The organism is Aeromonas sp. Marseille-Q5825 (assembly GCF_946892685.1).
Classification (GTDB): Bacteria; Pseudomonadota; Gammaproteobacteria; order Enterobacterales; family Aeromonadaceae; genus Aeromonas; species Aeromonas rivipollensis.
On the sequence record NZ_CAMPOU010000009.1, the window covers coordinates 1 to 56,020 of the forward strand.

Here is a 56,020-nt window from a genome sequence, read left to right on the forward strand (position 1 = left end):
CTGAAATAAACTGTGACAACCGAAGTTGTCTTGGTCACTTCACCAGACATTGAAAATCAACAAAATTGTTTGATGTTCGATGCTGTGAGTGCCCACACAGATTGCTTGATTCAAATTGTTAAAGAGCATCACGCTTATCGCGTTGAGGAGGCGCATCTTACGCTCCTCACTTCGAAAGTCAAGCGGTTGTTTTCGCTTTTCTTTCGGCGCCCACTTCGCTAGGAAGCTGGCTCATCAGTCCGGCGTGTTCCGCCGTGCTGGTAGGGGCGCATTATAGGGAGCCGCGCCGGGATGGCAAGGGTAAAACTGTAAAAAATGGCACTTTTTGCAGTTTGGTGGTTCAAGCGCCTATTTATCAAACAAAACGCCCCGCATAAGCGGGGCGTCAACGAGCTAGGGTGCGGATTAGCTACCTTTTTGACCAGAACTCCCGGGCAAAGGCGCGTACCTTTTCCCAATCGGTGAATTCGATGTCCTTGCTGGTATCCGTACTGCCGCCGGTGATCGTCATGATCAGCTGAATGATGCGGGTCTGCCACCAGTTGTAGCGGGAATATCGCAGCGCACCGGCAAACACTCCCAGTGTCTTCGGCTTCCACGGCGAGAGACGCAGAAACTTCTTCATATAAGCATTGGTCTGCGGTGCCTGCTTCTCGGGCTTGCGCGCCGTCAGGTTGACACAGAAGAAGGCAGCGTTGGCCACTTCCAGCTGTTCATGGTGTGCATGTATAAAGCTGAGCAAGCTGGGGTGGAAGTTGCCATAGCGGATGGAGGCGCCGATCAATACCTTGGCATACTTGCTGAGATTGCACATCGGCAGGGTGTGCAGATCCTGCATCACCACTTCGCATCCGGATATCTCCTCCAGCATGACATCCACAATTTTCCGCGTTTGCCCGTCCCGGGAAGAATAAAGCACCAAAATCTTGTCCATACCAACCTCAACTACGCCAGAATGCAGGAGTAAACAGTACCAGAAGTGTGAATATTTCCAATCGACCAAACAGCATGGCGACCACCAGTATCCACTGTGCCGTCGCCGAGATATTGCCAAAGTTGCTGGATACCTCACCCAACCCGGGCCCCACGTTGGTGAAGGCGGCCGCCACCGCCGTGAACGCGGTCACCTCGTTCAGTCCTGTCATCAGCAACAACAGCATGAAAATGAAGAACAGTATGATGTAGGTGGCGAAGTAGCCCCACACCGCCTCGACGATCCGCTCCGGCACCGCGCGACGGCCCAGTTTCAGGGTATAGATGGCCCGCGGGTGCACCAGTCGCTTGAGCTCGCGCATCCCCTGCAGGAACAGGATCATGAAGCGCATCACCTTGATGCCGCCCCCCGTGCTGCCGGCACAGCAGCCAATAAAGGCCGAGAACATCAGCAACATGGGCAGGAAGGAGGGCCAGTCGGCATAGCTGGTCGTGCTGTAGCCCGTGGTCGTGCCAAGGGAGACCGCCTGGAACAGGCCGTGGTTAAGCGCCTCCTGCCAGGTGGCGTAGTGACCATGGAACAGCAGGGAGACGAAGCAGATCAGCACCAGCACGCCCTGGATGCCCAGGAACACCTTCAATTCGGAGTCCCGCAGATAGCTGCTCAACCGCACGGGCTTGTGGGCGAATACCATGAAATGCAGGGCGAAGTTGACGCTGGCCAGCAGCAGGAACAGCACGGTAATCAGGTTGATGGCCGGGCTGTTGAAGAAACCTATGCTGGCATCGTGAGTCGAGAAGCCACCCACCGACAAGGTGGAGAAGGAGTGGCAGATGGCATCGAACAGCGTCATCCCCGCCATCCAGTAGGCCAGGGCACAGAGGGTGGTCAGCAACAGGTAGATGAACCAGAGCGCCTTGGCCGTCTCGGCGATGCGCGGAGTTACCTTGTTGTCCTTGACCGGCCCCGGGATCTCGGCGCGATAGAGCTGCATGCCCCCGATCCCCAGCAATGGCAGAACGGCCACGGCCAGCACTATGATCCCCATGCCCCCCAGCCATTGCAGCAGCTGGCGGTAGAACAGAAACGCCTTGGGCAGATCGTCCAGTCCGGTCAGCACTGTCGCCCCCGTGGTCGTCAGGCCGGAGAAAGATTCGAAGAAGGCCTCGGAGACCGACATGTTCGGCACGTCGCTGATGATGAAGGGGACGGCCCCCACGCTGCCCAGCACCACCCAGAACAGCACCACTATGAGGAAGCCTTCCTTGGATCTGAGGTCTTTCTTCTGATGGCGATTGGGGAACCAGAGCAGGGCACCGAGCAGGAGGGCGATGAAGAAGGAGTTCACAAACTCGGCACCGCCACCATCGCGATACCCAAAAGCAACCATCGCTGGCAGCAGCATGGTCGAGCTGAACAGCGCGACCAAGAGACCAACGATACGAATGATGCTCAGAATCTGCATTCCGGCTCCCCCTTCAGGCTAAAAGAGCGATGGATTCTAGCCATCTAAGGGGCGAAGAGATACCCGGCCATGGGTTCGGTCTGTCATTTCCTGATCCACCTGACTCCAGATGGCCGCATCCCAAGCCACCTGCAGGCGAACCTGCTGACCATAATCGGCGGCCAGCAACTGACCCTGGTGGGCCGAGATCAGGGCTTCCACCGCCCCCATGTCGCCATAGTCGCAGCAGATAAGGGAAGGGGTTTGCTGGCGCTTGATGCGGGTCTCGAGCCGCTTGAGCGCAGCCCCCACCCCGCCGCCATAGGCCTTGACCAGGCCGCCAGTCCCGAGCAGGACGCCACCGTAGTAACGCACCACCACGGCCGCTATCTCGCCGATGCCGGCCCCCATCAGCTGGGCCAGCATGGGTTTGCCGGCGGTGCCCGAGGGTTCACCGTCATCGCTGAAGCCATAGACCTGGCTGTCTTGTGGAGCCCCGGCGACAAAGGCCCAGCAATGGTGCCGGGCCGTCGGGTGCTGCCGCTTCACCTCGCCGATCCAGGCCTTGGCGGCCTCGACCGTCGGTGCATGGGCAATCAGGGTGATGAAGCGACTCTTCTTGATCTCCTCGCAAAGCTCCAGCGGCGCGGCCGGAATGGCATAGGCTGCCGCCATCAGAGCCCTGCTTGCCTGGTGAGGTTCTCCACCCCGTCCCCATGCAGGACGACGTTGTCCTCGATCCGGATGCCACCGAAGGGGCGCAGCGCCTCGACCTTGTTCCAGTTGACCCGCTTGCCCTGCTCGCTCTGACGCAGCGGCTCCAGCAGACTGTCGATGAAGTAGAGGCCGGGTTCTATGGTGAACACCTGCCCCACCTCCATCACCCGGGTGCAGCGCAGGTAGGGGAACTGCTCGGGCGCCGCCAGGTGGGTACCCCGCTCGTCCTGCATGAAGCCACCGGCATCGTGCACCTGCAGGCCAAGGAAGTGCCCCAGGCCATGGGGGAAGAACACATTGGTGACACCAGTGTGGATCATCTCGTCCACCGACATGTCCACCAGCTCGGTAGCCTGCAGCAAGCGCGCCAGTCTGTGGTGCATCTGCAGATGCAGCTCGCTGTAGCGGCGACCGGGTTTGATCTCCGCGATGATCTCCTGCTGCTGCACATCCAGCGCCGCGATGAGATCGGCAAACTCGCCCCGGCGCCAGGCCCAGGTGCGGGTAATGTCGGAGGCATAGCCGTGATAATCCGCCCCGGCATCGATCAGGAAGGAGTGGCGCTCCGCATCCGGTACCCGCTGGGTCGACAGATGGGTGTAATGGAGGATGGCCGCGTTGCGGTTGATGGCGACTATGTTGCCATAGGGCGCCTCATTGGCCCCCTGCCCGACCGCCTTCATGTAGGCCAGGTTGATCTCGAACTCGCTCGCCCCCGCCATGAAGGAGTCCTTGGCCGCAATGTGGCCGCGCACCCCGAGCCGATTCGCCGCCCGCAGACACTCCAACTCATAGGGCGTCTTGTAGGCACGGTGGTAGTGCAGGTAGTTGAGCACCGCCTCCGGATTGGGCTGTCCCAATCCCACCAGCTGGGCCACCTCGAGATGACCGCCCAGATAGGCCCACTCCTGCTTGTCGGCTGGCAAGTGATCCGCCACCTGCTCCGGCTTGGTCAGGAAGCGGATGTCGAAGAAGTCGACCCAGAAGGCATTGGGCAGGTCCGCCACCTTGTGCCAGAAGTCCACCGGCCGGTAGAACAGCAGCACCGGCTTGCTCACCCCGTCCACCAGCAGCCAGCAGTGGGGATTGTCCAGCACCGGCAACCAGGCCTTGAAGTGCGGATTGACCTTGAAGGGGTAATCCTGATCGTCGAGGAAGATGCGGTGGGTCTGGCCGGAGTGGATGGCCAGTCCGCTGAGCCCCTGTTGTTGCAGAATGTCGCGGGTGCGCTGCTGCAGGGTGTCTAGGTGCTGGGCAAAAAGTTGGCTGTAGCTGCTCATGGCGTCCTGCTCCGAGGTGAATGTGATAGCAGCATAACACCAAGCTCGGGGCGGCTCGACCCGTCAAGCTGCCGCTTCGTGAGGTAACGCATGCGTTACAAAGTGTTTGTTATCAACAGAAAACCAATCATTAACAAATCAAACACAATTCAATACACTGCCGGTAGACAGTAGATATCAGCAGTCAGGAACGATTCATGCAAAACCTTTGTCTGTGGAAACCGGATCAGGACAGGATGCAGCACTCCAACCTCCACCAGTTCATGGCCGAGGTCAACCACTTCCACGGCCTGCAACTGCGCAGCTACGCCGATCTCTATCAATGGTCGGTGGAGAAGACCACCCGTTTCTGGCCGCTGGTGTGGCAGCACTGCGGCGTCAAGGGAGAGCTGGGGGACATAGTGGCGGAGAACCGCCAGGAGATGCAGCGCGCCCGCTGGTTCCCCGACAGCCGGCTCAACTTTGCCGAGAACCTGTTGCGCCGCCAGGACGAGAGCCCGGCCATCATCTCCCGCCTCGAAGGGGGCGAGAGCCAGACCCTAAGCTGGCATGAGCTCGGCGATCGGGTGGCCCGACTGGCCCAGTGGCTGCGCAGCCAGGGCATAGGCCGTGGCGACGTGGTCGCCGCCTATCTACCCAATATTTCGGAAACCGTGGTTGCCATGCTGGCCACCACCAGCCTGGGCGCTATCTGGACCTCCACCAGCCCCGACTTCGGTGAAGCCAGCGTGGTGGAGCGCTTCGGCCAGACCCGGCCCCGGGTGCTGTTTGCGGTGGATGGCTACCGCTATGGCGGCAAGGCCATCGACATTCAGGCCAAGGTCGCCAGCGTGGTGAGCCAGTTAGACAGCATAGAGCAGACTGTGATGATCCCCCTGCTTGGCAACCCCCTGCAGCTCGGTCACGACTGGCATCAGGTGCTGGCGAGCCAGCCCGGGGCCCAGCTCGCCTTCGAGTCCATGGCCTTCAACGATCCGCTCTACATCCTCTACTCCTCCGGCACCACGGGCAAACCCAAGTGCATAGTCCACGGCATAGGCGGCACCCTGCTACAGCACCTGAAAGAGCACCAGCTGCACTGCGACATCAAGCCGGGGGAACGGGTGTTCTACTTCACCACCTGCGGCTGGATGATGTGGAACTGGCTGGTGAGCGCCCTCGCCTCCGGCGCCACCCTGGTGCTCTACGACGGCTCTCCCTTCTACCCGGATGGCAACGCGCTCTGGGATCTCGCCCGCGACGAGCAGGTCAGCCTGTTTGGCACCTCGGCCAAGTATCTGGATGCCCTGCACAAGCAGGGTTATGCCCCGATCACCACCCACCAGTTGCCGGCCCTGCGGCTTATCTGCAGCACCGGATCTGTGCTGTCGCCGGAGGGGTTTGACTATGTCTATCAGGGGATCAAACAGGATGTGCAACTCAGCTCCATCTCCGGCGGCACCGACATCTGCTCCTGCTTCGTCATCGGCAACCCCTTGAGCCCCGTCTATCGCGGCGAGAGCCAGGGCCGCGGTCTCGGCCTCGCGGTGCAGGTGTTCAACGAGGCGGGCCAGCCGGTACAGGGCGAGAAGGGGGAGCTGGTCTGCACTAAGCCATTCCCGGCCCAGCCCATCTACTTCTGGGGCGACGAGAACGGCGACAAGTACCACGCCGCCTACTTCGAGCGGTTCGACAACATCTGGTGCCACGGGGACTGGATAGAGCTGACCCCGAGCGGCGGCATCCTCTTCTACGGCCGATCCGATGCCACCCTCAACCCGGGGGGCGTGCGCATCGGTACCAGCGAAATCTACCGCTACGTGGAGCAGCTCGACGAGGTGGAGGAGAGCATCGTCATCGGCCAGCAGTGGCAGCAGGACGAGCGGGTGGTGCTTTTCGTCAAGCTCAAGGCTGGCATGAAACTGGATGAGCCCCTGCGCGAGCGCATTCGCCAGCAGATCCGCGAGCACAGCACGGCCCGCCACGTGCCCGCCCGCATCCTGCAGGTGGATGCCATCCCCCGCACCAAGTCCGGCAAGATAGTCGAGCTGGCGGTGCGGGAAGTGGTGCACAACAGGCCGGTCAACAACACCCATGCCCTCGCCGACCCCGAGGTGCTGAACCAGTATCGCAACAGGCCGGAACTGGCCAGTTGATAAAGGACTCATATCCAGAGCAGGCGCCGCAAGGCGCCTCTATTTTGCCCGTTTTGTGATGAGGAGCTTTTACTCGAGATCTGTTAAACAAATGTTTTAAATAGGTGTTGAAAATGTCTCCTTTTGGATCAATAGTGAGCCTCGCCCCCTGCTGGGGAGAAAGGAGCAAAGCCCCCCACCGCGTGGGAACAAGGAGACACTCTCATGATCTACCAAGGCGAAACCCTGTCGGTCAGCTACCTCGAACACGGCATTGCCGAGCTGAGGTTTGATGCCCCGGGTTCAGTCAACAAGCTGGATCGCGCTACCCTGCTCTCGCTGAGCGAAGCGATCGCCGCATTACAGCAACAAGCCGATTTGAAGGGTCTGATCCTCACCTCCGGCAAAGACGCCTTTATCGTCGGCGCCGACATCACCGAATTCCTGGAACTGTTCGATCTGCCGCAAGAAGATCTGCTCGGCTGGCTGAAAAAGGCCAACGACATCTTCAGCGCCATCGAAGATCTGCCGGTGCCGACCCTGTCCGCCATCAAGGGCCACGCCCTGGGCGGCGGCTGCGAGACCATACTCTCCACCGATTTCCGTCTGGCTGACACCACTGCCAGGATCGGCCTGCCCGAGACCAAACTCGGCATCATGCCAGGCTTTGGCGGCACAGTCCGTCTGCCGCGCCTGATCGGCGCCGACAACGCCCTGGAGTGGATCACCACAGGCAAGGATTACCGTGCCGATGACGCCCTCAAGGTAGGCGCCATCGACGCCGTGGTCGCCCCCGCTGCGCTGCAGAGCGCTGCGGTGCAGATGATCAAAGACGCCATCGCGGGCAAGCTGGACTGGCAGCGCCGTCGCGCCGCCAAGAAGGCGCCGCTGCGCCTCTCCAAGCTGGAAGCCATGATGAGCTTCACCACAGCTGCCGGCATGGTTGCCGCCGTAGCGGGCAAGCACTATCCGGCGCCCATGACAGCAGTCAAAACCGTCGAGGCCGCCGCCGGCATGAGCCGCGACGAGGCGCTCAACGTCGAGGCGCAAGGTTTCATCAAGCTGGCCAAGACCGACGTGGCCAAGGCGCTGGTCGGCATCTTCCTGAACGATCAGCACATCAAGGCGCTGGCCAAGAAGGCGGCCAAGCAAGCTGCCAAGGCCACAAGCCACGCCGCCGTACTGGGTGCCGGCATCATGGGGGGCGGCATCGCCTACCAGTCCGCCAGCAAGGGCATTCCGGCGGTGATGAAGGACATCAACGAGAAGGCGCTGGCGCTTGGCATGGGCGAAGCCACCAAGCTGCTCAACGGCCAGCTCGAGAAGGGCCGCATCGATGGCATCAAGATGGGCCAGGTGCTCTCCGCCATCACCCCGACCCTGAGCTATGACAGCGTCAAGCACGTGGATCTGGTGGTTGAAGCCGTGGTCGAGAATCCCAAGGTGAAGGCCGCCGTGCTGGGCGAAGTGGAAGGCATTATCGGTGACGACGCCGTCCTCGCCAGCAACACCTCCACCATCCCCATCTCCCTGCTGGCCAAGGGGCTGAAGCGTCCGCAGAACTTCTGCGGCATGCACTTCTTCAACCCGGTGCACCGCATGCCGCTGGTGGAGATCATCCGTGGCGAGCAGACCTCCGATGAAACCATCAACCGCGTGGTGGCCTATGCCGCCGCCATGGGCAAGTCGCCGGTGGTGGTCAACGACTGCCCGGGCTTCTTCGTCAACCGGGTGCTCTTCCCCTACTTCTTCGGCTTCAACAAGCTGGTCGCCGATGGCGCCGACTTCGCCGCCGTCGACAAGGTGATGGAGAAAGAGTTCGGCTGGCCCATGGGCCCGGCCTACCTGCTGGACGTGGTCGGCATCGACACCGGTCACCATGCCGGTGACGTCATGGCGCAGGGCTTCCCGGCGCGCATGAGCAAGGAAGGTCGCACCGCCATCGATGTGATGTACGACGCCAGCCGCTTCGGTCAGAAGAATGGCAAGGGCTTCTACGCCTACGAGCAGGACAAGAAGGGCAAGCCGAAGAAGGTGGCCGATGTGGCCGCTTACGAGCTGCTGGCCCCCATTGCCAAGCCGAAACAGGATTTCGACAAGGACGCCATCATAGCCCGCATGATGATCCCCATGATCAACGAGGTGGTGCTCTGCCTGGAAGAGGCCATAGTCGCCACGCCGGCCGAGGCCGACATAGCGCTGGTCTATGGTCTGGGCTTCCCTCCCTTCCGTGGTGGCGTGTTCCGCTATCTGGACACCATTGGTCTGGATCGTTACGTGGCCATGGCCGACCAGTATGCCGATCTGGGCCCGCTCTACCGCGTCAGCGACAAGCTGCGTGAGATGGCTGCCCAGGGCAAAACCTTCTACTGATTGCGGAAAGGAGATCCATTCATGAAAGACGTAGTCATTGTCGACTGTATCCGGACCCCCATGGGCCGGTCCAAGGGCGGCGCCTTCCGCAACGTGCGTGCAGAAGATCTGTCCGCGCACCTGATGAGCTCCATCCTGCTGCGCAACCCCAACCTAGACCCGAACGAAATCGAAGACATCTACTGGGGCTGCGTGCAGCAGACCCTGGAGCAGGGCTTCAACATAGCCCGCAACGCCTCACTGCTGGCTGGTATTCCGAAGCAGGTGGGGGCGGTCACCGTCAACCGTCTGTGCGGATCAAGCATGCAGGCGCTGCATGACGCTTCCCGCGCCATTGCGGTGGGTGATGGGGACATCTTCATCATCGGCGGCGTCGAGCACATGGGCCATGTGCCCATGAGCCACGGCGTCGACTTCCACCCGGGCATGGCGAAATCGGTGGCGAAAGCCTCCGGCATGATGGGGCTGACCGCCGAGATGCTCGGCAAGCTGCACGGCATCAGCCGAGCGCAGCAGGACGAGTTTGCCGCCCGCTCCCACCGCCGCGCCTATGCCGCGACCGTGGAAGGGCGCTTCGCCAGAGAGATCGTCGGGCTGGAAGGCCATGACGCCAGCGGCGCCCGCTTCTTCTACGACTATGACGAAGTGATCCGCCCGGAGACCACGGTCGAGACCCTGGGCCAGTTGCGCCCGGTGTTCGACCCGGTCAACGGTACCGTCACCGCAGGCACCTCCTCGGCCCTATCCGACGGCGCCGCCGCCATGCTGGTGATGAGCGCGGATCGCGCCAAGGCGCTGGGCCTCACCCCCCGCGCCCGGGTGCGCGCCATGGCCATTGCCGGCTGTGACGCCGCCATCATGGGTTACGGCCCTGTGCCGGCCACCCAGAAGGCGCTCAAGCGTGCCGGTCTGACCGTCGGTGACATCGACCTGTTCGAGCTGAACGAGGCCTTCGCCGCCCAGTCCCTGCCCTGCGTCAAGGATCTCGGCCTGCAGGATCTGGTGGACGAGAAGGTGAACCTGAACGGCGGCGCCATCGCCCTGGGTCACCCCCTCGGCTGCTCCGGTGCCCGTATCTCCACCACCCTGATCAACCTGATGGAAGAGAAGGATGCCACCCTGGGGGTCGCCACCATGTGCATCGGCCTGGGTCAGGGCATAGCCACAGTGTTCGAGCGGGTGTGATCTAAGCGGCTCACGCCAAGCGTGAGCCTGCATTGTCTTTTTGGGGTCGGCCCGTCCGGCCCGTTGTCGAGTCTGTGGAGCGCGCCACACGGGGTGCGCACCTGCCGTCGGAATCTGCGTGTTGGCCGGCCCGTTTGGGTCGGCCTTTTTTATTCCGATATCCCGATCAGGGCCGATTCGGGGGCTATATTGCCCATAACTTCACATTAGAGGGGGGCCTTGCTTGCTTTTTGCTCCCCCGACAGGTTCAATCTGCACAAAAAAATGGGTGGATGCACATACATATGTCAACGAGCAAACAACTGCTTATCGTCGACGACGATCAGGAGATCCGCGAGCTACTCAACGAATACCTGACCCGGGCGGGTTTTCAGGTACTGACGGCGGCCGAGGGCAACGAGATGCGCCAGCAACTCGCCCTGCACAGCCCGGACCTCATCATTCTCGATATCATGATGCCAGGCGACGACGGCTTTACCCTGTGCCAGCAGATCCGTCGCGACTCCCAGGTACCCATCATCATGCTCACCGCTGCCTCCGATGAGGCGGATCGGGTGATCGGCCTCGAACTCGGCGCCGACGACTACATCGCCAAGCCGTTCAGCCCGCGCGAGCTGCAAGCCCGCATCAAGGCGCTGCTGCGCCGTGCCGAATTCCGCCAGCCGGAGAAAGAAAAAGAGCCGAGCCGCCGCCTGCGCTTCGCCGACTGGACCCTGGACACCCTGAGTCACCAGCTGACCCACGACGACGGCAGCCTGCTGGATCTCTCCGGCAGCGACGCCCTGCTGCTCGGCATGTTCCTGCAACAGCCCGGCGTGGTGCTGGACAGGGACACCATCTCCGATGCCACCCGGGGCCGCGAGAGCCTGCCCATGGAGCGCGGCATCGATGTGCAGATCAGCCGTCTGCGCCAGAAGCTGGGTGACAACGGCAAGAGCCCGCGCATCATCAAGACCATACGCGGCAGCGGCTACATGCTGATCGCGGAAGTACACGAGATCCCGTGAAGGGTAAAAAGGTAGCAACAGCATGCTGACTGACAAGAGGCACGAGATCCCATGAGAGGTCGGCGATTCTGGCAGGCACTGGTCCCCCGCTCCCTGCTGTCACGGATGCTGCTGCTGTTGCTGCTCGCCATCCTGCTCTCCCAGACCATACTCACCGGCATCTGGATGCAGCAGATCCAGAAGCGGGAGCTGGAGGGCATGCTCAGCACCACCCGCAACCTGGCGCTCTCCGCCGCCTCCACAGTCAACTTCTTCAAGTCCCTGCCGCTGCAATACCGCCACATCGCCCTGGATCAGCTGCGCAACATGGGGGGCAGCCGTTTCTTCGTCTCCCTGAATGAAGAGGAGATCCACATCAGCGCCATCCCGGACAGCGAGCGCAAGACGCTGGTGCTCAAAGAGGTGGAGGAGGTGCTGACCCGCAAGCTCTCCGACGCCATGGCGATCAAGGTGGACTTCTCGCGGCCCGAGGAGCTGCACGTCTTCAACAACGACACCCTGCTGGCAGACCTGCCCTCCTCCTGGGCCCGCTATACCCTGTCGCTGGAGCCCATCAATCCGCCGGTGCTGGTGACCCAGATCGAGATAGAGCCGGGTGAGTGGCTCTATCTGGCGGCCCTGCTGCCCGCCCCCTACATGACGCTGGATGACACCGTCATGCCGAGCAACCAGGTGCGCTTCATCGCCCTGATGACTGTCTTCCTCTGCTTCTTCACCTTCATGCTGGTGCGCTGGCAGACCCGGCCCCTTCGCCGGCTGGCCAAGGCGGCGGTCAACCTCGGCAAGGACATAGATCAGCCCTCCCTCAAGGAGGAGGGTGCCTCCGAGATAGTGGCGGCGACCCGCGCCTTCAACATCATGCAGCAGCGCATCCGCCGCTTCATAGACGACAGAGAGCGGCTGTTCAGCTCCATCTCCCACGATCTCAAGACCCCCATCACCCGGCTGCGGCTGCGGGTCGAACTGCTCGACGACGAAGCCCAGATAGCCAAGTTCAACAAGGATCTGGACGAGCTGGAGCTGATGGTGAAGGGGGCGCTGCAAACGGTGAAAGAGACCGACATTCACGAGAACCTCGAGCTCATCGACATCAATGCCCTGCTGGAACAGATGGCGGAGGCCATGAACCTGCACGAGGATCTGCTCACCATAGAGGGGCACTGCAAGTGGCCCTATCGCGGCAAGCTGCTGGCCCTCAAGCGTTGCATCGGCAACCTGGTGGACAACGGCATCAAGTACGGCCACCGGGTGCGCGTCATCCTGATGGATGACGAAGAGATGCTGATCCTCTTCATCATGGACGAGGGCCCCGGTCTGCCGGAGGATCAGTTCGAGCGCATCTTCGAGCCCTACTACCGCCTCAGTACGGATTCCGCCGGAACCGGACTGGGTCTTGGCATAGCCCGCAACATAGCCCACGCCCACGGCGGCGATCTGGTGCTGGAAAATCGCCCCCAGGGCGGCCTGCAGGCCACCCTCTCCCTACCAAGGCAGTAACGCTTATGAAGTGGTTGTCGTTCTCTGTCATCGCCCTGTTGTCTCTGCCCGTCGCCGCCTCCCAGCGCGTCGGGGTGCTGCACTGGTGGCGTGCGGTCGGCACCGGCCACTCTCCTTCAATCAAGGCAGTCACAGTATGAAGTTGTTCCCGTTTGCCATTGTCACCCTGCTCTCCCTGCCCGTCGCCGCCTCCCAGGTGGAGGTGTTGCACTGGTGGACATCCGGCGGCGAGGCCAAGGCGGTGGAAGTGCTCAAATCGGAATGGGCCGAACAGGGCAACCAGTGGAACGACTTCGCGGTGCAGGGCGGCGGCGGCAAGAGCGCCATGACGGTGCTGAAAAGCCGGGCGCTGGCGGCCAATCCGCCGGAGGCGGCGCACCTCAAGGGCTATGAGCTGCACGAGTGGGCCAGCCTGGGTTTCCTGCGCGACCTCAGCCCCATGGCCGAGCACCTCGGCTGGTACCCGCAGCTCTCCCCCATGGTCCGTGACACCCTCAGCCAGAACGGCGCCCTGATGGCGGTGCCCACCGGCATCCACAGGGTCAACTGGCTGTGGCTCAACCGCAAGCTGTTCGAGCGGCTGGGGCTGACGCCCCCCACCGACTGGGAGCACTTCATGACGGTGGCGGAGCAGCTCAAGGCGCAGGGCGTCACGCCGCTGGCCATCGGCAACGAGCCCTGGCAGCTGGCGGTGCTGTTCGAGACGGTGGCACTCGGTGAAGGGGGCAAGGCCTTCTATCGCAAGGCCTTCCTGGAGCAGGACAGCGCCACCCTGACCGGCCCCGACATGGTGCGGGTGCTGACCCGCTTCCAGCAGCTGCGCGCCTATGTGCCGGAAAAATACGCCGGCCTGAAGTGGCACCAGGCCACCAACCTGCTGGAGAGCGGCGGCGCCGCCATGCAGATCATGGGGGACTGGGTGAAGGGGGAGCTGAGCGCCGGCAACTACAGACCCGGAGAGGACATCGACTGCCTGCCAAGCCCGGGAAGCCAAGGTCTCTTCAGCTACAACCTGGACTCCATCGCCATGTTCAAGCAACGGGATCCCGCCCAGCTACAAGCCCAGGGCGAGCTGGCCCGCCTGCTGATGACGCCGCGATTCCAGGAGGAGTTCAACCGGGTGAAGGGCTCCATCCCCGCCCTCACCCAGCCTGACATGAGCAAGTTCGATCGCTGCGCCATCCGCTCCTACCATGACTTCCAACGGGCGGAGCGGGACGGCAACCTGCTGCCCAGCATGGCGGAGGGCATGGCCGTGCCGACCAACATGCGCCAGGGGATCATGGATGTGCTGAGCAGCTTCTTCAACGACCCCAAGGCCAACCCGGAGCAGACGGCGCAGCAGCTGGAGCGGGCCATGCGCTCGACCCGCTCAGGCGCGGAGCAGAAATGACAAAGGCGGAATCGCTCCGCCTTTGTGGGTGAATCGTCATCCGATTCAGGATTGATCGTTCTCGTCCTCATCCTCGTCGTAGTAGTCGCTGAGCTCGATCCAGAGCCCCAGCCCTATCATCACCATGGACCCGAACCAGGTGCCGGTGTTTCCGATCGGGCTGCCCAGCACTATCATGGCGAACGACAGGAACCCCATGCCTGCGTAGGCTTGCAATCTGCCGTAGGAGACCTGCATATTCACACCTCCTTGTTGAATATGGTTCAATTTTTATATTACTCATCGGGCAAGGTCTGGATAGAGCCGGATCACACTTTGGTTACATATGCTGCTCGAAGACCCTGATGTTTGATTATTTTTTCGCCTTGAGTATCATTGGCAGCTGAATTGGTTGAAGGTTGATTATTGATGAGTGCTTTATTCTGCAACGCAACTCATGAGTTGGACGCAATCGGGCTTCGTTGCCCTGAGCCCGTGATGATGGTTCGCAAGAAAGTGCGGCTGATGGCCGAAGGCGAGACCCTGCTGGTCAGTGCCGACGACCCTTCCACCACCCGCGACATCCCGAGTTTCTGCCGCTTCATGGATCACACCCTGATCGCCAGCGAGACAGAGCAGGCCCCCTATCGCTATCTGATCCGCAAGGGTCAATGAGCCCCTGTACCGGAGCAATCCATGACGATTACCCGAATCGGCACCACGGCCCGCTGGTCTGATGTTGTCATCCACAACGGCACCCTCTATGTGGTGGAAGTCCCCGCCACCGACGAGGCCGACATTCACCAGCAGACCCGCGAAGTGCTGAGCAGCCTGCAACGCCTGCTGGAAGCCAACGGTTCCGGGGTCGACAAGATCCTGATGGCCAACATCTATCTCAAGGACATTGGCGACATAGCCGCCTTCAACGCCCAGTGGGATGCCTGGATACCGGCCGGTACAGCACCCGTTCGCGCCTGCGTGCAGGCCCGCCTGGCCCACGAAGGCTACAAGGTGGAAGTGCAGCTGACCGCGGCGATCTGAGCCGCCCGCCCAGCCTGAGATAGCAAAAGGCCCCGCCATCACTGGCGGGGCCTTTTCGTTACCGGCAACCGGGCGACTTAGGCAGTCGGGGTCAGGGTAATGGTCACACGACGGTTCTGGGCCTTGCCGGCGGCTGTGCTGTTGGTGGCAACCGGCTGATCCGGGCCCACGCCGCTGGTGGCGATGCGGCTGCCGGTCACGCCCTGACCGATCAGCTGGGCGGCGACGGCATCGGCACGCTGGGCGGAGAGCTTCATGTTCAGCTCGCGGGAGCCGGTGCTGTCGGTGTGGCCGACCACGTTCAGGCGGGTCTTGTCGAACTCGGCAACCACCATGGCCACGCCGGACAGGGTGTTGGCACCGGCGGCTTTGAGCTGGGCGCTGGAGCTGTCGAAGGTGACATTGTTCGGCATGTTGAGGATCAGCTGATCGCCGTTGCGAGTCACGCTGACGCCGGTGCCCTGCAGCTTCTCGCGCAGCTTGGCTTCCTGCACATCCATGTAGTAACCGATGCCGCCACCCAGGGCGGCGCCAGCGGCCACACCGGTCAGTATGCCCTTCTTGCGATCACCCTTGCTGGAGGAGAGCGCGCCCACGGCAGCGCCGGTGGCGGCACCGGCCAGTGCGCCCCAGGCGCCCTTGGAGGTCTGGGATTCACCGGTATAGGGATTGGTGGTACAGCCTGTCATGGCGATGGTCAGGGCAAGTGCAGGAACCAGTTTCTTGAAATGCATGAAAAAACCTCTGAAAAAGAACGACTCTAGCCGATGGCCGCGCATTCTAACCCAGAGAGGCGCCAGAGTGTGACGCGCGCATTACGGATATGAACAGGGGGGCCAAAGCCCCCCTGTGTCATGCCGTGAATGGCATGAGTGCTGCCTGCCCGGGCAGGCCGGACATCAATATTTGATGTCGCGCGCCTCGTCACGCCCTTCCTGCTTGTTGTCGCGGTGCTCCTGACGGCAATCGGCATTGCCCACCAGGCCTTCGCGGCACTCCTGCTTGGCGTCGCGGGATTCCTGACGGGTATCCTGACGCACATCGCGGGCTTCACGACGCTCCTGGGCCTGTTTGGTTGCCTGTGCAGGCAGGGCAGCCAACAAGGCTGTGGCTGCAAGCAGCGCGAATACGGTCTTCTTCATGGTGGCTCCTTGGCTAAACGAAATACACCGGCTTGGGATGTCTGAATTATACACTGGGGTCAAGATAACCGCGGGACGGGCGCCAGCATGGCGACCCGACAGGGAGGCGGCTTGTCAGGATCAATATTTGACGTCGCGGGCCTCGTCTCGGCCCTCCTGCTTGCTGTCGCGATGATCCTGACGGCAATCGGCATTGCCGACCACGCCTTCACGGCACTCCTGCTTGGCATCGCGGGATTCATCCCGGGTGTCCTGACGCACGTCACGGGCATCACGGCGCTCTGCGGCCTGTTCGGTTGCCTGCGCCGGCAACGAGGAGAGCAGGGCGCTGGCAGCCAGCAAGATAAAGGCACATTTCTTCATGATTAACTCCACGGGGTCGACGAGATGGCGGGGCATCCGGCAACTGATTTATATGAATTCACGGGTGGTGGTGTCTGGCGAGTTACCCGCCAGCAGGCTCGCAGGCCCTTGGGGGCGGCGAGCCTGCTCGGCTGAGGGCCCGATATGCCGCTTGCGGGCTAATCGGGCGCGTTCATCAGCGTTTGACGTCGTTGGCTTTCTCTCTGACGTCCTGTTTGACTTCACGCTTGTCCTGACGGCACTCGTAGTTGTCCTTCTGGTCGGCTTCGCGGCAATCCTGCTTGGCATCGCGGACCTCGGGACGCACCTCCTGACGCACATCGCGGGAGTCCTGGCGATCGGCCGCATGAGCAGGCAGGACGGCCAGCAGAGAGCAAGCCGCCAGGATCAGACTGCCGGCCGTGCGAATGCGAGATGAATTCAGTGACATGGATTAACCCTCAATGTTGATGGACCGATTTTGAGCAGGAGTGACTGTATGCCAGCTGTACCGAACAGCGGAAATGGGCCCCTGCCCCGCTGACACCTAGCCTAGCAGCGGCCGACGAGATGATCGCTCATCACTCCCGGCGCCGGCATAAGGGCAAGGAGGATGGAGCTGGCGCGGCGGCAGGGCGGGCAAGGTGGGGCAGCGCCTGCCGCCCCCCAGATGCGGGGTTGCCGCTCGACGGCCGGTGACCCCAGAGTGGGGGACATTCCTCACGGAGCCATGCCCATGTCATCCCTGCCCCACCCCGCCCTGCTCGTCATCGACCTCCAGGTCGGCCTTCTTCACGGCCCGGAGGCGCCCCATGCCGGTGCCGAGACCCTGGCCAACATCAATCGCCTGAGCCAGGCGGCCCGCGCCGCCAGTGTCCCCGTGCTGGCGGTGCGCCACACGGGCCCGGCCGGTAGCCCCATAGCCGCCGGCAGTCCGCTTTGGCAGCTTGCCCCTGGGCTGGTCGTCGGCGAGGCCGATCGGGTGTTCGACAAGCACAGACCCAATGCCTTTCAAGGCACCGGCCTCGATGGCTGGCTGAAGGAGGGCGGGGTGCAGACCCTGATAGTCACCGACATGAAGACCCAGTACTGCATAGACAGCACCTGCCGGGCGGCGGCGGATCTCGGCTACGCCGTGGTGCTGGTGAGCGATGCCCACACCTGCATGGATACCCCGCAGCTTGCTGCAACCCAGATCATCGCCCACCACAACGCCACCCTGGCCGGCCCCTTCGTGCGGCTGATGAGCAGCGACGAGCTGTGCGAGGCGCTGAGCCACACCCTTCAACCCGATTGATGACGGCCCCACAACGAAGAAGGGAGGCAGCCTGCCTCCCTTTTTCGTCTGCTCCGGCCGCTTATTCCGGCGCCCCTGACTGCTGGCACTCGGCGTGACAGGGGCAGGTCACCAGATGATCGTTCACCATGCCCACCGCCTGCATGAAGGCGTAGCAGATGGTGCTGCCGACGAAGGTGAAGCCGAGCTTCTTGAGGGCCTTGGCCATGGCGTCAGACTCTGGCGAGGTGGCGGGAATGTCGCCGTTGCCCTGCCGCCGATTGACCATGGGGACGCCGCCGACGAAGCCCCACAGATAGTCCGCGAAGTCGATCCCCTGCTCTTGCAACGCCAGATAGGCGCGGGCGTTTTTGATGATCGACTGCACCTTGAGGCGGTTGCGGATGATGCCTTTGTCCTGCATCAGCCGCTCCACATCCTGCTCGTCGAACCGGACGATGAGGGTGGGATCGAAATCGGCATAGGCGCGGTAATAGCTGTCGGTGCGCTTGAGAATGGTGATCCAGGAGAGCCCCGCCTGCTGGCCATCGAGGCAGAGCTTGGCAAACAACTCCCGCGGGTCGCGCACCGGCCGCCCCCACTGTCTGTCATGGTATTCGATATATTCCGGGTCCTTGGTCACCCAGGCGCAGCGCAGTTCCATTCCTCGTCTCCTGTTATTTTTCTCTGTCCGACTCTCTGTCCGACAAGGGGATTTCGTCGGCAACATGACGGGGCTTTCATCCCGGGCCAACCAGGCCCGGCGCAGCCCCGCCCCATGAATCCCCTACAATTTCGCCTATTATCCGACCATGCCAGACGGTATACTCCTTCGGTTCACATTCAGCAAATCTTGCTCTGATTTCACTTCGCGCGAAAAACACTATGCAAAAATTCGATGTCAAAACCTTTCAGGGCCTGATCCTGCAGCTGCAGGACTATTGGTCCCGCCAGGGCTGTACCATCATTCAGCCGCTGGATATGGAAGTGGGTGCCGGTACCTCCCACCCCATGACCTGCCTGCGCGCCCTGGGCCCGGAGCCCATCGCCTGCGCCTACGTGCAACCGTCCCGCCGTCCCACCGACGGCCGCTACGGTGAGAACCCGAACCGCCTGCAGCACTATTACCAGTTCCAGGTGATCATCAAGCCGTCCCCCGACAACATCCAGGAACTCTACCTCGGCTCCCTGAAGGAGCTGGGCATGGATCCCGAGATCCACGACATCCGCTTCGTGGAAGACAACTGGGAAAACCCGACGCTGGGTGCCTGGGGTCTGGGCTGGGAAGTCTGGCTCAACGGCATGGAAGTGACTCAGTTCACCTACTTCCAGCAGGTTGGCGGCCTCGAGTGCAAGCCGGTCACCGGCGAGATCACCTATGGTCTGGAGCGTCTGGCCATGTACATCCAGGGCGTGGACAGCGTCTACGACCTGGTCTGGTCCGATGGCCCGCTGGGCAAGACCACCTACGGCGATGTGTTCCACCAGAACGAGGTGGAGCAGTCCACCTACAACTTCGAACACGCCGACGTGGACTTCCTGTTCCACTGCTTCGAGCAGTACGAGAAGGAAGCCCAGCACCTGCTGGCACTGGAAAAACCGCTGCCCCTGCCCGCCTACGAGCGCATCCTCAAGGCCGCGCACTCCTTCAACCTGCTGGATGCCCGCAAGGCCATCTCGGTCACCGAGCGTCAGCGCTACATACTGCGCATTCGCACCCTGACCAAGGCCGTGGCCGAGGCTTACTACGCCTCCCGCGAGGCGCTGGGCTTCCCCATGTGTCAGCGCACTGAGAACAAGCAAGGTTAAGGAACGGACATGGCACAACATACATTTCTGGTAGAGATCGGTACCGCCGAGCTGCCACCCAAGGCGCTGCGCACCCTGGCCGAAGCCTTTGCCGACAACTTCAAAGCCGAGCTGACCAAGGCCGATCTGGCCTTCGGCGACGTCGAGTGGTTCGCCTCACCGCGCCGCCTGGCGCTGAAAGTAAGTGAGCTGGCCAGCGAGCAGCCGAGCAAGAGCGTCGAGAAGCGCGGCCCGGCCGTCTCCCAGGCGTTCGATGCCGAAGGCAAGCCGACCAAGGCCGCCGAAGGCTGGGCCCGTGGCAACGGCATCACGGTGGAGCAGGCCGAGCGTCTGGTCACCGACAAAGGCGAGTGGCTGGTTCACACCGCCAAGGTTGAAGGTCGTCCGGCGCGCGAGCTGCTGGGTGAGCTTGTAGCTTCATCTCTGGCCAAGCTGCCCATCCCCAAGATGATGCGCTGGGGCGACAAGACCATCCAGTTCGTGCGTCCGGTCTTCACCGTGACCCTGCTGCTGGACGGCGATCTCGTGCCTGCCCACATCCTGGGGATCGACTCTGCCCGCACCATCCGCGGTCACCGCTTTATGGGCGAGAGCGAGTTCCAAATCGACAATGCCGACCAGTACCCGCAGATCCTGCTGGAGCGCGGCATGGTGGTGGCCGATTTTATGGCTCGCAAGGCCAAGATCAAGGCTGACGTCGAAGCGGCCGCCGCCGCCTTCGGTGGCGTGGCCGATCTGGACGACGCCCTGCTGGAAGAAGTCACCGCACTGGTCGAGTGGCCTGTGGTGCTGACCGCCAACTTCGAAGAGAAGTTCCTGGCCGTTCCGGCCGAGGCCCTGGTTCACACCATGAAGGGTGACCAGAAGTACTTCCCGGTCTACGACAAGAGCGGCAAGCTGCTGCCGAAGTTCATCTTCGTCACCAACATAGAGTCGAAAGACCCGAGCCAGATCATCAGCGGCAACGAGAAGGTGGTTCGCCCCCGTCTGTCTGACGCCGAGTTCTTCTTCAAGACCGACCTCAAGCAGACCCTGGCCTCCCGCCTGCCGCGCCTTGAAACCGTGCTGTTCCAGCAACAGCTCGGCACAGTCCGGGCCAAGGTCGAGCGCATCGAGACCGTCGCCGGCTTCATCGCCGAGCGCATCGGCGCCAACGTGGCTCAGGCCAAGCGTGCCGGTCTGCTCTCCAAGTGCGATCTGATGACCAACATGGTCGGCGAGTTCGCCAGCACCCAGGGTGTCATGGGGATGCACTACGCCCGTCACGACGGCGAAGACGAAGTGGTGGCCGTGGCCCTCAACGAGCAGTACATGCCGCGCTTCGCCGGTGATGCCCTGCCGTCCGCGCTGGAAGCCTGCGCCGTGGCGCTGGCCGACAAGCTCGATACCCTGGCCGGTATCTTCGGCATCGGCATGCTGCCCAAAGGCGACAAGGATCCCTTCGCCCTGCGCCGCGCCGCCATCGGTGCCCTGCGCATCATGACCGAGAAGCAGCTGGATCTGGATCTGGTTGAACTGGTGGAAGAAGCGGTACGCGTCTACGGCGACAAGCTGACCAACAAGACCGTCGTTACCGACGTGGTCGACTTTATGCTGGGCCGCTTCCGCGCCGCCTATCAGGACGAAGGCATAGGTGCCGACGTGGTGCTGGCCGTACTGGCCCGCCGCCCGACCCGTCCGCTGGACTTCGATCGTCGCGTCAAGGCCGTCAGCCACTTCCGCAGCCTGGATGCCGCACTGGCCCTGGCCGCCGCCAACAAGCGCGTGAGCAACATTCTGGCCAAGGTCGAAGGCGAACTGCCGACTGCCGTCAAACCGGAACTGTTGCAGGATGCCGCCGAGAAAGCGCTGGCCACCCAGGTTGCTGCCCTGCAAGCCGAACTGGCTCCGCTGTTCGCCGCCGGTGACTATCAGGCCGCCCTCACCCGTCTGGCCGCCCTGCGCGAACCGGTCGACACCTTCTTCAACGAGGTGATGGTGATGGCCGACGACGAAGCCCTCAAGGCCAACCGTCTGGCACTGCTGAACAACCTGCGCAACCTGTTCCTGCAAGTCGCGGATATTTCCCTGCTTCAGTGATTTTGGTTGGTTCAGTGAAATAAAAACGGCGCCGTTAAGGCGCCGTTTTTATTTATCAGTTAACTTAGAGTGGTAAACTAACTGAGTAATATCCATTACAACACCTCGACATCCATTATTAAATAAATACTTTTCACCCCAAAAACTCAAATGTATAATCTAATAACAACTACTTCTTAGCTTATATTAAAAATTTATTAACGGTTTAAAATAAAATGACAACAGTTATTGTTTCGGACTCGGAAGCTGCATGTGATTCGCTGTGGACATATACGGATGGTTCAAAGGCTGAATCAAATATACACAAGTATCTTTATTTATCTGGATATGCTATCGAGGGTTATACACCAGACCCATTCATAGTTTTTTATAGTGGTACATACCGTCAGATAGTTCTTCACCAAGCATTAATGCTAAATCTTATTGATAGCACTGTATACATGACAGTGTCTAATTGGCTTTCAGACAGAGGTGAAAATAGGTTAGAGTATATTCAAATAAGAATAATCGATTGGAATATTACATCTGAATTCAATATAGGTAGTAAAAACCAAGTCCGTTATGCTGGCTCGGGGGGGGAATACGCCGCAGATTATTATCCTAAGTGTTATAATGTTTATACATGTGTTTCACATGCAATATCATTAGATAATTTATCTGGCCCAGATGTATCCCACTTCAGTAAGGATGGAAAACAGCAGGTACACATAATTGAAGTTACGCAAGTTATGTACGATACTTTATATATAGAAGTTGAAGGTATTGTTCAGAGCTATAAGGAGGAAAAAAACATGCCCATAGAAATAAAACAAACGGCTCCTGATGGAAAAGAGATAAATCGTACAGAATTAGAGGGCGCCATATCAAACAGCATTAAAAACATCAAAAAAGAAGAAAATGTCTCTACACTGTGGATTAACAATAAAAATGCGAAGAAAAAAGAGAATATTATAAAAAAGAAAGGAAAAATCACTCTTTAACTCAGAATTTAGGTGTACATATTCAGTTGTCACCTGACACCGGCCGAAACCGGTGTCTTCTTAACTCTACTTTAACCCGTAGGTTAGATTAGCCGTCAGGCGTAATCGAACGTTCACGTAAATGGATTCTTCCGCCATCGTTAGAAAACTGGGACACCCACCTAGCCCCAGCTTTGACAACTCACTCCCATTCCACTTTTCTTAAACAGCGCGAAGGGCTGGGACACCCACCTAATCCCAGCTTTGACCAAAAGCTGGGACACCCACTTAGCCCCAGCTTTGACAACTCACTCCCCCTCCACTTTCCTTAAACCGAGAGACCAGAGGGGAGAGCCACCATGACCATCGCCCGTTCACGCCAGATCAGCCTCGCCGATACGCCTTACTATCACGTGGTCAGCCGCTGCGTCCGGCGCGCCTTTCTTTGCGGCCAGGATGATCACTCCGGCCAAAGCTACGAGCACAGACGCCAATGGGTTGCCGACAAGCTGGGTCAGCTGTCGCAGGTCTTTGCCATCGGCATCTGCGCCTATGCCGTGATGAGCAATCACTATCACCTGGTACTCAAGGTGCAGGCCAACATTGCCCATGAGTGGAGTGAACGGGAAGTGGCAGAGCGCTGGTCCCGCCTGTTCCAGTGGCCCTTGCTGGTGCGGCGCTGGTATCAGGGAGAGGAACTGATAGCACCCGAGCTGGACGTTGTGCACCAGCTGATCGCCCAGTGGCGGGAGCGCCTACATTCCATCAGCTGGCTAGTGCGCTTGCTGAACGAGTCGCTGGCCCGCCAGGCCAATCAGGAAGATGGCTGCAAGGGAAAAGCTGGGACACCCACCCAATCCCTGCTTTGACAACTCACTCACCTCACACTTTCCTTAAATTGTCAGACCCGAGGAGAGAACCGCCATGACCATCGCCCGTTCACGCCAGATCAGCCTCGCCGATACGCCTTACTATCACGTGGTCAGCCGCTGTGTCCGGCGTGCCTTTCTCTGCGGCCAGGATGATCACTCCGGCCAAAGCTACGAGCACAGGCGCCAATGGGTTGCCGACAAACTGGGCCAGCTGTCGCAGGTCTTTGCCATCGGCATCTGCGCCTATGCCGTGATGAGCAATCACTATCATCTGGTACTCAAGGTGCAGGCCAACATTGCCCATGAGTGGAGTGAACGGGAAGTGGCAGGGCGCTGGTCCCGCCTGTTCCAGTGGCCCTTGCTGGTGCGGCGCTGGTATCAGGGAGAGGAACTGATAGCACCCGAGCTGGACGTTGTGCACCAGTTGATCGCCCAGTGGCGGGAGCGCCTCCATTCCATCAGCTGGCTGGTGCGCTTGCTGAACGAGTCGCTGGCCCGCCAGGCCAATCAGGAAGACGGCTGCAAGGGCCACTTCTGGGAGGGGCGCTTCAAAAGCCAGGCTCTGCTCACCGAGTCGGCACTGCTGGCCTGCATGACCTATGTCGACCTCAATCCCATTCGGGCTGGCATCGCAACCACACCGGAGAAGAGCGACTTCACCAGCATCCAGCAACGTATCGAGCAAACCGCTGATCTAGCCACACAGACCCCCTTGCTGCTGCCTTTTGCGAGAGAAGGTAAGCCAGAGGCGCTCCCCTGCTATTTTGCCGATTATCTGGCGCTGGTGGATTGGACTGGGCGAGCCATTCGCCTCGATAAGCATGGCCATATCCCGCATCATCTCGCACCTGTGCTCCAGCGCCTGGGCATAGAAGAGGGACAATGGTTGGGGCAAGTCACCCTGTTTCGGCGCCACGGTATCAGAGCGATTGGTGACAAGCTTTGCTGCCAGCGCTATGCCGCCCATTGTGGCCAGACGCGATGTTATCAGCCCAGTCCTTGATACCTGAAAAACTCGCGAGTTCACCACCAATAGATCGATGACAGCGGCCCTCGTTGATGCTGCACGAGTACTGATTGCCCACTGGCAGCCACTGACACTCGCTCAAGCTCACAGCCCGCACTACCACCGCAGTTTCATGCCTTCCATCCCCGGAATCAGCCTGCACACGAATGGGGCTTTCAGGTTATCCGCCATTTCCCATCAGGTGGGTGTCCCAATTAAGAGACCAATTCAGGGAGGAGAGGATGCCGATCTGCAGGTGTCTTTCGATGGAGTTATGTCTTGGAGGAGATGAATTGGAAGGCAAGGCAATCATGCTTTCTGCGCCTTCATTCAGCCCCGGTTAATATATGAAAGTCAGGGGTCTATATAATGGCGAAATATCTGTCATAGGATTGACCGGAATAGCTGCCGGGCCAACGGCTAGAGCAACATATTGGCAGCATTTTCAATATGCATCATTTCAAAGGGCACTTTCATGAAACGTCACCTTATTCTTCTTGGCGCCATGCTGGTACTGAGTGCGTGCTCCTCCACTCCCAGCAGTGAATATACGAAAGCGGGTGCCTCTGAAGCCCAGAGAACAGATGCCTTATCCGAGTGCCAATATCAGGTCAAACTCAACAAGATAGAGGATGAAGAGCAGGCCGAGCTGATCAACCTGTGCATGCAAGGCAAAGGCTTCCGTCTGACCCCGGTGGAATAACCCCCCATGACCGCCTGAAACAATATCTGCCCAGAATAAAAAGCCCCGCATGACGACCATGTTTGGGGCTTTCAATCCTTAGGCAGCAATGGAAAGGCCGCAATCAATCAACCTGTGGCCAAGCTCCCGACTCTCAGCCCCCCGGGCAAGGCTGTGACTCCTCAAAGCACAATGCCTAGCTGCCGTTGCAACTGCCGCTGCCCCTTGGGGGTCAGGGTCAGTTCACGGCTATCCGGCTCACGCACCAGCCACCCCTTGTCCAGCATATGGCTGAGCAGGCGGGCACCCAGCTGGCCGCCAAGATGCATGCGTCGCTCGCTCCAGTCGAGACAGTGGCAGGCAAAGGGGCGCTTGCCAGTCGCCATGCAGTCGATGCCAAGCTGACCGAGATGCTGCTCCCCCTGCGGGGTCAGCCCATAGCCATCAGCCTCCAGCCAGCCCTGGCTAATCAGGCCGTCATGGAGCCTCACCCCCAGCTCGCCCGCCAGATGGTCATAGCAGCTACGGGCAAAGCGCAGCCGCTCCGGGGTCTTGCTCCTGAGCGCCCCCGTGCCCATGTCCACCAGCCCCATCAGTTGCTCCACCACCAGCGCCACCTCATGGCTCGCGATGCGGTAGTAGCGATGCTTGCCCTGCCGGACGCAGGTCGTCAGCCCCTGCTGCTGGAGCCGGGCCAGGTGGCTGCTGGCGGTTGACGCCGACACCTCGGCCATCAGGCTCAGCTCGGTCGCCGTCCAGGCGCGCCCATCCATCAGGGCGCACAGCATGCGGGCGCGGCTGCCATCGGCGATGGCGGCCGCCACCTGCGCCAGACCTTGTTCCAGGCTCTCCTGCTTGCTCATCTCGCTACTCTCTGCTTGCCCCTGTCATTGCCACTCGGCCGTGACCCTGCGGGCCTTGTCGATGTTGTCGGTCACCAGGATCAGCTGGTTGGCATGGTCGCTGTACAGGGTGATGATGTTGACCGAGGCCTCCCCCAGAGCGCTGCAGATGGCCCCCAGCTGCCCCGGCACCTCCTGCTTGAGGCGGCGCACCAGCACCTCGCGCACCGCCACCACTTCCAGCCCCCCTTGCTCGGCGGCCCGGGCCGCAGCGGCTCCATCCCCCACCAGAAAGTGGGCATGGCCTGCACCCCCCAGGGTGAACATGCCGCCCCCTTCCAGGCTGACACCGGCCCGCCCCATCAAGCTCCCGAACTGCCCCAGTGTGCCCGGGTTATCGGGCAGCATCACGTGAATATCGTACATCTCTGACTCTCCTCGATGACAAGAGACTCCAGAGTAATGGCACTGCCAGGGCAACGCTTCGATGGCGGACGAAGTGTCCACCCCTTCTGCCCGTGACGACCCAAGCAAAACGGCGCCCGAAGGCGCCGCTTTTTCTACATCAGATCGCAAGGGATGCCGATCAGCCGGTATAGACAGGCAGCAGCCCCGCCATGTTGAGCAGATGGAAGGCGGCGGTCAGCACCCCGAACAGGATCACCAGCCCTATCATCAGGATACCGCCGGGAGCGCGGAAGCCCGCGCTGCCAGCAGGCGCCGCCTTGCGCACCTTCCAGGCCAGTAGCGGCGGTATGATGCAGGTCCACAGGGTGGCCACGGCACCCGCATAGCCAATGGCCACCAGGAAGCCGAACGGGAACAGCAGGGAGAGCACCAGAGGCGGCAGGAAGGTGACGCCCCAGGACTTGGCGCGACCGGCGCGACTGTTGTCGAACTTGAACAGGTCCGCCAGATAGTCGAACACCCCCAGGCCCACCCCGATGAAGGAGGAGAGAATGGCCGCCATGGAGAAGGCGTTGAGGGCATTGGCCACCGCCTTGGATTCGATCACCGAGCCCAGGGCCTTGAGCAGGGCATCCACGTTGCCCCCTTGCTCGATCACCGGACCGAACTCGCTGCGGGGCAGGTTGCCGAACACGCTCACCAGCCAGATGAGGTAGAAGGTGAGGGCGATGACGGTCCCACCCAGAATGGCTCGGCTGGCGCGGCGCTCCTCGCCGTAATAGGCCCGCATGGACGACACCGAGTGGTGATAGCCGAAGGAGGTGAGTGCCACCGGCAGCATCACCAAGGCATAGGGGGCGTAGTGGGTCTCACTGCCGACCCGATCGAGCAAGAGATCGAGGCGGATGTTCATCGACAGGCCAGAGATGCCGAAGGCAAAGCTCAGCCCCATCAGGATCACCAGCAGCACGGAGATGCGATCCACCGCCCGGGTGGAGTGCCACACCAGCACGGAGAAGACCAGGGTGAACAGCACGGAAGCCCAGTGGCTGCCCATCCCCGTCATGCCATCTATGATGAGACCGGCCGAGGTGATGTAGGCGTAGAGCAGTATGCCGCCGACGAAATAGACGCTGAGGTTGTTGAAGGCATTGACCTTGTTCCCCAGCAGATCCCGGGTCACGGTATCAAAGGAGACGCGCAGCGGATAGCCCTTGTAGGATTCGAGCAGCATCCAGCCAGAGACCGTCATCACCACCATGGTCAGCGCCACCGCGAGCATGGACCAGAGGCTCCAGGCACCCGCGCCCGCACTCGGCAGTCCCAGCATACCGGCTCCCACACAGACGCCGGCAATGATGCATGCCCCGCCCACCAACGATGGTTTCTGTTCCATTACTCCCCCAAACGGATTGTTGACTGGTCACGGCGCGCCGCCGTGCTTCTCCTGCGTTCGCCAATGCTGGCGCCGGGGGACTTTACCCTTCATGCCTTCGGGTATCAAATCCGGGGGCGAATTGATGGGAAATGGGGGCGATATACGGCCATTGCTCCCCTGTTCGGGGTGGTTCAGGCGCCAGACACCACAGGGGGCGCCCGCAGGCGCCCCGTGTCGGCTTGCCGGAGGGTTGAGGTCAACCGGTATAGATGGGCAGCATGCCCGCCATGGCCATCAGGTGGAAGATGGCCGTCAGCACCCCGAACAGGATGACGGCCACCACCATGGGTTGGCCACCGGGGGCCTTGAAGCCGCCCCCTTGTGGCGTCAGCTCCCGGGATTTTTTCGCCAGCAGGGCGGGGATGATGCAGGCCCAGACGGTCACCGCCGCCCCGGCATAGCCGATGGCCACCACGAAGCCGAAGGGGAACAGCAAGGAGAACAGCAGAGGCGGCAGGAAGGTGACGCCCCAGGACTTGGCACGGCCCTGGCGGCTGTTGTCGAACTTGAACAGATCCGCCAGATAGTCGAACACCCCCAGGCCCACCCCGATGAAGGAGGAGAGAATGGCCGCCATGGAGAAGAGGTTGATGGCGTTGGATACCCGCTTGGATTCGATCACCGAGGCCAGCGCCCCGAGCAGCACATCGACGTCACCCCCCTTGGCGATGATGGGGCCGAAGGCATTGCGAGGCAGGTTGCCGAAGATGCTCAGCAGCCACAGCAGGTAGAGCGCCAGCGCGATCAGGGTACCCCCCAGGATCGCCTGCTTGGCCTTCTGCTCCTCGCCGTAATAGGCCCGCATCGACGCCACCGAGTGGTGATAGCCGAAGGAGGTGAGCGCCACCGGCAGCATGGCCAGGGCATAGGGCGCCTGACCCAACTCCTCGGTGAGGGAGTGGAACAGCATGGTCGCGTCTATGTTGGCGGCAAGGCCCGACACCCCGAACACGAAGCTCAGCACCATAAAGGCGATCAAGACGACCGAAATCCGATCCACAGCCCGGGTCGAATGCCAGACGAAGCAGGAGAAGACCAGCACGAACAGCACCGAGGCCAACTGACTATTGATGCCGAGCAGGCCGCTCAGGATCAGACCCGAGGAGGTGATGTAGGCATACAACAGAATGCCGCCGACGAAATAGACGGTCAGGTTGTTGAAGATATTTATCTTGTGACCGAGCAGATCCTTGGTCACCGAATTGAAGGAGGCAGTCAATTCATAGGGTTTGAAGGCTTCCAACAGCATCCAGCCGGAGACCGTCATGATGATCATGGTGAGAATAATGGCCAGCGAGGACCAGCTGGTCCAGGCGCCCGCCCCCGCACTCGGCAACCCCAGCATGCCGGCGCCGACACAGACGCTGGCAATAATGCAGGCCCCTCCCGTCACGGATGGTTTCGATGTCATGTGTTGTCACTCCCGAAATTTCACAGAGCTGTGAAAAAAAAGGGGCACCTGATTAAGTGCCCCTGACTCGTTATGCTTCTATTAATTTTTCACTCTTCTTGCTGACCGCCTGACCCTGAGGCTCGACCTCCTTCAATCTGGCGGTGAAGTGACGCAGCACCGCCGGCTCATAGATAAAGTCGAGCCCCTTCACGTTCCTGGCGTTCTTCTTCACCTCGCCGAAGGCTTCGATGACAAAGTCCATGTGGGTCTGGGTATAGGTGGCGCGTGGTATGGTGAGGCGCAGCAGCTCCGCCGGGCAGGGGTGCTGCTTGCCGGTGGCGGGATCCCGCCCCAGCAGCAGGGAGCCTATCTCCACCGCCCGGATGCCGGCCACCTTGTAGAGCTCGCACGCCAGGGCGTGGGCCGGGAACTGATCCGCCGGGATGTGGGGCAGCAGCTTGCCCGCATCCACAAAGGCCGCGTGCCCCCCCGCCTGCTGGCACACCACGCCTATGGCCTCCAGGCCGTCCACAAGGTACTGCACCTGGCCGATGCGGTAGGCCAGCCAGTCCTGGCGCATGCCGTCGCGCAGACCGACCGCGAGCCGCTCCATGGCGCCCCCCTCCAGACCGCCGTAGGTCGGGAAGCCCTCCTGCACCACGCAGAGAGTGCGGCACTCTGTGTAGACATCCAGCATGCTGTCGTCCTTGAAGCAGAGCAGGCCCCCCATCTGCACCATGGCATCCTTCTTCGCCGACATGGCGAGGCCGTCGGCGTACTTGTAGGACTCCATGGTGATGGCCTCTATGCTCCAGTCGGCGTAGCCGGGCTCGCGCTGCTGGATGAAGTAGGCGTTCTCGGCGAAGCGGGCCGAATCCATGATGACGGGGATGTCGTATTTCCGGGCTATCTCGTAGACCGCCTTGAGGTTGGCAATCGATACCGGCTGGCCCCCGGCGGAGTTGCAGGTAATGGTGCTGACGATGTAGGGCACGTTGGCCGGACCCGCCTCCAGGATGGCCTCCTCCAGCTTGACCAGATCGAAGTTGCCCTTGAAGTCGGCGGTGACCGAGGTGTCGAACGCCTCCCTGGTGTAGACGTTCTTGGCCACGCAGCAGTTGATCTGGGTGTGACCCTGGGTGGTGTCGAAGAAGTAGTTGGAGAGCGCCACCATCTTCTTGCGATCCAGTCCCTTCTCCTGCTCCCGCTTCTTGATGAGTACGGGAATGTAGATCTGCTCGGCGCCGCGCCCCTGGTGGGTGGGGATGGTGAGGGAATAGCCGAAGATCTCCTGCACCGCCTTCTGCAAGGCGTAGTAGCTGCGGCTGCCGCTGTAGGCCTCGTCGCCGCGCAGCATGGCGGCCTGCATGTCCTGGGTGATGGCGCCGGTGCCGCTGTCGGTCAGCAGGTCGATGAAGACGTCTTCGCTGTCCAGCAGGAAGGGGTTCATGCCCGCCCTTATGATGGCCTCCTCCCGGTAGGCGCGGGTGGTGCGCTTGACCGGCTCGATGACACGAATGCGGAACGGTTCGGGAAGATGCTTGAAGTTTTCCATGGATAGACACCCTAGCTTTGAATATTCAGGATGAGTCTCATCACCCGCCATCAATAATGGTTGGCAGCTGGCGAATAATGAGATCGGGTGCACGACATCGCCTCGCCAATAAATAAGGCGAGCGCCAGTGCAGATTATTTCAGATCAGGAATTAAGACGGACTCGTTGCATCCATATAAATGCACAAGCGCCGCGGGGGATATTACAGCGGGAAGAAGAACGCGATTTTATGATCCAGGGTAAACCACTTGGGTGAGGTGATCATGATATTCATGTTGTTGCTCATCTGGTTGAAATTAACAACGACCAATAACGCAATCCATTATGGGGGGCCCCGCCCAAGGATCAATTGCGACATGAGCAATTTGGGATGACGCTAACAGTTTGGCGGGGGATTTTTATACACCCCCCGCCGACGGCTCAATGATTCAACCAGGGCAGCCGTTGCAGCAACTCGTAGCGGTCGGCGAGCGGCGTCTGGCTGACCCAGAACTCCAGCAGTCCGTAAGCGAGCAGCGGCAACACCAGCAGCAACAGGCAGAGCAGACCCAGCAGCCAACGGGGCTCCAGCCTGCGTGCCTTGCTGCCCAGGTGCAGTGCATCGGCGCTTTTGGGGCAGGCGGCGACGCAGCTCATGCAGCTGCTGCACTCGAGGCTCAGCACCGCGATCAGCTGGTGCACCTGGATGCGGGAGGGACAGGCCCGGCTGCACCTGTCGCAGTCATGGCCAGCACTTCGCAGGCAGCGGGCCGGATCCCGGCGAATGCGCAGAGGTGTCAGCAGGCCGAGTAAAGAGAGCCAGGCGCCGTAGGGGCAGAGGTAGCGGCAGAAGCCCTGTCGGAAGGCGGCGGTGAGCAGCAGCACCCAGCCGAGGCAGAGGCCCGAGATCAGGGTCAGGTTGAAGAAGAAGGCCCCCATCTTCATGTCCGCCGCCTGATGGTAGGGGCTGGCGAGGTAGCCGGGCAGGGCGGCGGCGGGTACCGCCAGCAATATGATGAAGAGCAGAAAGCCGAGCACCAGAAACTTCTGGGCCCGCAGCAGCCAATCCAGCCAGCGGGGCGGTACCCACTCCCCCGGCAACAGGCGCGAGCGCAGGCCGTGTAGCCACTCACCCACCAGCCCGAGCGGGCAGAACCAGGCGCAGAACGCCCGACCCAGCAGCAGGGCCGACAGGCAGAGCACCAGCACGGTGACGGTGGCCGCCGGATGGTGCGGATCCACCAGCCCCTGCCCGAGCCAGGCCCGCAGCCCGAGCCCGCCGGCGATGGGCAGGAAGCCGTCCACCACGTCCGGGCGCACCAGCCAGGGGGGTATCCCCTGCCCCAGCTGCCAGATATGGATGCCGTACTGCACAGTCACCAGCCCCCAGCAGAGCAGCAGCAGCTTGCGAGTCCAGGCCCGCAGCGACTGGCTGTTGATCCCGCCGAGTACCGGCAGCGGCCGGTATCTGTGCCACAGGGCGAGGGGGACGACCACCAGCCCCAACCCGAGCCAGAGGGTGAGATCTGCCGCCACCAGCCAGCCGACGAGTAGCAGGCCGAGGGCAAGGCGCCACTGCCAGCCCGATCGCGCCTGCCACGCCAGCAGCACCAGATAGACCAGGCCGGCGGCCATGGTCATGGCTTCAATCAGGCTCATGCATCTCCCTCACAGAACTCATTCGGATAAGGGGGCAGGATAACGAACATCTGAGTTGATTATTTTGATCTGCATGGGCAGAGGGGCCATTCATCAGGATGGCTCCCACCGGCGCTCACCCCTTGCGGCTGTTGAACAGGGGCTGGTCCGACGAACCCTGCTCGGCCCAGAAGTGGATGTTGAAGCGGGCATCCTCCGACAGCTCGACCCTGTGCCAGTACTGGGGCGGGCTGGTGGCAAACTGGCCGGCCCTGATCACCAGGCTGACTTCGGGCTCTTCGGCCTGTTCGTCGGCAAAGCCGTGATAGGTGACTGTGCCCTCCATCACGCAGAGCTGGCCGAACACCCCGGCCGCGGTGTTGTGGTGGCTGAGCAGGGCCTGGGGCACGCTCTGGCGGGTGAAGAAGGGGGTGGAACGACGCACCACCCAGTGAGACGGTATCAGTTGCATAGACATATCGGTTCTCCTCGAGTGGCCGGGTCAACCCGGCCTAGCGTTATCGATGAATCAACGGGGCAGCTGGCGCAGCAGCGGGAAGGCGGCGCTCATCTGATCACCCCCCACCACGAAGCCGCACAGCTCGCCAGCTTCGTCGCGCGCCTCGGCCACCATGCCGTGCTGATTCCAGTGGCACTGCCAGGCGAGATCCTCGCCCTTGGTGCGACCCGCCAGTTGCAGCGGATAGCGCGGCGTCTTCACCTTCACCAGCATGGGGGGCAGGATCAGCGGGGTCGGGGGGCCGAGCAGGGTGCGCGCCAGCGCATTGGCCCCCAGCACTATGGGTTGCAGGAAGGGGAGCAGCTGACCCCGCCACTGCACGCAATCCCCCAGCGCGAAGATATGGGGGTCGCTGGTGCATAGCAGGTCATCGACCAGGATGCCGCGCTCGACCGCGAGCCCGGCGGCTTGGGCCAGGGCCAGATTGGGCGTAAGGCCTATGGCGGCGATCACCAGATCCTGCTCGCTGGTACGGCCGTCACTCAGGGTGACGCGCCAGCCGTCGCCGGGCTGGGCGTCCACTCTGGCAATACCTGTCCCGAACTGCAGGCTGACTCCCTGACTGCGCAGCGCCTGTTGCAACGGCTGGGTCAGGGCGGCGGGCAACAGGCTGCCGAGGGGGCTGCCCGCCAGATCCAGCAGGGTAACCTCGCGACCGTCGCTCGCCATGTCCATCGCCAGCTCGCAGCCAATCAGCCCGGCCCCCAATATCATGATGCGCCTGGCCTGCTGGATCAGCCCCTCGGCGGCGGCGTACTCCTGCTGGCTGTTGAGGGTCACCAGATGCTCGCTGCCCGGTATCTCGGGGCGCACCGCGCTGGCGCCCGTGGCCAGCACCAGCTGGCCATAGGGGAAGCTGCCCTGCGAGGTCAGCAGGGTGCGCCGGGCGGGATCTATGCCGAGAACCTGGCTGTGGGGCAGCAGCGTGACGCGCTGCTGCTCGGCAAAGTCGCTGCCGCTCTGCCGGGTCATGGCGGCGGCGGCACAGCCCCGGCTCACCACGTGGCTCAAGTCCGGCTTGTTGTACTCGTCGCCGCTGTCGGCGGTGATGAGACGGATGGGCTGCACCCCATCCAGCTTGCGCAAACTCTTGACCAGCTGCTGGGCGGCAAAGCCACTGCCGATCACCACTATCTCCCGGCTGGCACCGGCGTCACTCAGGGTTGCTGCATTCATACACAGGCCTCCACGGCGCAGGACTCGAAGACCTCCTTGCCGATGCCGCAGCCCGGGCAGAGGAAGCTGTCAGGTACCTGGGCCCAGGGAGTGCCCGGTGCCACCAACTGATCCGGCTCCCCCTGGGCCGGTTCATAGACCCACTGGCAGACGGTGCAGAGCATGGGCTGATCGTCGTCCCATTCAGCGGCGGCCGGTGCGGCTTGCGGCGCCTTGGCTATCACGGGGGCAGGCGTCACTGCCGCCTGAGTTGTGGTGATCGGACGGGGTGCCTCCAGCGGGTGCAGGGCCCACTGACGGGCGAGCTGGCGGCCATGCTCGCGGCACTGTGCCAGCGCCGAGCCATCCGGGCGCCACTTGACCTTGAGGGAGAGGCTGATGTCGAAGCCCGCGTCCATCAGCCGGGTCTGGATCCTGTCCACCGCACCGCCGGTCCAGCCGTAGCTGCCGAAAGCCGAGGCCCGCTTGTTGCGAAAACGCAGGCCGGTGATCTCCTCGAGCATGCCCGCCACCTTGGGCATCATGACGTTGTTCATGGTGGAGGAGCCCACCAGTATCCCCTTGGAGCGGAACACCTGGGTCAGGATCTCGTTCTTGTCGTGGCGCGCCACGTTGTAGATCTTCACCGCCACGCCCGGGTCTACCTCGTGGATGCCCTGGGCGATGGCGTCGGCCATCATGCGGGTGTTGTTGGACATGGAGTCGTAGAACAATGTGATGCGATCCTCCTGGTAGTGGTCGGCCCACTCCAGGTATTTCAGGATGATCTGGGTGGGATCCTCGCGCCAGACGATGCCATGGGAGGTGGCCACCATGCTCACCGGCAGGTTGAAGCCGAGCACCTCCTTGATCTTGGCGGTCACCAGGGGGCTGAAGGGGGTGAGTATGTTGGCGTAGTAGCGCTGGCACTGCTCCATCAGCTCGGTCTGATCCACCTCGTCGTTGAACAGGTGCTCGTCGCAGTAGTGCTGACCGAAGGCGTCGTTGGAGAAGAGCACCGCATCCTCTGTCATATAGGTCATCATGCTGTCGGGCCAGTGCAGCATGGGCGTCTCGATGAATACCAGCTGCTTGCCGTTGCCTATGTCCAGGCTGTCACCGGTCTTGACTGGGTGGAAGTTCCACTCGGGGTGGTGATGGTGGCCGGTGATGGAGTCGATGGCGTTGTGGGTGCAGTAGATGGGGGTGCCGGGGATGCGGGCCATCAGCTCGGTCAGGGCGCCGGCGTGATCCTCCTCGGCGTGGTTGATCACCACATAATCGATGGAAGCGAGATCGATCTCCGCCGCCAGGTTCTGCACGAACTCCCGGCTGAACTTGTGATCGACGGTATCGATCAGCACGTTCTTCCCTTCGCGGATGAGGTAGCTGTTGTAGCTGGTACCCTTGTGGGTCTTGTACTCGGTACCGTGGAAGTCGCGCACCTCCCAGTCCCGTTGGCCGACCCAGTGGATGTTGTTCTTGACGTGAATGCTCATCAGGCAGTTCCTCAGCAGGCAATAGTGAATGTGTGACTGAATTCCCTATTGCAGCGGACGTGCCAACTTATAACTTATTGTTTTTACTAGATTACAATATCTGTCATTGTCATTTAAACAACTCCTCTCTATAGTCAAAATCACAAATACACTGTCATTTGGACAATCATCGTGATCTCGACCGACAGCCTGGCGCGCATCGCCCTCGACCTGCAACTCGGCATCTCCCACCAAGACAGGTTCCACCGTCTGATCCAGAGCGTGCGCAGCCTGCTGCACTCGGACGCCTCTGCCCTGCTGCGCTACGAGGGGGGCCAGTTCATCCCGCTCGCCATCGACGGCCTGATGCAGGACGTGCTGGGCCGCCGCTTCGCCCTCAAGGATCACCCGCGCATGGAGGCCATAGCCCGGGCTGGCGACGTGGTGCGCTTCCCTGCCGACAGCTCCCTGCCCGACCCCTACGACGGCCTGATCCCGGATCACGACGACTTCAAGGTGCACGCCTGCGTCGGCCTGCCGCTCTTCTCGGATCAGACCCTCATCGGTGCCCTGACCATAGACGGCATGAACCCGACCCAGTTCGACGGCATCAGCGACGAGGAGTTGCGGCTGGTGGGGGCCCTGGCCGCCGCCGCCCTCAGCAACGCCCTGCTGCTGGAACGCCTCGCCCGCCAAAGCAGCGAGCCCCTCGCCTCAGCCCCCCATGCCGAGGGCCAGCCGGAGATGATAGGCCACTCCCCCGCCATGGCCCGGCTGCGCCACGAGATAGACGTGGTGGCGAGCTCGGAGCTGAACGTGCTGATCCTGGGGGAGACCGGGGTCGGCAAGGAGCTGATCGCCAAGGCGGTGCATCAGGGCTCACCCCGCGCCGGAGCGCCCCTGGTCTATCTCAACTGCGCCGCCCTGCCGGAATCCGTGGCCGAAAGCGAGCTGTTCGGTCACGTGAAGGGGGCCTTCACCGGCGCCATCCACAACAGGGCGGGCAAGTTCGAGCTGGCCGACAAGGGCACCCTCTTTCTGGACGAGATTGGCGAGCTGTCGCTGGCGCTGCAGGCCAAGCTGCTGCGGGTGCTGCAATACGGGGATCTGCAGCGCATAGGTGACGACACCCCCCTCAAGGTCAATGTGCGCATCCTGGCCGCCACCAACCGGGATCTGAAGCAGGCTGTGGTCGAGGGGCAGTTTCGGGCCGACCTCTACCACCGGCTGAGCGTCTTCCCGATCCAGGCCCCGGCGCTGCGGGAGCGCCCCGGCGACATTCCCCTGCTGGCCGGTTATTTTTGCGAACGCTGCCGGGTCAGCCTGGGGCTGGAGCGGCTGCGCATCCTGCCCGGGGCGCTGGCACTGCTCGAGGGTCACGACTGGCCGGGCAACGTGCGCGAACTCGAGCACGCCATCCACAGAGCCGCCGTGCTGGCCAGGGCCGAACAGGGCAGCCAGTCCCCGGCCCTGGACGCCCACCACTTCAATCTGGGGGCGGCGGTCTCGCCGCCGCCTGCCGCCAGCACGGCCACCCCAGCCCCGTCCGTTGCCACCGGCCTCGGCCTGCGCGCCGCCACCGACGCCTTCCAGCTCCAGCTGATAGAGCAGACCCTCGCGGCCCAGGACGGCAACTGGGCCGCCACCGCCCGGGCGCTGGCGCTGGACGGCGGCAACCTGCACCGGCTCGCCCGGCGGCTCGGCCTCAAGCCCTGAGGGGCGGAGCCGGACCCCAACAACAAAAACCCCCTCGCGAGGGAGGGGGTTTTTCGTGGTGCCTGAGGCCGGGCGATCAGCGCAGGGACTTGACCGAGCGACGAACGATAAGCTCGGGCTGAACCGTCATGGACTCGACTTCCAGGGCCTTGTTGCGGATCCGGCTCACCAGATGCTGCACCGCTAGCAGGCCCAGCTCGGCCTTGGGGTGGCGAATGGTGGTGAGCGGCGGGCTGGAGAAGCGCGCCATCTCCACATCGTCGTAGCCGATCATGGAGATGTCGTCCGGCACCTTGACCCCGGCTTCCCAGGCGGCGCAGATGGCACCAATCGCCATGGGATCGTCGAAGGCAAACACCGCCGTCGGCCGCGGTTTGAGGGCCAGGATCCGCTGCATGGCGTCGTAGCCGCTCTGGCTCTCGTAATCCCCTTCGAAGATCTGCTCGTCCTTCAGGGTCAGGCCATGCTCGCCCAGGGCGTCACGCACCCCGTCCAAGCGCTGCTGGGTGGTCGGCTTGTCGATCTGGCCCGTGATGCAGACGATCTCGGTGTGACCCTGCTCCAGCAGATGACGCACGGCCAGGCGCGCACCTATGCGGGCGTTGTCGTTGATCACGTTGGCAAAGTCGCACTCGGTTCCCCAGTCCAGTACCACCTGGGGCACGTTCTTGTGGATCCGCAGCATGTCCCGCAGCGGGGTGTCGATGTCGGTCCCCAGCACCAGCAAACCGTCGACCCGCTTCTCCATCAACATCCGCAGATAGTGCTGCTGACGGGGGGGCTGGTTCTCGGTGTTGCACAGGATCAGGCTGTAACCCTGTTCGAAGCAGTAGGCTTCCACCCCTTGCACCACTTCCGCAAAGAAGGGGTTGGCACTGGTGGTGACCAGCATGCCTATGGTCTTGGTCGAGTTGATCTTGAGGCTGCGCGCTACCGAATTGGGCGCGTAGTTGAGTTCTGCCACCGCCTCAAGCACTTTCTGGGTTGCATCTTCGCTGACCCGACGGGTGTGATTGAGTACATGTGAGACGGTGGAGATGGATACGCCTGCCCTGGAGGCGACATCCTTGATAGTGGCCATCTCTGTCTCCTGAATAACAAAGGCGGAACAGTAGCAGATTTCCCGAATAAAGGCTTGGTTTTAACGAGAGCTGCCAGCGAATTGTCAATCTTGGCTAATCTAGGCGGTCATTTCTTTTTGCGCAAACGGAATTTGGTCAAAATGAGAGCGGACGCAGAATGAAATATCGTCAGTTTTTTACTCTGAAAATTGTCACCGTGACAATTTGTTGTCAGTATGTTAATCGACATATGCGATATTAAACTCCAAAATACAAACTTAAGCAGGGCATTTGTTTCATAAAAGCCCTACCCAAGCCGTTCCGGTTAGTATCTTTAACATCTTGTTATTGCACGGCGAGGAATGATAGAACCTTATCTATTGCCGGGCTGGCGGGACACAGGCCCGGAATGACACACGGAAAATGAAACAATCCACTGATTAAGGGACGAATCAATGAATAACTTGAGCAAAATGGCAGTCAGGGCAGCGGTTTCTTTGGCTCTGTTTGGATCAGTCTCCATGGCCAATGCGGCCGATACCATCAAGATTGGCATCGCCGGTCCCCTGACCGGCCCGGTCGCCCAGTACGGTGACATGCAGTTCACCGGCGGCAAGATGGCGGTCGAACAGATCAACAAGGCGGGCGGCATCAAGGGCAAACAGATCGAAGCCGTCATCTATGACGACGCCTGCGATCCCAAGCAGGCCGTGGCCATCGCCAACAAGGTGATCAACGACGGCGTCAAGTTCGTGGTCGGCCACCTCTGCTCAGACAACACCCTGCCCGCTTCCGACATCTATGAAGATGAAGGTGTGCTGATGGTGACCCCGGCCTCCACCAACCCCAAGATCACCGAGCGTGGCTACCAGCTGACCATGCGCACCATTGGCCTCGACAGCGACCAGGGCCCGACCGCCGCCAAGTACATCATCGAGCAGGTCAAACCCCAGCGCGTGGCCGTCATCCACGACAAGAAGCAGTACGGTGAAGGCATCGCCTCCAGCGTCAAGGCTGCGCTGGACAAGGCTGGCGTCAAGGTAGTGGCATTCGAAGGCATCACCGCCGGGGACAAGGACTTCTCCGCCCTGATCGCCAAGCTGCAGAAAGAGAACGTGGACTTCGTCTACTACGGCGGCTACCACCCGGAGCTGGGCCTGATCCTGCGCCAGGCTGGCGAGAAAGGCCTGAAAGCCAAGTTCATGGGCCCGGAAGGTGTGGGTAACAAGGACATCTCCGCCATCGGCGGCCCGGCCTCCGAAGGCCTGCTGGTCACCCTGCCGAACAAGTACGACCTGCTGCCTGCCAACGCCTCCATAGTAGAAGCCTTCAAGGCCAAGGGTCAGGACTCCTCAGGCCCCTTCGTCTGGACCACCTACGCGGCCATGCAAGCTCTGGCAGCCGGTATCGCCAAGGCGGGCGAGGATGATCCCGCTGCCGTGGCTGCCGCCATGAAGGCCGCACCGATCGACACCGTCATGGGTCCCCTGACCTGGGCACCGAACGGTGACCTGAAGGGCTTCGAGTTCGGTGTCTTCCAGTGGCACGCCGACGGTACCTCCACTCAACTCAAATAATCTGCCGGTCGGGGGTGACAAGCGTCACCCCCTCCTTTCTTTGCGGGCAAGTACAGGGAACGCAGTATGTCCGAACACCTTCTTTATCTGGTTCAGCAGCTGCTGAACGGATTGACCATAGGTAGCACCTATGCGTTGATCGCCATCGGCTACACCATGGTCTACGGCATCATAGGCATGATCAACTTCGCCCACGGCGAGGTCTACATGATCGGCTCCTATGTCGCCTTCATGGTGATGGCCGGGCTCATGATGATGGGCATCGACAGCACAGTGCTGCTGCTGGGCGGCGCCTTTCTGATCAGTATCCTCATCACAGGCAGCTATGGCTGGACCATAGAGCGGGTCGCCTATCGCCCGCTGCGGGGCGGCAATCGCCTCATCCCCCTCATCTCCGCCATCGGCATGTCGATCTTCTTGCAGAACATGATGCGAATGGCACAGGGCTCGCGCGATATCGCCATGCCCACCCTGATCTCCGGGGGTTGGACCCTGGGCGGTGAGGAGGGCTTCCAGGCCAGCCTCTCCTACATGCAGCTCATCATCTTCGTGGTGACCTTCATCACCATGCTGGCGCTGACCCAGTTCATCAACCGCTCCCGCATGGGCCGCGCCTGTCGCGCCTGTTCGGAAGACATCAAGATGGCCAACCTGCTGGGCATAGACACCCATGTGGTCATCTCCATCACCTTCGTGCTGGGGGCCGCCCTGGCCGCCGTCGCGGGCGTGCTGCTCGGCATGTATTACGGCGTCATCAACCCCTATCTCGGCTTTATGGCCGGTCTCAAGGCGTTTACGGCAGCGGTATTGGGCGGCATCGGCAGCATTCCTGGCGCCGTGATCGGCGGCCTGCTGCTCGGCGTGGTCGAGGCGCTCACCGCCGGTTACCTCAGCACCGAGTACAAGGATGTGATGGCCTTCGCCCTGCTCATCTTCGTGTTGCTCTTCATGCCCACCGGCATTCTCGGCCGTCCGGAAGTGGAGAAAGTCTGATGAAACGTCAATTTATCCATGCCTGCATCGCCAGCCTGATGCTGCTGGTGCTCTCCTTCTGGCTGCTCGGCTTCAAGCTGGAGACCGATGGCTCCCGCCTGCTGGTGGTGAGCCGGCTCGATGTCTCCCTGGCCTGGCTGCTGGGGGGCGCCACCATCGTCTTCTGGTTCCAGATGCTGCGCGGCCAGATCAGTCGCCTGTTCCAGGCCTCCATCAGCGGCTTCTCCGTCGGCTTCACCAAGCTGGTGCTGCCGAGCCCGGAGGAGGCGCCCAAGCTCTACAACCTCACAGCCATCCTGGTGCTGTTGTTTGCGGTCAGCTGGCCCTTCATGGCGTCCCGCGGTGCCATCGATCTCGCCACCCTGGCGCTGATTTACATCATGCTGGGGCTGGGTCTCAACGTGGTTGTGGGCCTCGCCGGCCTGCTGGATCTCGGTTACGTCGGCTTCTACGCGGTCGGCGCCTACAGCTACGCCCTGCTCAATACCTACTTCGGCCTGAGCTTCTGGGAGTGCCTGCCCATCGCCGGCCTGATGGCGGCCACCTTCGGCTTCCTGCTCGGCTTCCCTGTGTTGCGGCTGCGGGGGGACTATCTGGCCATAGTCACCCTGGGCTTTGGCGAGATCATCCGCATCCTGCTCAACAACATGACCACCCTGACCGGCGGCCCGAACGGGATCTCCGGCATTCCCAAGCCGACCCTGGGCGGCCTGGAGTTCAACCGCACCGTCAAGGATGGGGGCTTTGGCACCTTCCACGACTTCTTTGGCATCGCCTACAACGCCAACCACAAGGTGATCTTCCTCTACCTGATGGCGCTGGTGCTGGTGGTGGCGACCCTGTTCGTCATCAACCGCCTGCTGCGCATGCCGCTGGGCCGGGCCTGGGAAGCGCTGCGGGAAGACGAGATCGCCTGCAAGTCGCTGGGGCTCAACCCCACCATCATCAAGCTGACCGCCTTCACCATAGGCGCCTGCTTCGCGGGCTTCGCCGGCAGCTTCTTCGCCTCGCGCCAGGGCTTCATCAGCCCGGAGTCCTTTGTCTTCATCGAGTCGGCCATAGTCCTCGCGATCGTGGTACTGGGGGGCATGGGCTCCCAGATAGGGGTGGTGCTGGCAGCCATCGTGATGACGGTGCTGCCGGAGCTGGCTCGTGAGTTCAACGAGTACCGCATGCTGATGTTCGGCCTCTTGATGGTGTTCATGATGATCTGGCGGCCGCAGGGACTGCTGCCCATGAGCCGACCCCATATGGAGCTGCGCAAATGAGCAAGCTGAACAATACCAACAACAAATTGCTCGACGTCTCTGACCTGTCGATGCGCTTCGGCGGCCTGCTGGCGGTCAACGGCGTCAAGCTGGATGTGGACAAGGGCGAGGTGATCTCCATCATTGGCCCCAATGGGGCGGGCAAGACCACCATCTTCAACTGCCTGACCGGTTTCTACCGCCCGACCGGCGGTACCATCCGCTACCGTGGCGAGGAGATCCAGGGGCTGCCCGGCCACCTCATCGCCCGCAAGGGCATAGTGCGTACCTTCCAGCACGTGCGCCTGTTCAAGGAGATGACGGCGGTGGAGAACCTGCTGGTGGCCCAGCACAGGCATCTCAATACCGGCTTCATCGCCGGGCTGTTCAAGACCCCGAGCTTCCGTCGCGCCGAGAAAGAGGGGCTGGAGCAGTCCGCCTTCTGGCTGGAGAAGGTGGGTCTCAAGGATCTCGCCAACCGCCCCGCCGGCAACCTGGCCTATGGTCAGCAACGCCGGCTCGAGATCGCCCGCTGCATGGCGACCCGGCCCGAGCTGCTGATGCTGGATGAGCCGGCCGCCGGCCTCAACCCGCACGAGACCGACGAGCTCAACGACCTCATCTCCAACCTGAGGGACGAGTTTGGGGTGTCAGTATTGTTGATAGAGCACGATATGAAGCTGGTGATGGAGATCTCCAACCGCATCTTCGTGGTGAATCAGGGCACCCCGCTGGCCCATGGCAAACCGGACGAGATCCGCAACAACCCGGCCGTGATCAAGGCCTATCTGGGCGAGTCGTAAGGAAATCAAGATGTTAGAACTTCGCAACGTATCGACCCACTACGGCAAGATCCAGGCGCTGCACGACGTCAGCGTCGAGATAAAAGAGGGGGAAATCGTCACCCTGATCGGCGCCAACGGCGCCGGCAAGACCACCCTGCTGATGACGCTCTGTGGCGAACCCAAGCCCAGCAGCGGCAGCATCTGGTTCGAGGGGGAGCAGATAGACTCCCTCAGCACCGCCCGCATCATGCGCAAGGACATCGCAGTGGTGCCTGAGGGGCGCCGCATCTTCGCCCGCCTGACGGTGCAGGAGAACCTGCTTATGGGGGCCTTCTTCGTCGACAAGGCCGAGCAACCTGCCCTGCTGGATCAGGTGTTCACCATGTTCCCCCGGCTGCACGAGCGGCTGGAGCAGCGGGCGGGCACCATGTCCGGCGGCGAGCAGCAGATGCTGGCCATAGGCCGGGCCCTGATGAGCAAGCCGCGCCTGCTGTTGCTGGACGAACCCTCCCTGGGGCTGGCCCCCATCATCATCCAGCAGATCTTCGACACCATAGAGCAGCTGCGCCAGAAGGGGATGACCATCTTCCTGGTGGAGCAGAACGCGAACCAGGCGCTCAAGCTGGCGGATCGGGGCTATGTGCTGGAAAACGGCCGGGTGGTGCTGCAAGACACGGGGGCGGCCCTGCTCGCCAACCCGGCAGTGCGCCAGGCCTATCTCGGCGGCTGATCATGAGCAGGGCAGAGGCAGGGCCGGACAGACACAGCTTCTGGCACGACCCTGCCCTGCCCTTCATCGAGGCGCGGGCGGTGCAGGATGGCCGCCACGTCTGCTACGACAAGCACAGCCACGCCCACTTCTCCATCGGCGCCATCACCGGCGGCCACAGCCACTACCTCAACCAGCGGAGCCTTCAGGAGGTCGGCCCGGGTTCCCTGGTGCTGATGAACCCGGAGGAGGTGCACGCCTGCAACCCCATCGCCGACCAGCCCTGGTCCTATCTGATGTTCTACCTCGACACCGACTGGCTGCGCAGCCAGCAGGAGGAGGCCGGCCTCGGCAGCGAGTTTAGGCCCTTCGACATGACGGCGAGCCGGGATCCCCTGCTCTACCAGGGCTTGCAGCACCTCCATCACCAGCTGGTGAAGGCGCCGGATCCCCTGGCCCGCGAGGTGGCCTGCCACCTGTTCAGTCGCCAGTTGCTGGCCAGGCTCACCCCGGCACGCTGGGACGATCGCCCGCCCCAGCACCTGCAACGGGCCGCCGAGCTGATGCAGGACGACAGCGCCAGCCCCCTCAGCCTGTCACAGCTGAGCGCCGTGGCCGGGCTCACCCCCTCCCACTTCGTGCGCGCCTTCAGCCACCATTACGGCATGACCCCCCACGCCTATCTGCTGGACAGGCGCATCCGCCACGCCCGCACCCTGCTCAAACAGGGGCAGCCCCTGGCCGAGGTCGCCCTGGCCAGCGGCTTTGCGGATCAGGCCCACTTCCAGCGCCAGTTCAAACGCCGGGTCGCCACCACCCCGGGCCAGTACAGGACCCAGCTCGCCCGTCAGGCTGAACGCACCAGATAGGCGGCGCTGAGCAGCAGCAAGAGTGCCATGGCCCGGTTGAACCAGCGCAGTCGGCGAGGCACCAGCAGCAGCCCCTGCATGCAACTGCCGGCATAGGCCCAGCAGGCGATGGAGCCAAGGCAGATCACCAGATAGAGAGAGGTAAACAGGGCTATCTGCCCCAGCCCGCCCGCGACCCCGTAGGCCCCCATCCCCATGCTGGCCGCCAGCCAGGCCTGGGATTGAGCCACTGCATCAGGGCCCCGTACCAGAAGGCGGGTGGCGCCCCCTCGACCCGCTCCAGCTGCCCCCTGTCCACCAGCAGCTGCCAGGCCATGTAACAGAGAAAGAGCACGCCGCCCCAGTGGATGGCGCCCGCCGCCACCGGCCACCGGGACAGGGCACCGCCGAGGCCCAGCCCCATCAGCAGGAGCAGCAGGATGAAGCCCAGGGTCGCCCCCACCACGTGGCGCAGGCTGGCCGGGAAGCCGTAGCGGGCACCGGTGCCGAGGGCGACCAGGTTGACTGGCCCCGGGGAGATGGACATGGCCAGGGCAAACCCGGACATGGACAACAACAGACTGATTTCCATGGATGATGCTCACGCAAAGGATTGAGCCACCAGCCTACCCGGCCCGCCCGAGCCGATATTGAAGGAAATTGCGATCCCGCGGCACATGGCAAGGCACATTGCGGGCTTAGCGCTAGCCACGGCTTGCGGTAAACTGGCCCTCAATCATCTATTTGCAGGACATCTCAATGGACCAGTTTGCCCATATCAGCGCCCAGGATGCCCACCAGAAGCTGGAGGCCGGTGAGGCCCGTCTCGTGGACATTCGCGATCCCCAATCCTTCGAGACGGCCCACGCGGTCGGCGCCTTCCACCTCACCAACGGTTCCCTGGTTCGCTTCATGAACGAGGTGGACTTCGATACCCCGGTGATCGTGATGTGCTATCACGGCAACAGCAGCCAGGGAGCGGCCCAGTATCTGCTGCAACAGGGCTATGACGCCGTCTACAGCCTGGACGGCGGCTTCGAGGCCTGGCGCAGGGAGTTCCCGATCCAGGCAGGCGACGCATGACAGGGGCGGGCCACTCCTCCCCGGCCGGCATGATCCAGCTGCTGGTACTGGGTGACGCCCGCATGGCCCAGGCGCTGGTGGATTACCTCGCCACCCTGGGCATCTCGTGCGAGCTGACCCAGTCCGAGCTCGGCGTCTCGGTCTGGCTGGCGGACGAGCTGCGCCTCGCCCAGGCCCAGCAGGAGGTGAAGCGCTTCCTGGCCGAGCCCAATCACCCCCGCTACATGGAGGCCTCCTGGCAGTCCGGCCGGGCGGATGCCCGCATCGACTACAGCAAGGGGATGACGGATCCCGTCACCGACTTCCTCCATCAGGCAGGCCCCCTGACCCTGGTGGTCATCATCGCCTGCCTGGCCATCTATGCCCTCGACGCCATAGGCCTGCCCATCTTCGACGAGCTGGCGTTCCACCCGACCCTGGCCCAGTTCACCGACTGGCAGGCCTGGCGCTACGTCACCCCGGCCTTTATCCACTTCTCGGTGCTGCACCTGGTGTTCAACCTGCTGTGGTGGTGGTATCTCGGCGGCCAGATCGAGCAGCGGCTCGGCAGCGGCAAGCTGTTTATCCTGCTGCTGGTCGGGGCCGCGCTACCCAATATCGCCGAGTTCTTCGTGAGCGGCCCGCGCTTTGGCGGCCTCTCCGGGGTGGTCTATGCCCTGCTCGGCTACAGCTGGATGCGGGCCAGACTGCAGCCCGCCTGCGGCCTCACCATGCCGCCGGCCCTGATGGGCTTCATGCTGATCTGGCTGGTGCTCGGCTTCTTCGACATGCTCGGCACCCCCACCGCCAACATGGCCCATCTGATCGGCCTGCTGGTCGGCCTGCTGCAAGGCTGGCTGGACAGACATCACAGACCGGCGTGAGACCTGGTTGTCGACCAGTCTTTCGACCTGCTCGGCAGCCAGAGCGACCGCCAACATGGCACACCTGGTGGGTCTGCTGGTCGGCCTGCGGCAAGGTTGGCTGGACAGGCATCACAGACCGGCGTGAGGCGTTTGCTACAGTCAGCCCACCGCTATTACCCCAAAAACAAAACGCCGCCCCTAAGGGCGGCGTTGTTATTGGCCGGCTGGCTTACTGCTTGAGCAGGCTGGCGTCGGTCACCTTGACCGCAGTACCACCGCTCGCGAAGAAGCTGCCGAACTGGGTCTGCATCTCTGAGGTGACGGCGCCGGTCGGATCGAAGTTCTCATCCGGTGCCAGCAGCGAGCTGTGACCACCGGCCAGGAAGCGGGCCGCATGGTGGTTGGCCGCCCCGCTGGCGGTCAGCGGCTGCAGGGCCAGCACCTTGAACAGCGGCTCGGTGCCACCCAGGGGGGCGGTGGCAATGCTGTTCGGGATAACCCGATCCGACAGGCTCAGGGCGCCGTCGCCGACGACTTCGGTGGCAAACAGCGGGAAGTCCGCCGCTATCCCGCGACCCAGGTTGATCGGATCCGCCGAATCCAGCACCGACTGGGCCGCGAAGCTGTAGCTCTGCAGGGTACCGGCCGCGCTCTCCTGGGTGGCGGCGTCCAGGCTCGGCAGGAACTCGTTGACGAAGCAGGTCGGCGCCGCCGTCTTGCAGTTCGGCGCATAGGCGGTGAAAGCCGTCTTCAGGGCGGCACTGCCACCGGTCAGCACGCTCATCTGGATGGTCGGGCCGAAGGTCGGCGAGTTCAGCAGCAGCGGGGCTATGCCGCCACCCGGCATGGCCAGGCCGCCGGTGGTGAACTTGAACAGGGCATCCGCCTGGGCGTTGCCGATAGGCTGGTTGGCCACCGCCAGCAGGTTGGCCCCGGCGATGGCACCCAGGGAGTGACCCAGGAAGTGCACCTTGAGACCGGCACCTCCTAATTGGGAAGGCTGGCCATTGGCGGAGAAACCCTTGGCATTGGCCAGACCCACCGCCAGACGCAGGCCCAGCAGATCCGCCACGCTCTGTTTCAGGTTGTCCCGCGCCACCGTCAGGTAGCTCAGGTTCAGGTAGGGGGTCGGGTTCTTATCCGTGGTGACCGAGTCCGGACTGCCGGTCAGGGCGAAGCCACGCTCCCCGTGCAGCGGATGGTCGATCACCACCACGGCCACGTTCTTCTTTGCCTGGGCACCGGCACCGATCTGACCCAGTGCCAGGGCGTAGGCGTTCTCCTTCACCGAGGTGACGCCGTGCTGATAGATGATCACATCTGTGATGGTCTTCAGGTCATTGGTTGCGGCGAAGATCCGCATCGGCACGGATTGCACCTCTTCCAGCTTGGGCAGCGGGTTGAAGCGGCCTATGTTCTGCTCAGGATCCAGCGCCTTGCCGCCGGAGGTGAGGGTCACCCCGATCAGCTTGCTCGCCTCCGCCAGCAACTCGGCCTGACGGCTCGGATCGGCGATGAGCTCGCCCAGCAGGGCCGGATCCACACCGGCGCCCACCAGACCGCCGATCACCTCGGCATCCTGTGCCTTCAGCGCATTGGCGATGGCATAGAGGCTGGGGATGGCACCATGCCAGGACTGGGTCCTGGCCTTGTCCCAGGAGCCGGCGGTGGCCGGTGAGGAGAGGAAGTAGGGCAGCTTGACCGTACCGGTAAAGACCTGGGTCATACCGGCAAGACCTTTCAATTGCGGGTTAGCTTCAACGGCGGCGGCAATGGCATCTTTCTGCTCTTGCGGCAGGAACTGCTCCGCATCCAGCTGGGTCAGGAAGGTATTGCTGCCGGTCACGGCCAGGGTGTAGGTGCCGGGCAGGCTGGTGTTGCCCAGGGCATCCTGCTTCCACAGGGCGGCAGCGTCCAGGGTCGGGCTCTTGAGCACGGAAGCGGCCGCGCCCTTCACCGCCACCAGCACGTCGGCACCGGACTGGGTACCGAACCAGTCGGAGAAGATCACGTGATCGCTGGTGATGCCGGTGGCCGCCTTGAACAGCCCTTCCTGCAGCGCTATCAGGCCGCTGATGGTCTGCTCCTGGACATTGCTGCCGGTGGTGCTCTTGTAGTTGCTATAGTCGCTGCCCACCCGCAGGGGGTTGCCGCTGCTGTCCTTGAGCGAATCGGTCGCCACTATCATGTAGTAGGAAGAGGGATTGAGCGGCTTGAGCGGCACCAGGTTCAGCTTGCCCGCCGACTCGGCGACCACGAAGTCCACCCCGTAGGCCAGCACCTTCTTCACACCACTCGGGCGCAGGGCGGCGCTGTCGAATTCCAGCTCCAGCAGGTAGAGCGGGGCCACTGAGGCACCGAATTCGGCGGCGGACGGCGCCTTGACTGTGATGCCCGAGGCAGTCACTGGCACTATCTGGATCGCCTGGGTAGTGGACCAGCCATCCAGGGTGGAGAGGGCTGAGACTGGATTGGAGAGATCGGCCGTTTCGGTCGAGAACTTCAGGGTGCCGTCACTGGCACGGGCGGCCAGGGCGCTGGGGCGCGCCGCATTGGTGCCGCTCAGCAGATAATCGAGATAGCTTGAGGTATCGCCTTTGTTTTCGTCACTGCCACCACAACCGCTCAGCAGCGCACTGACGACTGCCGCGTAAATTAGCTTCTTTTTCATATCCTTATCTCTTTATATGTTGTTATCCATGATGAGCCTGACGGGGTAGGGTCCAAACCCGACCGAGTCATATTAACAGCAACGCAACAATTAATAAGCCTCTGGTCGGTCATCTGATCTGATTTTTTTGTGTACAACATCAAGGAATTGGAATTGATCCCCGGCGCCAGAGGGTAACAGCCTTCCCCTTATAGCCAGACCCGACCAGAACCTTTCAGCGCCAGTGGCGCAAAAAGCCACCCCGATCTCGGCAAAGGGGGGGATTTGTCGGTAGAATGGCGCCATTGCTTAAGGAGAACCCCATGATCGACCCGAAAAAACTGGAAGAGATCGCCAAACAGATACACAACGCCCTGCCGCCCGGCATTCGCAGCATGGGTGAAGAGGTGGAGAAGAAGACTCGTCAGGTGCTGCAGGCCCAGCTGAACAAGCTGGATCTGGTGAGCCGCGAAGAGTTTGACGTGCAGACCAAGGTGCTGCTGCGCACCCGGGAGAAGCTGAGCGCCCTCGAGGCCAAGCTGGCCCAGCTGGAACAGCAACTCGGCGCCAAGGGCGAGTAATACGGCTCGACGTCCCGTCGGCACATAAAACAAACCCCAGCCTGGCTGGGGTTTGTTGTTTCTGATACCCAAGGGCGGGGCCGATACTGGCTGGCAAACCAAGTTGCTCATCCCCCCCTTCTCCCGCGAGGGGAGAAGGGAGCTGATCGGCGTTCCTCGGCTAGACGGTGATCAGATGAACTCGTAGGCGTCGCCGAAGATGCGCTCTGGCTCGGCCCCCAGCACCTTGAACTCCTCGCGGGCGGCACCCGCCATCTCGAAGCGACCGGCCACATAGATGTCGTAGTCATGCAGGCTGACGAAGTCGTCCATGATGGCCTTGTGCACCAGGCCGGTCTTGCCGGTCCAGTCCGCTTGTGGCTCCTGCACCACGGGGATGAAGGTCAGCGGCGCATAGTCGCGCTCCCACTGCTGCATCAGCCCCTGCTCATAGAGCCAGTGCGCCTGGCGCACGCCCCAGTAGAGGAACACCGGACGCTTGCTGCCGGTATCGATCAGATACTCCAGGATGGCGCGGGCGTAGGAGAAGCCGGTGCCGCCTGCCATCAGGATCAGGGGGCGCGGCGATTCGTCACGCAGGAAGGCCTTGCCCGCCGCCAGTTCGATCTCGATCTCCCCCTGCTCGCGCATGCGGGCCAGCACCTGACCGGCGTAGGCGTTCTCCGGGGTGGCACCGATCTGCAGCTCCAGCACACCGGAGCGGGTCGGCGAGTTGGCGATGGAGAAGGGGCGCTTGTCCGAATCGCTCATCACCACCAGCAGATACTGGCCAGGCTTGAAGCTCACCGCTTGCTGCGGCGTCAGGGCCACGTGCCAGATGGTGTCGACATATTCGCGCAGTTCCTCTACGCGGCACTTGATACGTTGCATTCTTGTCCTTGTGAGGGGCCTGCCCGGCCCGCTTCGCTCATGGTTTCACTGTTTTCTGGCGACCAGCTTGTGGTCAAGTCAGTCGAGCATACCCAATTCGGCACGGCAATACCGCACTTTTGCGTCGACATGGCCGCCAACCCGGGCGGGTCGCTCAGTCGAGGATCTTCAACTCGTCCCAGATCCCGTCGATCTTCTGCTTCACCGCCTCGTCCTGGACTATGGGCTGACCCCACTCCCGGTTGCTCTCCCCCGGCCACTTGTTGGTGGCATCCAGCCCCATCTTGGAGCCGAGCCCCGAGACCGGCGAGGCGAAGTCGAGATAGTCGATGGGCGTGTGTTCGATCAAGGTGGTGTCCCGCGCCGGGTCCATCCGGGTGGTAATGGCCCAGATCACGTCCTTCCAGTCCCGGGCGTTGATGTCGTCGTCGCAGACGATCACGAACTTGGTATACATGAACTGGCGCAGGAAGGACCAGACCCCCAGCATCACCCGCTTGGCATGGCCGGGATAACGCTTCTTGATGGTCACCACCGCCATCCGGTAGGAGCAGCCCTCCGGCGGCAGGTAAAAGTCCACGATTTCGGGGAACTGCTTCTGCAGCAGCGGCACGAACACCTCGTTCAGCGCCACCCCGAGCACAGCCGGCTCATCGGGCGGGCGGCCGGTATAGGTGCTGTGATAGATGGCATCGCGGCGCATTGTCATGTGAGTGATGGTGAACACCGGGAACTCGTCCACCTCGTTGTAGTAGCCGGTGTGATCCCCGTAGGGACCCTCGGGTGCCATCTCCCCCGGCTCCAGATAGCCTTCCAGCACGATTTCGGCGCTGGCGGGCACCTCGAGATCGCAGCTCAGGGCCTTCACCACCTCGGTGCGGCTGCCCCGCAGCAAGCCTGCGAAGGCGTACTCGGAGAGGCTGTCCGGCACCGGCGTCACGGCGCCGAGTATGGTCGCAGGATCGGCGCCGAGCGCCACCGCCACCGGGAAACGCTCACCCGGGTGGGCCTCCTGCCACTCGCGAAAATCGATGGCGCCGCCGCGGTGATCCAGCCAGCGCATGATCAGCTTGTTCTTGCCGATCTTCTGCTGACGGTAGATGCCGAGGTTCTGGCGCTTCTTGTAGGGGCCGCGGGTAATGGTCAGTCCCCAGGTCACCAGGGGCGCCACATCGCCGGGCCAGCAGTGCTGGATGGGGATCTGGTCCAGGTCCACCGCGTCCCCCTCCAGCACCACCTGCTGACAGGGGGCGGAGGAGAGCCGCTTGGTCGGCATGTTGAGCACCTGCTTGAAGATGGGCAGCTTCTCCATCAGCTCCTTGAGACCACGGGGCGGCTCGGGCTCTTTCAGGTAGGAGAGCCAGACCCCTACCTGGCGCAAGGCACCGACGTTGGGCTGGCCCATGCCCATGGCGACCCGATCCGGGGTGCCGAACAGGTTGGTCAGCACCGGCATGGAGTAGCCTTTGGGATTCTCGAACAGCAGGGCCGGGCCGCCCGCACGCAGGGTGCGGTCGCTGATCTCGGTCATCTCCAGATAGGGGTCTATCTCGCGGCTGATGCGCTTGAGCTGTCCGGTTTGTTCCAGCTGCGCGATGAAATCACGCAAGTCCTTGTATTTCATGCAGGTACCCTAGCGGGGTCAGGAGGTTCCGCATTATAACCCTGGCCGCGCATCCGGTGTACCCGTATCGGGCAGCATGACGGACGAGGCGTGACGTCGCTCCTGTCGGGTAAGCCTGTCCGCCAGCTGGCCCAGCAGCCTGGGCTCGTCCATCTGCAGCAAGAGACCGGCCACCAGGCCGCCATACTGGTGCTTGCCGAGCTCCGCCAGCAGGTATTGCTGGGCGCCGTCCGGCAGCGGCGAGAGCCGGCTGAGCTGCTGCAGGGCGGGGATCATCAGCCGCCCGTTGCGGCTGGCGGCGATCAGCAGATCGCTCGCCTCCTGGCCATTATGGAAGCGGGGAATGGAGTGCAGGGCCGTCAGGCTGTCGTGATCCACAGGCTGACGCCACAGCTTCAGGTAGAGCGCGGTATCGCCGGTCCGCTCGATGAGGTGCAGCAGCAACTGGTTGTCAGGCAGGAAGAGGTTGAGTGAGGCGAGCCGGTCGGCCTCGCGCCGCAGCACCGGGGTGGGCTGATCATCGAGCACGGTCAGCAGCGCCTGCTGCTGCCGGGCCAGCTCAGGGTTGCGGCTGTAGTAGAGCTGCTTGTAGTCGAAGCGGTTCTGCTCCAGCAGTTGGCGGTAGTTGTCCTGCCAGGCCAGCTGCTGCCAATGATTGAGCACCAGCCGGGCCTCGGCGGCAAAATCATAGGCGGGCAGCTGGACCAGGAAGCCGTCCACCTCCCCCTCCACCAGCCATTGCGGCGCCTTGGCGGCTTGCTTACGCACCCAGGCCAGCAGATCGGGGCTGGGGGCATCCGATGACTTGAGCCCGCTCAGCAGCTGATGCAGCAAATACTCCCGCTGCCCCACCGCCAGACTCTCCAGCAGGGCATCCATGGCGTCAAACTGGCCGAGGGCCAGCCGGCCGTTCAGATATTCACTGTGACCTTGCAACCCCTCGTCAGCCACCAGCGGCGCCCGCTGCGGCGGGAGCGAATCGGCCTGCACCGGGGCGACCAGCATCCAGCAGAGCCCTATGAGAAATACCAGCTTCATGACGTCCCTGTCCTTGTGACATCGAGGCTCACATACTACTAAGCCAGCCGTGAAATAGATAAACAAAAACCGCGACCTGGGCCGCGGTTCTGTCATTCCAAGATGCAGTTACTTCTGCTGACGCTTCATGGAGTCGAAGAACTCGTCATTGGTCTTGGTGGCTGCCAGCTTGTCGATGAGGAACTCGATGCTGTCGATCTCGCCCATGGGGTGAATGATCTTGCGCAGTATCCACATCTTCTGCAGCTCGTCCGGCGCAGTCAGCAGCTCTTCCTTGCGGGTGCCGGAGCGGGTGATGTCGATGGCCGGGTAGACACGCTTCTCGGCAATCTTGCGCGAGAGGTGCAGTTCCATGTTGCCGGTACCCTTGAACTCTTCGTAGATGACTTCATCCATCTTGGAGCCGGTGTCGACCAGCGCGGTCGCGATGATGGTCAGGCTGCCGCCTTCCTCAACGTTGCGGGCGGCACCGAAGAAGCGCTTGGGCCTGTGCAGGGCGTTGGCATCCACACCACCGGTCAGTACCTTGCCGGATGAGGGGATGACGGTGTTGTAGGCACGGGCCAGACGGGTAATGGAGTCCAGCAGGATGACCACATCCTTCTTGTGTTCGACCAGGCGCTTGGCCTTCTCGATCACCATGTCGGCAACCTGAACGTGGCGCGAAGCAGGTTCGTCGAAGGTGGAGGCGATCACTTCACCCTTCACCATGCGCTGCATCTCGGTCACTTCTTCGGGACGCTCGTCGATGAGCAGCACGATCAGTTCACAGTCCGGGTGGTTGTAGGCGATGCTCTGGGCGATGTTCTGCAGCAGCATTGTCTTACCGGCCTTGGGCGGCGCCACGATCAGGCCACGCTGGCCTTTACCTATGGGGGCAGCCAGGTCCAGCACACGGGCTGTGATGTCTTCGGTCGAGCCGTTGCCGCGCTCCATGCGCAGACGCTCGTTGGCGTGCAGCGGGGTCAGGTTCTCGAACAGGATCTTGTTGCGGACGTTTTCCGGGCGGTCGTAGTTGACCTCGTTGACCTTGAGCAGCGCGAAATAACGTTCGCCCTCTTTCGGTGGCCGGATCTTGCCGGAAACGGTATCGCCGGTTCGCAGGTTGAAACGGCGGATCTGGCTCGGGGAGACGTAGATATCGTCCGGGCCGGCCAGATAGGAGCCGTCTGCACTGCGCAGGAAGCCAAAGCCGTCGGTCAGGATTTCCAGCACACCGTCGCCAAAGATATCCTCGCCACCCTTGGCGTGCGCCTTGAGGATCGCGAAGATGATGTCTTTCTTGTGCGCCCGAGCCAGATTTTCCAACCCCATGGATTCGCCAAGCTGTACCAGCTCAGACACAGGAGTGTTCTTTAGTTCAGTCAGATTCATAGTGGTGAAAGTCTGTAAGCAAGGATTGAAATGAGGAGACAGTCTGCTGGATTGATGCTGATCGGATTTGACTTGCCAGGCTGCTGTTAAGCAAGGAGTCAGGCAAAAAGGTTAGCAAACGAGCGATAAACTAGCACCAATCGGGATGAGCGTCTAGGTGATAAAACACAAGGAGCGCATTATTGCAATGCGCTCCTTCTTGATTATTACAGGTTACCGTCCAGGAACTCTTTCAGCTGAGTCTTGGACAGGGCGCCGACCTTGGTCGCTGCCACTTCGCCATTCTTGAACAGCAAGAGGGTCGGGATACCGCGAATGCCATACTTGGGCGGAGTGTCGGCGTTATGATCGATGTTCAATTTCGCCACTGTCACGCGACCGGCATATTCTTGGGCGACTTCGTTCAGGATCGGGGCAATCATCTTGCACGGACCGCACCATTCAGCCCAGAAATCGACCAGAACGGGGCTGTCGGCTTTGATTACATCGGCCTCGAAGCTGGCATCGCTCAGCTGAACAATCTTGTCACTCATCTCCAACTCCAGTCAGTAATTAAGGCTTTATTGATGGTTCAACAAAGGCAATAGTTGCCCTATTTGAAATGATCCTGTTTATTATTGCAAGCCTAACCTGATAACCTACCGCCATGAGCAAAACACATCTAACGACCGAAAAATTCGCCCAAATGGGCCTCGAACCCGAAGTTCTGGCTGGTCTGGAATCAAAGGGATTTCACTATTGTACGCCCATCCAGGCACTGTCTCTGCCGCTGCTGGTAGAAGGCCATGACCTCGCCGGTCAGGCCCAGACGGGGACCGGCAAGACCCTTGCCTTCCTGGCCGCGACCTTCAACTATTTATTGACCCATCCCCTGACCAGGCCGCGCCTCGTCAACCAGCCCCGCGCCATCATCATGGCCCCGACCCGGGAGCTGGCGGTCCAGATCTACAACGATGCAGAAGGCATGTCTGCCTCCACCGGGCTCAAGCTCGGTCTCGCCTATGGTGGCGAAGGCTATGACAAGCAGCTGGCCGTGCTGGAACAGGGTGTCGACATCCTGATCGGAACCACAGGCCGCATCATCGACTACTTCAAGTCCAAGGTGATCGATCTGGGCAACATCCAGGTCGTGGTGCTGGATGAAGCGGATCGCATGTTCGATCTCGGCTTCATCAAGGACATCCGCTTCCTGTTCCGCCGCATGCCCCCCGCCACCGAGCGTCTGAGCATGCTGTTCTCCGCCACCCTCTCCCTGCGGGTGCAGGAGCTGGCCTACGAGCACATGAACCACCCGGAACACGTGCAGATAGAGCCGGAACAGATGACGGGCGTGCGCATCAAGGAGGAGCTGTTCTACCCCTCCAACGAAGACAAGATGCTGCTGTTGCTCTCCCTGATGGAAGAGGAGTGGCCGGAAAAGGCCATCGTCTTCGCCAACACCAAGCATGTCTGCGAAGACGTGCATGCGTGGCTGGAGAACGA

At 61.9% G+C, this 56,020-nt stretch carries 53 protein-coding genes and 2 pseudogenes (1 of these 55 cut by a window edge); 27 read left to right on the forward strand and 28 right to left on the reverse strand.

The window, feature by feature from the left end; genetic code table 11:
* Nucleotides 1–409: 409 nt before the first annotated feature.
* The 4 genes from hemG to pepQ are packed head-to-tail and all read right to left on the reverse strand — an operon-like array spanning nt 410 to nt 4,375.
* Entirely contained in the window at nt 410–934 is a 525-nt protein-coding gene (gene hemG / locus OC537_RS20165; RefSeq protein ID WP_262113935.1) for a menaquinone-dependent protoporphyrinogen IX dehydrogenase, read from the reverse strand.
* A 7-nt stretch (nt 935–941) separates the two neighbouring features.
* Nucleotides 942–2,399 (reverse strand): TrkH family potassium uptake protein, encoded by a 1,458-nt coding sequence (locus OC537_RS20170; protein WP_106885444.1) that lies wholly within the window; start codon nt 2,397–2,399, stop codon nt 942–944.
* Nucleotides 2,400–2,435: 36 nt separating this feature from the next.
* Complete coding sequence (locus OC537_RS20175; protein WP_262113938.1) at nt 2,436–3,053, reverse strand: YigZ family protein; 618 nt, start codon at nt 3,051–3,053, stop codon at nt 2,436–2,438.
* Complete coding sequence (gene pepQ, locus OC537_RS20180; RefSeq protein ID WP_262113940.1) at nt 3,053–4,375, reverse strand: Xaa-Pro dipeptidase; 1,323 nt, start codon at nt 4,373–4,375, stop codon at nt 3,053–3,055. Before pepQ ends, OC537_RS20175 begins: the two co-directional genes overlap by 1 nt.
* A gap of 197 nt (nt 4,376–4,572) precedes the next feature.
* On the opposite strand from pepQ, the gene OC537_RS20185 reads away from it, so the two are divergent.
* From OC537_RS20185 to OC537_RS20215, 7 genes are all read left to right on the forward strand, one after another.
* Nucleotides 4,573–6,510: an acetoacetate--CoA ligase gene (locus tag OC537_RS20185; protein WP_262113942.1), complete on the forward strand. Its 1,938-nt coding sequence runs from the start codon at nt 4,573–4,575 to the stop codon at nt 6,508–6,510.
* Between the two features lie 204 nt (nt 6,511–6,714).
* Entirely contained in the window at nt 6,715–8,862 is a 2,148-nt protein-coding gene (gene fadB / locus OC537_RS20190) for a fatty acid oxidation complex subunit alpha FadB (protein WP_262113944.1), read from the forward strand.
* Between the two features lie 21 nt (nt 8,863–8,883).
* Nucleotides 8,884–10,047, forward strand: coding sequence for an acetyl-CoA C-acyltransferase FadA (fadA, locus tag OC537_RS20195; RefSeq protein ID WP_262113945.1), 1,164 nt, complete (start codon nt 8,884–8,886; stop codon nt 10,045–10,047).
* Between the two features lie 284 nt (nt 10,048–10,331).
* The gene (locus OC537_RS20200; RefSeq protein WP_025328790.1) at nt 10,332–11,054 is read left to right on the forward strand and encodes a response regulator; all 723 of its coding nucleotides are present in this window, start codon (nt 10,332–10,334) and stop codon (nt 11,052–11,054) included.
* A 51-nt stretch (nt 11,055–11,105) separates the two neighbouring features.
* A complete protein-coding gene (locus OC537_RS20205) occupies nt 11,106–12,551 on the forward strand; it encodes an ATP-binding protein (protein WP_106885438.1) in 1,446 nt (481 codons plus the stop codon).
* A gap of 5 nt (nt 12,552–12,556) precedes the next feature.
* Nucleotides 12,557–12,691, forward strand: coding sequence for a hypothetical protein (locus OC537_RS20210; protein ID WP_262113948.1), 135 nt, complete (start codon nt 12,557–12,559; stop codon nt 12,689–12,691).
* A complete protein-coding gene (locus OC537_RS20215; protein WP_262113950.1) occupies nt 12,688–13,944 on the forward strand; it encodes an ABC transporter substrate-binding protein in 1,257 nt (418 codons plus the stop codon). The genes OC537_RS20210 and OC537_RS20215 overlap by 4 nt, the downstream gene beginning before the upstream one ends.
* Nucleotides 13,945–13,989: 45 nt before the next feature.
* Here the strand turns inward: OC537_RS20215 and OC537_RS20220 are convergent, their stop codons facing one another.
* Entirely contained in the window at nt 13,990–14,181 is a 192-nt protein-coding gene (locus tag OC537_RS20220; RefSeq protein WP_025328793.1) for a hypothetical protein, read from the reverse strand.
* Between the two features lie 171 nt (nt 14,182–14,352).
* On the opposite strand from OC537_RS20220, the gene tusA reads away from it, so the two are divergent.
* Both tusA and OC537_RS20230 read left to right on the forward strand, forming a co-directional pair.
* A complete protein-coding gene (gene tusA / locus OC537_RS20225) occupies nt 14,353–14,598 on the forward strand; it encodes a sulfurtransferase TusA (RefSeq protein ID WP_234691438.1) in 246 nt (81 codons plus the stop codon).
* Nucleotides 14,599–14,619: 21 nt separating this feature from the next.
* A complete protein-coding gene (locus tag OC537_RS20230) occupies nt 14,620–14,964 on the forward strand; it encodes a RidA family protein (protein ID WP_262113954.1) in 345 nt (114 codons plus the stop codon).
* Between the two features lie 77 nt (nt 14,965–15,041).
* Here OC537_RS20230 and OC537_RS20235 read toward each other — a convergent pair whose 3' ends face one another.
* The 4 genes from OC537_RS20235 to OC537_RS20250 form a co-directional block, all read right to left on the reverse strand.
* A complete protein-coding gene (locus tag OC537_RS20235; RefSeq protein ID WP_106885434.1) occupies nt 15,042–15,698 on the reverse strand; it encodes an OmpA family lipoprotein in 657 nt (218 codons plus the stop codon).
* A 165-nt stretch (nt 15,699–15,863) separates the two neighbouring features.
* Nucleotides 15,864–16,106 carry a hypothetical protein gene (locus OC537_RS20240; RefSeq protein WP_005323913.1) on the reverse strand — a complete coding sequence of 81 codons (243 nt, stop codon included), beginning with the start codon at nt 16,104–16,106 and terminating at the stop codon, nt 15,864–15,866.
* 120 nt (nt 16,107–16,226) lie between these two features.
* Complete coding sequence (locus tag OC537_RS20245; RefSeq protein WP_106885433.1) at nt 16,227–16,469, reverse strand: hypothetical protein; 243 nt, start codon at nt 16,467–16,469, stop codon at nt 16,227–16,229.
* Nucleotides 16,470–16,644: 175 nt separating this feature from the next.
* A complete protein-coding gene (locus OC537_RS20250) occupies nt 16,645–16,899 on the reverse strand; it encodes a hypothetical protein (protein ID WP_106885432.1) in 255 nt (84 codons plus the stop codon).
* A 285-nt stretch (nt 16,900–17,184) separates the two neighbouring features.
* On the opposite strand from OC537_RS20250, the gene OC537_RS20255 reads away from it, so the two are divergent.
* Nucleotides 17,185–17,745 (forward strand): cysteine hydrolase family protein, encoded by a 561-nt coding sequence (locus OC537_RS20255; protein ID WP_262113958.1) that lies wholly within the window; start codon nt 17,185–17,187, stop codon nt 17,743–17,745.
* Between the two features lie 61 nt (nt 17,746–17,806).
* Here the strand turns inward: OC537_RS20255 and OC537_RS20260 are convergent, their stop codons facing one another.
* Entirely contained in the window at nt 17,807–18,388 is a 582-nt protein-coding gene (locus OC537_RS20260; protein WP_262113959.1) for a DNA-3-methyladenine glycosylase I, read from the reverse strand.
* A 221-nt stretch (nt 18,389–18,609) separates the two neighbouring features.
* Here OC537_RS20260 and glyQ point away from each other — a divergent pair, with 221 nt between their 5' ends.
* From glyQ to OC537_RS20290, 6 genes and pseudogenes are all read left to right on the forward strand, one after another.
* Entirely contained in the window at nt 18,610–19,533 is a 924-nt protein-coding gene (gene glyQ / locus OC537_RS20265) for a glycine--tRNA ligase subunit alpha (RefSeq protein ID WP_025328800.1), read from the forward strand.
* Between the two features lie 9 nt (nt 19,534–19,542).
* Nucleotides 19,543–21,612: a glycine--tRNA ligase subunit beta gene (gene glyS / locus OC537_RS20270; RefSeq protein WP_262113962.1), complete on the forward strand. Its 2,070-nt coding sequence runs from the start codon at nt 19,543–19,545 to the stop codon at nt 21,610–21,612.
* 215 nt (nt 21,613–21,827) lie between these two features.
* A complete protein-coding gene (locus OC537_RS20275; protein ID WP_262113964.1) occupies nt 21,828–22,592 on the forward strand; it encodes a hypothetical protein in 765 nt (254 codons plus the stop codon).
* Between the two features lie 338 nt (nt 22,593–22,930).
* A pseudogene (locus OC537_RS20280) lies at nt 22,931–23,407 on the forward strand (alpha-amylase family glycosyl hydrolase); the annotation flags it as partial.
* Nucleotides 23,408–23,495: 88 nt separating this feature from the next.
* Nucleotides 23,496–24,446, forward strand: coding sequence for a transposase (locus OC537_RS20285; protein ID WP_168236150.1), 951 nt, complete (start codon nt 23,496–23,498; stop codon nt 24,444–24,446).
* 478 nt (nt 24,447–24,924) lie between these two features.
* Complete coding sequence (locus OC537_RS20290; RefSeq protein WP_262113970.1) at nt 24,925–25,152, forward strand: lipoprotein; 228 nt, start codon at nt 24,925–24,927, stop codon at nt 25,150–25,152.
* Between the two features lie 161 nt (nt 25,153–25,313).
* On the opposite strand, the gene OC537_RS20295 is transcribed toward OC537_RS20290, so the two are convergent.
* The 10 genes from OC537_RS20295 to norV all read right to left on the reverse strand — a co-directional run bounded on the left by OC537_RS20295 (nt 25,314) and on the right by norV (nt 35,558).
* Nucleotides 25,314–25,994 carry an ArsR/SmtB family transcription factor gene (locus OC537_RS20295; RefSeq protein ID WP_262113972.1) on the reverse strand — a complete coding sequence of 227 codons (681 nt, stop codon included), beginning with the start codon at nt 25,992–25,994 and terminating at the stop codon, nt 25,314–25,316.
* A 24-nt stretch (nt 25,995–26,018) separates the two neighbouring features.
* Nucleotides 26,019–26,399 (reverse strand): amino acid-binding protein, encoded by a 381-nt coding sequence (locus tag OC537_RS20300; protein WP_262113974.1) that lies wholly within the window; start codon nt 26,397–26,399, stop codon nt 26,019–26,021.
* Between the two features lie 160 nt (nt 26,400–26,559).
* Nucleotides 26,560–27,777 (reverse strand): aromatic amino acid transporter, encoded by a 1,218-nt coding sequence (locus OC537_RS20305; protein WP_262113976.1) that lies wholly within the window; start codon nt 27,775–27,777, stop codon nt 26,560–26,562.
* 238 nt (nt 27,778–28,015) lie between these two features.
* Nucleotides 28,016–29,230 carry an aromatic amino acid transporter gene (locus tag OC537_RS20310; RefSeq protein ID WP_262113978.1) on the reverse strand — a complete coding sequence of 405 codons (1,215 nt, stop codon included), beginning with the start codon at nt 29,228–29,230 and terminating at the stop codon, nt 28,016–28,018.
* A gap of 70 nt (nt 29,231–29,300) precedes the next feature.
* Nucleotides 29,301–30,767 carry a tryptophanase gene (gene tnaA, locus OC537_RS20315; protein ID WP_262113980.1) on the reverse strand — a complete coding sequence of 489 codons (1,467 nt, stop codon included), beginning with the start codon at nt 30,765–30,767 and terminating at the stop codon, nt 29,301–29,303.
* 202 nt (nt 30,768–30,969) lie between these two features.
* On the reverse strand, nt 30,970–31,053 hold the full coding sequence (gene tnaC, locus OC537_RS20695; protein WP_080675260.1) for a tryptophanase leader peptide: 84 nt from the start codon (nt 31,051–31,053) through the stop codon (nt 30,970–30,972).
* 134 nt (nt 31,054–31,187) lie between these two features.
* Nucleotides 31,188–32,405 (reverse strand): 4Fe-4S binding protein, encoded by a 1,218-nt coding sequence (locus OC537_RS20320; protein ID WP_262113982.1) that lies wholly within the window; start codon nt 32,403–32,405, stop codon nt 31,188–31,190.
* Between the two features lie 115 nt (nt 32,406–32,520).
* Nucleotides 32,521–32,862: a DUF1971 domain-containing protein gene (locus tag OC537_RS20325; RefSeq protein ID WP_262113985.1), complete on the reverse strand. Its 342-nt coding sequence runs from the start codon at nt 32,860–32,862 to the stop codon at nt 32,521–32,523.
* A 51-nt stretch (nt 32,863–32,913) separates the two neighbouring features.
* Nucleotides 32,914–34,080 carry an NADH:flavorubredoxin reductase NorW gene (gene norW / locus OC537_RS20330; RefSeq protein WP_262113987.1) on the reverse strand — a complete coding sequence of 389 codons (1,167 nt, stop codon included), beginning with the start codon at nt 34,078–34,080 and terminating at the stop codon, nt 32,914–32,916.
* Nucleotides 34,077–35,558, reverse strand: coding sequence for an anaerobic nitric oxide reductase flavorubredoxin (norV, locus tag OC537_RS20335; RefSeq protein WP_262113989.1), 1,482 nt, complete (start codon nt 35,556–35,558; stop codon nt 34,077–34,079). Before norV ends, norW begins: the two co-directional genes overlap by 4 nt.
* A gap of 171 nt (nt 35,559–35,729) precedes the next feature.
* Here norV and norR point away from each other — a divergent pair, with 171 nt between their 5' ends.
* Entirely contained in the window at nt 35,730–37,253 is a 1,524-nt protein-coding gene (norR, locus tag OC537_RS20340; protein ID WP_262113991.1) for a nitric oxide reductase transcriptional regulator NorR, read from the forward strand.
* 76 nt (nt 37,254–37,329) lie between these two features.
* On the opposite strand, the gene OC537_RS20345 is transcribed toward norR, so the two are convergent.
* Nucleotides 37,330–38,334 carry a substrate-binding domain-containing protein gene (locus OC537_RS20345; protein ID WP_106885418.1) on the reverse strand — a complete coding sequence of 335 codons (1,005 nt, stop codon included), beginning with the start codon at nt 38,332–38,334 and terminating at the stop codon, nt 37,330–37,332.
* A gap of 435 nt (nt 38,335–38,769) precedes the next feature.
* Between OC537_RS20345 and OC537_RS20350 the strand changes: the two genes are divergently transcribed.
* From OC537_RS20350 to OC537_RS20375, 6 genes are all read left to right on the forward strand, one after another.
* A complete protein-coding gene (locus OC537_RS20350; RefSeq protein ID WP_162520030.1) occupies nt 38,770–39,891 on the forward strand; it encodes a branched-chain amino acid ABC transporter substrate-binding protein in 1,122 nt (373 codons plus the stop codon).
* 66 nt (nt 39,892–39,957) lie between these two features.
* A complete protein-coding gene (livH, locus tag OC537_RS20355; RefSeq protein ID WP_111913037.1) occupies nt 39,958–40,884 on the forward strand; it encodes a high-affinity branched-chain amino acid ABC transporter permease LivH in 927 nt (308 codons plus the stop codon).
* A complete protein-coding gene (locus tag OC537_RS20360; protein ID WP_162627384.1) occupies nt 40,884–42,152 on the forward strand; it encodes a high-affinity branched-chain amino acid ABC transporter permease LivM in 1,269 nt (422 codons plus the stop codon). The genes livH and OC537_RS20360 overlap by 1 nt, the downstream gene beginning before the upstream one ends.
* Nucleotides 42,149–42,934 carry a high-affinity branched-chain amino acid ABC transporter ATP-binding protein LivG gene (gene livG, locus OC537_RS20365; RefSeq protein ID WP_106885414.1) on the forward strand — a complete coding sequence of 262 codons (786 nt, stop codon included), beginning with the start codon at nt 42,149–42,151 and terminating at the stop codon, nt 42,932–42,934. The genes OC537_RS20360 and livG overlap by 4 nt, the downstream gene beginning before the upstream one ends.
* Before the next feature lie 10 nt (nt 42,935–42,944).
* The gene (locus tag OC537_RS20370; protein ID WP_106885413.1) at nt 42,945–43,646 is read left to right on the forward strand and encodes an ABC transporter ATP-binding protein; all 702 of its coding nucleotides are present in this window, start codon (nt 42,945–42,947) and stop codon (nt 43,644–43,646) included.
* A gap of 2 nt (nt 43,647–43,648) precedes the next feature.
* The gene (locus OC537_RS20375) at nt 43,649–44,494 is read left to right on the forward strand and encodes an AraC family transcriptional regulator (RefSeq protein WP_262113998.1); all 846 of its coding nucleotides are present in this window, start codon (nt 43,649–43,651) and stop codon (nt 44,492–44,494) included.
* On the opposite strand, the pseudogene OC537_RS20380 reads toward OC537_RS20375, so the two are convergent.
* Nucleotides 44,473–45,065: pseudogene (locus OC537_RS20380) on the reverse strand (LysE family translocator). The gene OC537_RS20375 and the pseudogene OC537_RS20380 overlap by 22 nt on opposite strands.
* 167 nt (nt 45,066–45,232) lie before the next feature.
* Here OC537_RS20380 and glpE point away from each other — a divergent pair.
* The gene (gene glpE, locus OC537_RS20385) at nt 45,233–45,556 is read left to right on the forward strand and encodes a thiosulfate sulfurtransferase GlpE (RefSeq protein WP_025328822.1); all 324 of its coding nucleotides are present in this window, start codon (nt 45,233–45,235) and stop codon (nt 45,554–45,556) included.
* Between the two features lie 29 nt (nt 45,557–45,585).
* The gene (glpG, locus tag OC537_RS20390) at nt 45,586–46,419 is read left to right on the forward strand and encodes a rhomboid family intramembrane serine protease GlpG (RefSeq protein WP_262114037.1); all 834 of its coding nucleotides are present in this window, start codon (nt 45,586–45,588) and stop codon (nt 46,417–46,419) included.
* Nucleotides 46,420–46,630: 211 nt separating this feature from the next.
* Here the strand turns inward: glpG and OC537_RS20395 are convergent, their stop codons facing one another.
* Nucleotides 46,631–49,072, reverse strand: coding sequence for a VolA/Pla-1 family phospholipase (locus OC537_RS20395; protein ID WP_262114000.1), 2,442 nt, complete (start codon nt 49,070–49,072; stop codon nt 46,631–46,633).
* Nucleotides 49,073–49,374: 302 nt separating this feature from the next.
* Between OC537_RS20395 and ubiK the strand changes: the two genes are divergently transcribed.
* Nucleotides 49,375–49,632 carry a ubiquinone biosynthesis accessory factor UbiK gene (gene ubiK / locus OC537_RS20400; protein WP_262114002.1) on the forward strand — a complete coding sequence of 86 codons (258 nt, stop codon included), beginning with the start codon at nt 49,375–49,377 and terminating at the stop codon, nt 49,630–49,632.
* 171 nt (nt 49,633–49,803) lie between these two features.
* Here ubiK and fre read toward each other — a convergent pair whose 3' ends face one another.
* The 5 genes from fre to trxA all read right to left on the reverse strand — a co-directional run bounded on the left by fre (nt 49,804) and on the right by trxA (nt 55,071).
* On the reverse strand, nt 49,804–50,502 hold the full coding sequence (gene fre / locus OC537_RS20405; RefSeq protein WP_025328826.1) for an NAD(P)H-flavin reductase: 699 nt from the start codon (nt 50,500–50,502) through the stop codon (nt 49,804–49,806).
* Between the two features lie 154 nt (nt 50,503–50,656).
* On the reverse strand, nt 50,657–52,126 hold the full coding sequence (ubiD, locus tag OC537_RS20410) for a 4-hydroxy-3-polyprenylbenzoate decarboxylase (RefSeq protein WP_025328827.1): 1,470 nt from the start codon (nt 52,124–52,126) through the stop codon (nt 50,657–50,659).
* Between the two features lie 33 nt (nt 52,127–52,159).
* Nucleotides 52,160–53,164, reverse strand: coding sequence for a hypothetical protein (locus tag OC537_RS20415; protein WP_262114006.1), 1,005 nt, complete (start codon nt 53,162–53,164; stop codon nt 52,160–52,162).
* A gap of 108 nt (nt 53,165–53,272) precedes the next feature.
* Nucleotides 53,273–54,538, reverse strand: coding sequence for a transcription termination factor Rho (gene rho, locus OC537_RS20420; RefSeq protein WP_041206691.1), 1,266 nt, complete (start codon nt 54,536–54,538; stop codon nt 53,273–53,275).
* Between the two features lie 206 nt (nt 54,539–54,744).
* A complete protein-coding gene (trxA, locus tag OC537_RS20425; RefSeq protein ID WP_025328829.1) occupies nt 54,745–55,071 on the reverse strand; it encodes a thioredoxin TrxA in 327 nt (108 codons plus the stop codon).
* A gap of 113 nt (nt 55,072–55,184) precedes the next feature.
* Here trxA and rhlB point away from each other — a divergent pair, with 113 nt between their 5' ends.
* Nucleotides 55,185–56,020: the 5' portion of an ATP-dependent RNA helicase RhlB gene (gene rhlB, locus OC537_RS20430; protein ID WP_106885407.1), read on the forward strand. It continues 454 nt past the right edge of the window; 836 of the gene's 1,290 nt are visible here — the first part of the coding sequence; the start codon lies at nt 55,185–55,187; the stop codon falls past the right edge of the window.

What these genes read in the sequence shown, in the direction of transcription:
- hemG (WP_262113935.1), bottom strand. Translation starts at nt 934, where the DNA reads ATGGACAAGATTTTGGTGCTTTATTCTTCCCGGGACGGGCAAACGCGG.
- OC537_RS20170 (WP_106885444.1), bottom strand. Translation starts at nt 2,399, where the DNA reads ATGCAGATTCTGAGCATCATTCGTATCGTTGGTCTCTTGGTCGCGCTG.
- OC537_RS20175 (WP_262113938.1), bottom strand. Translation starts at nt 3,053, where the DNA reads ATGGCGGCAGCCTATGCCATTCCGGCCGCGCCGCTGGAGCTTTGCGAG.
- pepQ (WP_262113940.1), bottom strand. Translation starts at nt 4,375, where the DNA reads ATGAGCAGCTACAGCCAACTTTTTGCCCAGCACCTAGACACCCTGCAG.
- OC537_RS20185 (WP_262113942.1), top strand. Translation starts at nt 4,573, where the DNA reads ATGCAAAACCTTTGTCTGTGGAAACCGGATCAGGACAGGATGCAGCAC.
- fadB (WP_262113944.1), top strand. Translation starts at nt 6,715, where the DNA reads ATGATCTACCAAGGCGAAACCCTGTCGGTCAGCTACCTCGAACACGGC.
- fadA (WP_262113945.1), top strand. Translation starts at nt 8,884, where the DNA reads ATGAAAGACGTAGTCATTGTCGACTGTATCCGGACCCCCATGGGCCGG.
- OC537_RS20200 (WP_025328790.1), top strand. Translation starts at nt 10,332, where the DNA reads ATGTCAACGAGCAAACAACTGCTTATCGTCGACGACGATCAGGAGATC.
- OC537_RS20205 (WP_106885438.1), top strand. Translation starts at nt 11,106, where the DNA reads ATGAGAGGTCGGCGATTCTGGCAGGCACTGGTCCCCCGCTCCCTGCTG.
- OC537_RS20210 (WP_262113948.1), top strand. Translation starts at nt 12,557, where the DNA reads ATGAAGTGGTTGTCGTTCTCTGTCATCGCCCTGTTGTCTCTGCCCGTC.
- OC537_RS20215 (WP_262113950.1), top strand. Translation starts at nt 12,688, where the DNA reads ATGAAGTTGTTCCCGTTTGCCATTGTCACCCTGCTCTCCCTGCCCGTC.
- OC537_RS20220 (WP_025328793.1), bottom strand. Translation starts at nt 14,181, where the DNA reads ATGCAGGTCTCCTACGGCAGATTGCAAGCCTACGCAGGCATGGGGTTC.
- tusA (WP_234691438.1), top strand. Translation starts at nt 14,353, where the DNA reads ATGAGTGCTTTATTCTGCAACGCAACTCATGAGTTGGACGCAATCGGG.
- OC537_RS20230 (WP_262113954.1), top strand. Translation starts at nt 14,620, where the DNA reads ATGACGATTACCCGAATCGGCACCACGGCCCGCTGGTCTGATGTTGTC.
- OC537_RS20235 (WP_106885434.1), bottom strand. Translation starts at nt 15,698, where the DNA reads ATGCATTTCAAGAAACTGGTTCCTGCACTTGCCCTGACCATCGCCATG.
- OC537_RS20240 (WP_005323913.1), bottom strand. Translation starts at nt 16,106, where the DNA reads ATGAAGAAGACCGTATTCGCGCTGCTTGCAGCCACAGCCTTGTTGGCT.
- OC537_RS20245 (WP_106885433.1), bottom strand. Translation starts at nt 16,469, where the DNA reads ATGAAGAAATGTGCCTTTATCTTGCTGGCTGCCAGCGCCCTGCTCTCC.
- OC537_RS20250 (WP_106885432.1), bottom strand. Translation starts at nt 16,899, where the DNA reads ATGTCACTGAATTCATCTCGCATTCGCACGGCCGGCAGTCTGATCCTG.
- OC537_RS20255 (WP_262113958.1), top strand. Translation starts at nt 17,185, where the DNA reads ATGTCATCCCTGCCCCACCCCGCCCTGCTCGTCATCGACCTCCAGGTC.
- OC537_RS20260 (WP_262113959.1), bottom strand. Translation starts at nt 18,388, where the DNA reads ATGGAACTGCGCTGCGCCTGGGTGACCAAGGACCCGGAATATATCGAA.
- glyQ (WP_025328800.1), top strand. Translation starts at nt 18,610, where the DNA reads ATGCAAAAATTCGATGTCAAAACCTTTCAGGGCCTGATCCTGCAGCTG.
- glyS (WP_262113962.1), top strand. Translation starts at nt 19,543, where the DNA reads ATGGCACAACATACATTTCTGGTAGAGATCGGTACCGCCGAGCTGCCA.
- OC537_RS20275 (WP_262113964.1), top strand. Translation starts at nt 21,828, where the DNA reads ATGACAACAGTTATTGTTTCGGACTCGGAAGCTGCATGTGATTCGCTG.
- OC537_RS20285 (WP_168236150.1), top strand. Translation starts at nt 23,496, where the DNA reads ATGACCATCGCCCGTTCACGCCAGATCAGCCTCGCCGATACGCCTTAC.
- OC537_RS20290 (WP_262113970.1), top strand. Translation starts at nt 24,925, where the DNA reads ATGAAACGTCACCTTATTCTTCTTGGCGCCATGCTGGTACTGAGTGCG.
- OC537_RS20295 (WP_262113972.1), bottom strand. Translation starts at nt 25,994, where the DNA reads ATGAGCAAGCAGGAGAGCCTGGAACAAGGTCTGGCGCAGGTGGCGGCC.
- OC537_RS20300 (WP_262113974.1), bottom strand. Translation starts at nt 26,399, where the DNA reads ATGTACGATATTCACGTGATGCTGCCCGATAACCCGGGCACACTGGGG.
- OC537_RS20305 (WP_262113976.1), bottom strand. Translation starts at nt 27,777, where the DNA reads ATGGAACAGAAACCATCGTTGGTGGGCGGGGCATGCATCATTGCCGGC.
- OC537_RS20310 (WP_262113978.1), bottom strand. Translation starts at nt 29,230, where the DNA reads ATGACATCGAAACCATCCGTGACGGGAGGGGCCTGCATTATTGCCAGC.
- tnaA (WP_262113980.1), bottom strand. Translation starts at nt 30,767, where the DNA reads ATGGAAAACTTCAAGCATCTTCCCGAACCGTTCCGCATTCGTGTCATC.
- tnaC (WP_080675260.1), bottom strand. Translation starts at nt 31,053, where the DNA reads ATGAGCAACAACATGAATATCATGATCACCTCACCCAAGTGGTTTACC.
- OC537_RS20320 (WP_262113982.1), bottom strand. Translation starts at nt 32,405, where the DNA reads ATGAGCCTGATTGAAGCCATGACCATGGCCGCCGGCCTGGTCTATCTG.
- OC537_RS20325 (WP_262113985.1), bottom strand. Translation starts at nt 32,862, where the DNA reads ATGTCTATGCAACTGATACCGTCTCACTGGGTGGTGCGTCGTTCCACC.
- norW (WP_262113987.1), bottom strand. Translation starts at nt 34,080, where the DNA reads ATGAATGCAGCAACCCTGAGTGACGCCGGTGCCAGCCGGGAGATAGTG.
- norV (WP_262113989.1), bottom strand. Translation starts at nt 35,558, where the DNA reads ATGAGCATTCACGTCAAGAACAACATCCACTGGGTCGGCCAACGGGAC.
- OC537_RS20345 (WP_106885418.1), bottom strand. Translation starts at nt 38,334, where the DNA reads ATGGCCACTATCAAGGATGTCGCCTCCAGGGCAGGCGTATCCATCTCC.
- OC537_RS20350 (WP_162520030.1), top strand. Translation starts at nt 38,770, where the DNA reads ATGAATAACTTGAGCAAAATGGCAGTCAGGGCAGCGGTTTCTTTGGCT.
- livH (WP_111913037.1), top strand. Translation starts at nt 39,958, where the DNA reads ATGTCCGAACACCTTCTTTATCTGGTTCAGCAGCTGCTGAACGGATTG.
- OC537_RS20360 (WP_162627384.1), top strand. Translation starts at nt 40,884, where the DNA reads ATGAAACGTCAATTTATCCATGCCTGCATCGCCAGCCTGATGCTGCTG.
- livG (WP_106885414.1), top strand. Translation starts at nt 42,149, where the DNA reads ATGAGCAAGCTGAACAATACCAACAACAAATTGCTCGACGTCTCTGAC.
- OC537_RS20370 (WP_106885413.1), top strand. Translation starts at nt 42,945, where the DNA reads ATGTTAGAACTTCGCAACGTATCGACCCACTACGGCAAGATCCAGGCG.
- OC537_RS20375 (WP_262113998.1), top strand. Translation starts at nt 43,649, where the DNA reads ATGAGCAGGGCAGAGGCAGGGCCGGACAGACACAGCTTCTGGCACGAC.
- glpE (WP_025328822.1), top strand. Translation starts at nt 45,233, where the DNA reads ATGGACCAGTTTGCCCATATCAGCGCCCAGGATGCCCACCAGAAGCTG.
- glpG (WP_262114037.1), top strand. Translation starts at nt 45,586, where the DNA reads ATGATCCAGCTGCTGGTACTGGGTGACGCCCGCATGGCCCAGGCGCTG.
- OC537_RS20395 (WP_262114000.1), bottom strand. Translation starts at nt 49,072, where the DNA reads ATGAAAAAGAAGCTAATTTACGCGGCAGTCGTCAGTGCGCTGCTGAGC.
- ubiK (WP_262114002.1), top strand. Translation starts at nt 49,375, where the DNA reads ATGATCGACCCGAAAAAACTGGAAGAGATCGCCAAACAGATACACAAC.
- fre (WP_025328826.1), bottom strand. Translation starts at nt 50,502, where the DNA reads ATGCAACGTATCAAGTGCCGCGTAGAGGAACTGCGCGAATATGTCGAC.
- ubiD (WP_025328827.1), bottom strand. Translation starts at nt 52,126, where the DNA reads ATGAAATACAAGGACTTGCGTGATTTCATCGCGCAGCTGGAACAAACC.
- OC537_RS20415 (WP_262114006.1), bottom strand. Translation starts at nt 53,164, where the DNA reads ATGAAGCTGGTATTTCTCATAGGGCTCTGCTGGATGCTGGTCGCCCCG.
- rho (WP_041206691.1), bottom strand. Translation starts at nt 54,538, where the DNA reads ATGAATCTGACTGAACTAAAGAACACTCCTGTGTCTGAGCTGGTACAG.
- trxA (WP_025328829.1), bottom strand. Translation starts at nt 55,071, where the DNA reads ATGAGTGACAAGATTGTTCAGCTGAGCGATGCCAGCTTCGAGGCCGAT.